This window comes from uncultured Paraglaciecola sp., assembly GCF_913020055.1.
Lineage (GTDB): Bacteria > Pseudomonadota > Gammaproteobacteria > Enterobacterales > Alteromonadaceae > Paraglaciecola.
Window position 1 is genome coordinate 1 of record NZ_CAJWCF010000031.1, and the last position, 42,795, is coordinate 42,795.

The window sequence follows — 42,795 nt, forward strand, 5'->3', positions numbered from 1 at the left end:
TGGCAGGGGTGGAGGGATTCGAACCCCCAACCATCGGTTTTGGAGACCGCTGTTCTACCAATTGGAACTACACCCCTAAAACTCAGAGCGATTGTCGAACATCAAAATAGCCATTCAACAACGCAAATTTTAGTTACACCAACCTTGTAGAATCATCGATTTTTCGGGAAAAATTCTGAATCACAATCAAGGAGGGAGGCGTATTATACTTATTGGCATCGGGGATTCAAGAAGAAAGATGAAAGATGGCAATTACAAGTCGCTAGAACCTACAAAATATATATTTAGTTTTTAACTTTGCAGGCGCTTCGATGCTACCATTGCAGGATCACAATCAGCTTATTTAGGCTGTTTATATTTTATCAGTAGAGTAACTCTAGTCGATTGATTTTATCGCTATTTTTGAATCCCTTAATGCCCTGTTTTGGCAGAATCCATTTGCACAATCTCTCGGGTTCATTGCTTTAATAGTCGGCATGAGTGCTTTCTTACATCGAGATGACCAAAAACTCAGATATTACCTGACCGCATTCACTTTTCTTATGGCAGTGCATTTTTTAATGTTGGGGCTGTGGACAGCGGCTATTATGGCCCTACTCGGCAGTGCTCGTAATTATGTATCAAGCTTAACGAATAATGTTTGGGTAATGTTGATATTTCTATTCTCCGCTTGGGTAATGGCCATACCTAATAGCACTGAATGGGTTCATCTATTGCCAGTACTAGGTGTAACGTTTGGCACATGGGCGGTGTTTAAAGAAAAGGGCATACGTCTACGGCTTTTCATGTCTTTAGGAACTATATGTTGGTTAAGCCATAATCACTTAGTCGGCTCAATAGGTGGCGCGATCATTGAAGGTGTTTTTTTGGTGGTAAATGGGCGAACAATCTTCAAATTATTAAAAGGGTAAACACTATTAAGTGTTAGCATTCTGCCGTTCACCAGTTGACAGCAAATAATATACTGATATAAAACCCTTCCTTATTTAATCGTCTTGGAGTTTTTTCTTTGAACAAAAGTATTATCACCAATGGATTAGCTCTTGCCTTAGTTTTGGTTGGCTTTTTCTTAGATAACATAATCGTAAAAACCGTGGGGTTATTTGCGGTATCTGGTGCCATCACTAACTGGTTAGCAGTACATATGCTGTTTGAAAAAGTTCCAGGTTTATACGGTTCCGGGGTCATTCCACAACGTTTTGAAGATTTTAAAAGCGGCATTCGTACGCTGGTGATGGAACAGTTCTTTAGTGAAGACAATATTCAACGTTTTTTAGCGGACAGTAATCAACCTATTCAAATCGATTTTGCCCCAATTATCAAAAAAGTAGATTTAGCACCCACATTTGACTCATTGGTAGAAGTTATCAAGGCATCTTCATTTGGACAGATGTTAGGCATGTTTGGTGGTGTTGAAGCCTTAGAGCCTATGCGACAACCTTTTGTAGATAAAATGGGAGCAGCATTAGGCGATATTACTCAAGATCCTAAGTTCACATTATTACTACAAGAAGAGTTAACGCAACCAGACGTGCAACAAGACTTACATGTCAAAATCAATCAAATTGTTGAACAGCGTTTAGATGAACTCACACCTAAAATGGTTAAAGACATTATTCAAAGCATGATCAGAGAACACTTAGGTTGGTTAGTGGTTTGGGGCGGTGTGTTTGGTGGACTAATTGGACTGCTGGCCGCTTTATTTAACGTCTAAAAAGGACAAGGACTAGCTAGGGTAACGCGCAGTTGCGACTGCGGGTGATCGAAAGTGATATCAAAGGCATGCAACATTAGTCTAGGGGCCATTTTCTGGGTTGCTTCAGTACCATAAAGGTCGCAACCTAGAATCGGATGCCCCATAGCCTGACTATGAATACGTAATTGATGTGTTCTTCCGGTCAAAGGCGTGAAAATCACTCTAGTGCGATTTGGCTGTTGCAACCTTTCGGCTACCTGATACTGACTCTGGGCTGACTTGCCATCTTGTTGACAAATTTTAAGCCGAGGAAAAAGTAATGGGTCCTTGGCTATGGGTAAATCAATCAATCCCTCACTGCCTTCCACCTCCCCAGATAAAATACTGACATAACGTTTTATAATACTTCGCGCTTGAAACTGTTTGGTTAGGTTGGCGTTTACGTCTTTGTTTTTAGCTAATAGCATTATCCCAGATGTGCCAAGATCTAAGCGATGGGTTAACCTGATTTCAGGGTATTGCTGAGCAAGCCGATAATGAACAGAATCTTTATTAAGGGGGTTTTTACCTGACAAACTCAATAAACCACTGGGTTTGTTGATAACAAGCAAACATTCATCTTCAAACAATATTGTAATTTTTCCGAGACAAACTGGCGCGACAAAGTTGTCTATTGGCATGGCATTCAACTTAGATTCAAACCAGAATGCTCTGATAAACAAAAATGGCCAAACTTGTGGCAATCCAAGTCATCACTAAACCAATAACAATATCTAACACCACCCAGGTTTTGCTGCTTTCAAAAAGCGGTATAAGTTTTTTCGAGGCGTAACCTAAGCCAAAAAACCAAACAAATGATGCGACTATTGAGCCGAATAAAAACCAACGTTTTTCCACATGGTCTAATGTGCCACCTATGCCCCCAATGATAACTAAAGTATCCAAATATACATGTGGATTAAGTAGCGTTATCGCCAGTGTAGTTAACATTAATTTTGCCACTGATTGTTCGTTCTTTGTTCCCTGTTCTACATGTAAATGACTATTTCCTTTGTATGCTCTAAAAAATGAGTTCGCCCCATACCAATACAAAAATATAGCGCCGAGCGACGCTAACGAATTAAGAAAAAAGGGGGATGTTTGTAAAATAGAACCTACGCCTAATATGCCAAGCGTGATTAACACCGCATCAATAACAAAACATACTGCACAGGCATATAGGACTTTTTGCCCCAGTAAACCTTGCCTTAAAATAAAGGCATTTTGGGCACCGATGGCAATTATCAAACCACCTGATATCAACGCCCCTTGAACAAACATACTAATCACAAATTACACCTTAAATTTCAAAAACACTTTTTTATTCAGCAATGTTTTACTCTAAGCCAATAAAGCCGCCGGTTTGGTGCTCCCATAATTTGGCATAAACCCCTTGTTTTTCTATTAATTCTGCATGTGTACCAGACTCAACTATCTTGCCTTCGTCGAGTACCAGCAACCTGTCCATTTGCGCAATAGTCGATAATCTGTGAGCGATAGCTAGTACCGTTTTGTTTTCCATGACTTTGTTTAGACAATGTTGAATTGCCGCTTCTACTTCAGAGTCCAATGCTGATGTGGCTTCATCTAGAATTAAAATAGGCGCATCTTTTAACATCACCCGGGCAATAGCAATACGCTGACGTTGGCCACCCGAGAGTTTTACTCCGCGTTCGCCAACATGGGCGTCATAACCTGTTCGCCCCTGCATATCAGACAAGGTTTGCACGAACTCATGGGATTCAGCTTGTTTGGCCGCTTTTAGCATATCCTCTTCACTTGCATCTAGTCGACCGTACAAAATGTTATCCCGTACTGAGCGATGCAACAATGAGGTGTCTTGGGTCACCATACTAATATTAGCGCGTAAGCTTTCTTGCTGAACTTGGCTAATATCTTGCCCATCAATGGTGATACTTCCGCTCTGAATATCATAAAAACGCAGTAATAAATTAACCAGAGTAGACTTGCCGGCACCCGAACGTCCCACTAACCCCACCTTTTCGCCTGGTTTGATTTTGATATCCAAATCTTTGAACACTGTGATGGGAATATCATTCGCCCCTGCATAACCAAAGTTCACCTTGTTAAAATGAATAGCCCCACCCTTCATTGCCAAAACTTTTGCATTCGGCTTATCTTGCACATCAACCGGCAACGACAAACTATTAATCCCATCTTGCACAGTACCAATGTTTTCAAAAAGAGAAGACACTTCCCACATCACCCATTGGGACATACCATTTAAACGTAAACAAAGGCTCACTGTAATTGCGATTTCACCGGGCGTAACCAACTCCAGCATCCACAAATATATCGCCAACGCAGTAATACTAAATACCAGTAAAGCGTTACTAAACCACACACAACCATACAACACTGTCACCAAGCGCATCTGCGGATAAACACTTTTCAGAAAACCAAACATGCCTTCTTTGGCGTATTCGGCTTCACGGCTGGTATGTGCAAACAACTTAACGGTGGTGATGTTGGTGTAACTATCCACGATACGCCCCGTCATCATCGAACGTGCATCAGCTTGGCGTTGCGACACTCGCTTTAGTTTTGGAATGAGGGTGCGCAAGATCGCTAAATACACTAAAAACCAAATAATAAGAGGGGCACTTAATCGCCAATCGGCGGCAATAACCAAATACAAAATACTGATAAAATACACACTGACATAAACTAAAATATCCAGCGTTTTCATCACGGTTTCGCGCACCGACAAAGCAGTTTGCATAACCTTGGTCGCTATACGCCCAGCAAACTCATTTTGGAAAAAACCTAAGCTTTGACCAATCATATATCGGTGGGCTTGCCAGCGGATTTGCATAGGGAAATTCCCCATTAATCCTTGGTGTGACAACAAAGATTGGGTGATCACTAATACTGGTAAAATCACCAAGACCAACAGGCCCATCCACACAAGGCTGCTTAGCTCTTGTTCTAGAAATGTCTCTCTGTCACTGGCTGCCAACCAATCAACCAGTTGACCGAGAAAACCAAATAACGATACTTCCAAAGCGGCAATGGAAGCAGCTAAAACTGAGACACAAAAAATGACCGGCCACATGCCTTGGGTATAATAACGACAAAAAGCGAAAATAGTATTAGGTGGCTGCGTTGGGTGAGCAGCAGGAAACGGATTAGTTAACCGTTCAAAAAATGAAAACATGGGGATGTTGAGCCTTGGAATTTTGCAGCCAACTAAAAGATAATATTCAGCTAGCTTTTTCTAAATTAGGCTAATCAGAATACCCTAATTCTTGTAGTTTCGATTCAATTTTTTTCGAATGTTGCGCTTGCCACTCAGTTAAATTCATCTCCGCGTCCTTTTCAGTACGTGCCTTGGCCAAAGCATAAACGTCATTGAGTCTATCTTTTGGAATAACCGCAATACCATCTTCATCGGCAATAATATAATCACCCGCATTTACGGTCACACCACCACACTGAATAGCTTGGTTAAAAGGATAAATTTGTTTCTTGCCAGCTGGTTTAGGCATCACACCTCTAGCTAGCACAGGAAATTTACAATCACGTATTTCGCCTAAATCTCTGACCAAGCCATCAATCACCATTGCCACAATGCCTCGCTTTTGGGCAACCGCACAGACATTGCCACCAGCACTGGCAAAATCTGGGTCTGCCTGGACCACTATTACATCACCGGGCTTAGCGCGATAAATGGCAGCATGTAAGCTCAAATGATCACCCACAGCGCATTTCACGGTAAATGCTGGGCCTGCAATTCTGGGCATAGGTGACCAAAGCTGGCGAATAACTGGGTCGATAAACTGTTGTCGTGACAACCCTTCAGCATATTCACAGGTAGACACCGCTAACAACTCAGCGATAGTAGGCTGGTTACTATTAGACATTAGTTACCTCCCATAAACTTAGACGACAACAAAAACACCCAATAAAAGCAAATACCCACCTGCATTAAAAAGAACACAAAACGCACTTGCACCGCCAGTACACTGGTGGAAAACAAATGTGTAATAGATTGAGCTAAACGAGCAGCGAGCAACAACAAAGCTAAACCATTGGTAATCACCGCCGAATCAGTGGCTAATGCCAACAACATCAACCCGCCAATAAAAGCAAAGCTCTCTACACAATTGCCCTGAGCACGGGCTAATCGTTCACCAAAAGGCGGAGAGTTAGAACCGTCAGCTTTAAAATCATTAACCGCCTGTTGCTTTTTTGCCACCAGTAATGTGCGGTATACCGCAAGCCAAACCAATAACACTAAAATCCAAGTGATATAACCTAACAGTCCAATAATAGTGTCGTTCATCAAATTTTACCCCGCAAATAAGTGGGCATTACTGTATAACAAACAGGGTCTTATACCAATATCGATTATTCCTGTCTTAAGGCTTTAATTGGATTGGCTCTGGCCACTTTGGCTGCGTTTCCGCCCACTGTGGCCCATGCAACCAAAAGTAAACTACCACCCACCACAAAACATATTGGTCCTAACCACAATGTATCAATCCGATATGAAAAGGATTCAAGCCAGACCAACATCGCATAAATGGACACTGGCCAAGCAATCAGATTGGCGATTATCACCGGCTTTGAGAATTGCCAAATCAACAACCCAACTATATCTTTGACACTGGCTCCCATCACCTTACGAATACCAATCTCTCTGGTTCTGCGCTCAGTGGTAAAAGACGCCAATCCATACAAGCCTAAACAGGCGATACCAATGGCTAGCAATGAAAAAACCGAAAACATTTTAGTTTGTATCGACTCTTCGGTGTATTGGGCCTTCATCATCTCATCTAGAAATTGTAAGTTAATGGGCTGCATGGGCACGGTTTGTTTCCAAATCGATTCCACTTTTGCCATCAGTTCAGACACGTTATTGGTGGAAAACGATAAACTGGCTACCCGTAATCGATTAGTGTTCATAGTATAAGCCGTTGGCCGCACTCCAAACTTTATTGAGCGAAAGTAAATGTCAGGCACTATGCCAATAATCGTTAATGCCTGCCCTTTAAAATTGGCTGATTCTAGGGTTTTTCCTATCGCTTGTTCTGGTGATGTAAAACCAAACTTACGTAACGCCGATTCATTTAAGATGACTGATGCGTTCAACTGGGCATTCTGTTGGTCGCTATCTTGTTTAATTTCATCGCTACCAAAATCTTCACTAAATAGTCGACCGGCAAGAGGAGCAACTTCGTAAGCTTCAAAAAATCCGTAGCCCATATCATGGTAGTTAAGTAGTACTTGCGGATTTTCTCCTACCACATGGTCTCCATCTAACAGGGTAAACGTATTGTTGTTCTCATTATCTTGGGTAGGCGACTCAGAAGAATAAACAACAGATGTTATCTCCGGCAACTTAAGCAATTCATGTTTCAGCCTTTGCCTGTTATCTCCTGCTCCCCCAACATTTAGTACTAACTTGTCGTTACTGACATAACCCACGTCCACCGAATGTGCATACAAAGTTTGTGCATAAATAACTGCTGTACATACAACTAAGGTAATTGAAGTAGCAAATTGCACTACTACTAAGGCCAAACGTAAACTTGAAGATGTTTTAGATTCAGCTCCTTTACTTGAACGTAACAAATGCCCAGGCTGAAACCCGGATAAAAATATTGCGGGATAAGTCCCAGCACCCACTCCAATTAATAAGCCAAAACCAAACAACGAAAACAGTAATGTTGCATCACTAAACAAATTTAATTCGAGCTGTCTGCCTAACGCTTGATTATATAAAGGTAATAACAATTCAACCAAAGCTAAGGCTAAAACCAAAGAAATCAATACCAAAGCAATAGCTTCCGCTAAAAACTGCACAGCTACTTGTCCGCGGCTGGCACCTAATACTTTACGCATAGCCACTTCTCTAGCGCGATGGCTAACTCTAGCCGTGGACAAATTCATAAAATTAATACAAGCAATCAGTAATATAAGTGCTGCAACAATACTAAAAGTAATGATTAATGTTTTATCACCCATAGGGGTTAAATCGCCCATGTTGCCTGCGTCTTCTCGTGCCCTAAGGTGCAAGTCCTGCAAGGACATCAACTTGTGACGCATGTTGTCGCTGACTTTTTGATCAGTGGCTAACTCTCCAAAATTCTGTTCATACATTTTTACGAAAGGACTTTCATTATCGACCCAATAAGTCAGCCGTTGCTGAAACTGTTCGAGGTTAATACCGGGGCGCATTTTAAAATAGGTGTACACATTCACACTGGTCCAGGTATTTAAGCCTCGGTTATTCTCAACAATGGTCGGATCAACATAAACAATCATGTCGAGATCCAAGTGTGTCGCATCAGGCAGATTTTTAATCACACCTGAAACAGGCACTAGACTAGGCTCTTCGCCTAGACAACACACTGTCATCACTTCGCCCACTACATCAGTTTTACCAAAATAACGCTTGGCCATTTCTTCAGTGATGATCAGGTCATAAGGTTTGTTAAATGAACTTTCTTTTGAACCATGTAAAAACGGCAAGTCAAAAATGTTGAAAAAACTACCATCAACAAAGGTGACTGTCTGTGCCAGTGCACCTTCTTCTTTACGCACAGAGGCATCAAAACGAATTAAACGCACACCGTCTTCGACTTCATTGGTTGCGTAATCTCGCACCGCTTCCATCATGTTACCGCCAGATCTAACCGTTAAAAAAGGAGGGTTATCTGCCGAGTAATAGGCTGAATGCATGCGCACAATTCGATCACTATCGGTCAGCCATTTATCAAAACCCGTTTCTTGTTGCACAAACAACACAATCAAAATACAACTCATTAAACCTAGGGCTAAACCGGTAATATTGATTATCGAAAACACACCGTTTTTGATGATATTTCGCCAAGCAGTTATCAAGTAATTTTTAAACATGATCTATTCTTCCTTTGTATTGCCTAGACTAAGCTGCACGCACACTTTCAGTGACCACTGCGCCATCAAACAGATTAATGGTTCTATTTGCGTAATCTGCATGGGCTGGACTATGGGTGACCATCACAATGGTAGAGCCTTGCTGGTTTAACGAACGCAGCATTTCCATCACTTCCTGACCATGGGCACTGTCTAGATTTCCAGTCGGCTCATCTGCCAAGATAAGCCCTTGGTTCCCCACTACTGCTCTAGCCACAGCAACACGTTGTTGTTGGCCTCCAGAGAGCTGACTTGGCACATGCTTAGCTCGGTGGGCAACACCTACCATATCCATTACAACCGAGACTTTTTGCTTGCGCTCGGCAGCGGGCATGTTGTGATAAAGCAAAGCCAATTCAATATTTTCAGCAACGGTTAATTCTTCTATTAAATTGAAATTTTGGAAAATAAAACCAATATGATGTTTACGAATAGCTGAGAGCTGCTTCTCTGAATAACCCGAAATATCTTCGTCATTAAAAATATACTGGCCCTCACTAGGAGAATCCAACATGCCTATTAAATTCAACAGGGTAGATTTACCACAACCGGAAGGGCCCATGATGGCCACAAATTCGCCTTTTTGAATTTCAATATTAACGTTATTCAACGCAACAGTTTCTACTTCGTCGGTGCGATACATTCTGCATAAATTGTGTAATTTCAACATTTTAATGTCCTTAAATTGGTATAATAATTTTCTGTAACTAATCGATTAATTTAGCTTAAGTAAAGCCATATCCTGGTAACTGGTATAAGGGCTAGTGACTATTTTTTCGCCCACTTCTAAGCCTTCAATCACTTCAATAAAGCGGCTGTTGCGTCTGCCCAACCTGACAGTACGTCGAACGGCTTGTTGTCCATCCTGAGTGACCACAAATACCCAGTTGCCACCTGTATCTTGATAAAATGCCCCATTCGGAATTAGCAATGCTTCGCTAGCATCACCTAAGGTCAATTTGGTTTGTATAGTCTGCCCACGGCGAATATCTGCGGGTTGTTGTTGAGTAAATTTAAAATCCACTTCGAATTGGCCATTTTGTACTTGCGGGTAAATTTTGGAGACAACCATTTGGTAATCGTCGTAGCTTGCCTGTTGCCCAATATCGACTCGGCCTAAGTAAAATTCGTCAATAAAAGCAGTCACTTTGTAATCATTCGGTGTATCAATTTGACCAAGGCGTTCGCCGCGTTCAATACTTTGACCAACTTCAATATTAAACCCAGATAAAGTGCCGTCGACAGGTGCCTTAACGTTCATGTTGTCTAAGTTTTGTCTTGATATAGCCAAGTTACCTTCGAGCCTTTTGGTGGTGTCTTTTAGAAAAACCAGTTGCTCTCCCTGCATACGCGCATCAGATTGCTGGCTTTCTAAGGTCAAAGCCAATCGACTTGTATACCAATCAAGGGTGTCATGGGTATCATCAAAAGTTGACTGACTTACCGCGCCTGTTTTAACTAATGCTTGTTCTCGGGAAACTTGTCTGGTTAACAGTTTGATTTGATACCTGATATCAACCAAATTACGTTTATGCTCAAGTCGATTTTGTTCAAGGTTAAGTTCAATTGAACGCATATTATTCAGTTGCTCTGCTACTCTTGCTTCATTGCCTAGTACACTTAATTGCAACGAAGCATTCGACAATTCAACAATTAAATGACCCGCCTGCAGACTAGCACCATCTTCCACAAGGATACGCTCTACTCTTCCGCCTTCAACGGCATCCAAATACACGGTTTTGGCTGGTGTGACTCGACCTCGAATAGGAATAAAGTCTTCAAAAATGCCAGACTTTACTGTGGAAATAGCAATACGATCTGTGGTCACACTCAACGCTTTACCGCTAGGCGCACTGAGTAACCAATAAGCCAACAACCCCACTACACTCAAACCAATGAACAACAAACCTATACGTTTACCAAGAGTGTTCTGCGGAGCTATTTTGCGATCCATGCCAGCGCCAGCAGACGCACCACTAGCTGTTTGTGACCCTGGATCCGTGTTTACACTTTTTATGCTAATTGGATCTTCAACTAGATCAGCTTGTGTAGGTTTTATTTGTTTCAAAGTGACATCCTAGACGATAGCAGCGATGGCTAATTTGTTTATATTGATAGTGTTATATCAAGTATCGTTCCAAAACGTATCTATCTGTTTTTATTAGATTAATTTATTTTTCGCAATATATTTACACTTGAAATGTGTACGAATTCGAACAGTAGTGTACGATAATGAACACATTGAACCTGTCATTTACAGAGATAACCTGATGGTGATTGAAGGAAAAATACTGATTGTCGATGATGATCAGGACATCTTAACTGCAGGCAAATTATTACTAAAACGACATTTTAGTCAGGTGATGATCTGCAACTCACCACAAAACATTCCCAAGCTCATGTTAGATAACCGCTTTGACGCCGTTATGCTTGATATGAATTTCAGCCCCGGTGAAAGTTCTGGCGCTCAAGGTTACAATTGGCTCAAGAAAATACTGGAAATAGATCCTCAAAGTGTGGTGGTACTGATTACCGCACACGGAGGTATTGATGTAGCTGTAGAAGCAATGAAATTAGGCGCAACCGATTTTGTCGCCAAGCCTTGGCAAAATGAAAAATTAGTCGCCACTTTAACCGCTGCAGTGCTGTTGGGCCAAACACGTAATGAAGCCACTGAATTACGCCACACCAATCAGCTACTTGCTAAAGATACCAATAGCTCTCAGCAGCAACCCCTATTAGCGCAATCTTCAGTCATGCAACAAGTGCACTCTTTAATTGAAAGAACAGCGCCTACTGATGCAAACGTATTAATTTTAGGTGAAAACGGCACAGGAAAAGAGCTAGTAGCCAGAGAGTTACACCGCCAAAGTTTGCGTGCCAACCAAGTATTTATGTCGGTTGATTTAGGCGCGATGTCAGAAACCTTATTTGAAAGTGAATTGTTCGGACATAAAAAAGGCGCATTCACAGGTGCCAATGAACACCGTGTGGGTCGCTTACAAGCAGCTAACGGCGGTACGGTATTTCTAGACGAAGTAGGTAACTTGCCTTTGCACCTGCAGGCAAAATTACTGACCATTTTGGAACAAAGAAAAGTCACACCTCTTGGCAGCAATAAAGCCATTGCGTTTGATGTCAGAATTATTGCTGCCACCAATATCGCGAAACAAGATTTGACCGATGAATCTAGATTTCGTCAGGACTTACTGTTTCGTTTAAATACCGTGGAAATCACCTTGCCACCATTACGAGACAGAACGGCTGATATTGAGCCTATCGCACAGCACTACATTGCCTTTTATTCCAGAAAGTATAAAAAAGTCGAAAAGACCATCACTGCTGAAGCAGTTGAGCTGATCAAACATTATGCATGGCCTGGTAATGTCCGTGCTTTACGCCATGCCATTGAAAGAGCGGTGATTTTATCTGAGTCAGAGCAATTATCAGCCGATGACTTTCAGTTAAACTATCTACCACAGACAAGCAAATCTATAGAACCAAACACCGTTCAAACATCGCAAGAAACAGCCGAACTCAATCTCGACAAAGTGGAGAAATCGACCATCGAGACGGCGCTAAAACAATATCGTTACAATATCAGCCATACCGCCAAAGCCTTAGGTCTTACGCGCGCAGCACTATATCGCAGGATGGAAAAACATGGGCTTTAAAAAATTCTCGTTATATATCGCCATTCGCACCATCCTAGTGATGGTCAATTTGTTGGTATTGAGCTTGTTAATTAGTGCAGAGGGTTATCATGCCACAACGCTCATCGCCCTTATTTTTCTGATATTTCAGAGCCTTTCTTTGGTGCGATTTGTGTCTAAAACCAATGCCGAATTGGTGCGTTTTTTAGACGCTGCACGTTACGCCGATTATTCGCAACGGTTTGATATGTCGTCCTTAGGTTCAGGCTTTGGAGAACTGGGTAGTGCTTTTACTGACATACTTGAGCGTTTTCAAACTGTACGTTCTGAACAAATCGAACAACAACGTCACCTCAAAGCTATTGTTGAACACGTGCCGGTTCCCCTAATCAGTATTAGTAGTGATGGCTTACTTACTTTGTGGAATAACGCCGCTCGTAAATTATTTGGAGCAAACCATGTAACTAAGCTGAGTGATCTCATCCCTTTTGGAGAAGAGTTTGCCAAACACCTATCTGCAGTTAAACCAGGTGAAAGACGTTTGGTGCATTTTACCATTGACGGCATGGAGCATCAGTTGAGCATCTCAGCCACACAAATACTGCTGACCAATACCCAAGAAACACTGGTCAGTATGCAAGACATTCAAAGTGAATTAGATATTGCACAACTGCAAGCATGGCAAGATTTGGTAAAAGTACTGACTCATGAAATCATGAACAGTATTACCCCAGTGGCATCGTTAGCTAAAACAACGGTAGACTTGGTTGCAGACTGCAAACTCAAAGCAAACACTTACCCAGAACTCAGCGAAGACCTGCAAGACATCTCAGAGGCGGTCGAAACAGTTGCTCGGCGCAGCGACGGCTTAATACAGTTTGTCAGTAGTTATCGTCAGTTAACGCGATTACCTACACCGAATAAAAGTAAGCTTAATGTGGCAACTTTGTTTCAACAAAGTTGTTCTTTAGGCACCCTGAAATGGCACGAGAAAGGAATAGCAGTAGAGACCAATATAGAACCATCCGAACTTGAGGTCACAGTGGACAAAGACATGATAGAACAAGTGTTACTCAACCTATTGCAAAATGCCGAACATGCCGTTGAAAATTGTCCATCACCTAAGGTAAGTTTAAACGCATTCCTCAACAAGAGAGGCCACGTGGTGATTGAAGTCAGCGACAATGGCAAAGGTATTCCTGATGAAATTGGTAACAAAATTTTTGTACCTTTTTACACCACCAAACAACATGGTTCAGGGGTTGGTTTAGCACTGACAAGACAAATCATGTTAGCCCATGGTGGGGCAATCAAATATGAAGAAAAAGAAACAGGTGGCACAGTTTTCAAAATGACGTTTTGATATATTAATAAGCCTCGCGCTGAGCAAACAAAATAATTAACTAAGTCTTCTGCTATTCATTGTTGTAGATCAAAGGCCTTCTTGCATACAATGACTACTATAGCTCCCAATCAAATGTTCAGGAAACACAAATGAAAATTGAAAATATTTTGGTCATTTCAGATCAACAAGACAAGCAACAAAGTGCCCTAGCGCATGCAAAGTCATTGGTTGAACGATATGGGGCGAAACTTCATGTTGTGGCTTTTAATTATGAACACTTTGCAACGCTAGATACCAATTTAAATGATGAACAACAACTTGAAATTCAAAATAAAATCCTAGCCTCATCAAAAGAATGGCTAGATGTTCAAGTTGATAAATTAAGTCTGCAAACACAATCAACAAGCGAAGTGATTTGGGAAAAGGATATTGTTGGCTGGGTTAAAAATCATTGTACCTCCGAATCCTACGATTTGATCATTAAAACAGGACATCGCAGCGAAGGTACATTTTATGTGCCAACAGACTGGCATTTGATCCGTAATAATCTTGTGCCAACCTTACTTGTAGCTGAAAAGAAATGGCGTAAGAAACAATCCATAATGGTCACGCTTGATTTAGGTACTCAGTTCAAAACAAAACAAGCACTCAATCAAAACTTGATTGATGCGGGGATCAACTTTTCAAAAAGTGCCAATATGCCTTTACATATTTGTTACAGCTTACCCATCTCTCCTGTACTTAAAGATTTGGGAATAATTGACGCAAAAGCATTAGTTAAAGAAGCCAAATTAAAATATATTCCTATCATTCAAGCTATGTTGGGTGAACATGAAATTCCAGTAGAGAATATTCATATTAAAGCAGGGAAAGCTTCTAAGGTAATCCCTAGCCTTGCCTCTAAACATGCTGCAGGATTGGTGATTATTGGAAGTATCGGACGCAAAGGTTTAAAAGCCAAACTAATGGGTAATACTGCTGAAAGTGTATTAGCTCTATTAAAAACAGATATCTTAGTCATCCAACCATAAAAAATTGGGGCAATTAATTAAGGGCAGAACAAAGTCATTCACAGTTTAACTTTGTTCTGTCCTGATTGATTTTCTAATGCCCGAGTACATTCTTCTCGGTTTTCTTTGATTGTTTTGCCGCTTTTTTTTCCTTAGCGCTTAAAAGCGGTTTCTTTTTAGAATCTTTTTTGTTGTCTTGTCCTTTGCTCATTATATTTATCCTTAGCTATAAGTTTATTAACCTAAAATCAGTTTGAGCCAACCTGAGACCGTTGCTAAAAATCGACATCGAATAAAACGACAATGTCAGTTTATAGAAATATCAGTATGTGCCTAATCATGTGAAACTTATAGCTAATGTTAATTCCTAGGTATCGTTCAAATTAACATGGCAAAAAAGCATCACACAATGTGATATATGAACACCAATAAATAATGACTTTAGCAACTCTCCCAAAACAAATATAAGCATGCGTCAATTCATTCTCATGATGAACTTATCTACAATTGCTTTTGCCATTACTAAGGGAGTGGTTAACCCCTTTCATCCCATATTTTTGCTTCTCGTCAGATTCTACTGGGAGAAGTGCTCAGAACAGCTTTATAATATACTCCTTGTATATTTCAGCACTTTAGAGACACTATGAAACGCTTTCTTTTTTTATCATTTATAGCCTTGGCCAGCCAAACAACAGTTTATGCCGAACAAGCATTAAACCAACAACAAATTCAGGCGGTCTTGGATCATCAAGATAGACCCGCAGAAGACAGTAAACGCGACTCAGCTAGACAACCAGCAAAAGTATTGGCATTCACTAATGTTGCTGAGGGTGACCAAGTATTGGATTTATTTGCAGGCGGTGGTTGGTATACAGAATTATTTTCAAAAGCAGTGGGGCAATCAGGTAAAGTCTATGCGCAAAATGACCAAGTTATTTGGCGCTTTGCTGAAAAAGGTATTACGCAACGTACCAAGAATAATAGACTCAACAACGTAATCCGTTTCGACAATATGCCAATTGTTGACATGAACATTCCTGATGAAAGCCTCGATATTGTTTTTGTTGCTCTTAATTATCATGACTTGTTTTTTACTGATACCACTCAGGATGGCAAAAAAGTGCAACTTCGAGATGATATTGTTGATTATAAAGCGGCATTAGCAACAATAAAAAAAGCACTAAAAAAAGAGGGTGTATTTATTATTATCGATCACTTAGCCACCTCAGGTTCAGGCTATCAAGCAGCTAACACCCTGCATCGTATCGACCCAAATATAGTGAAGTTTCAATTAAATGAAGCAGGATTTAGCTTAATTGAAGAAGCTCACTATCTACGTAACCCAGAAGATGATTTAACTAAAAACGTTTTTGCGCCTGAAACTAGAGGTAAAACTGATAGGTTTATCTATAAATTTTCTAAAAAATAAAACGCCATTAGTGCTCACACTTAACCAGTACCAATAGTCGAGATGATATTGAAATAAGCTGGGCACTACCTTTGCTTTCGCTCAAACCAGTTAAACCATATTGAATTATCTGAGCCCTTTTTTATTTTGTGCCATTCATGGTACAAAAGGCAGGCTCTTATTATATAAAAACAATAAAATTATTTCAGGGAAATTAAATTTATGAAATTAAAACTAACCTGTATCGCCACGATACTAACTTTAAGTGCCTGTAGCCCGGCACCCAACACTGCTACCACAGCCACAACACCCGAACAGGCAAAGGCAGAAAGTCCAGTTACTCTTGCCTCTGGCATCATCAAACAAAACATGGATCTCAGCGTTAAGCCTGGTGACGATTTTTTCAATTACGTGAATGGCACGTGGTTAGCGAATACCGAAATTCCTGCTGATAAATCTAATTATGGCGGTTTTTCAATTCTTAGAGATGAATCTCAAGACGATGTGATGGCGATTATCCGTTCTTCGGCCGAAGGCGATTTTGCTGCTGGTAGTGATGAACAAAAAGTGGGCGGTTTATACAGCTCATATATGGATATGGAAAAACGTGATGCTTTGGGTGTCACCCCACTTAAATCTGAATTTGCACGTATTGCAGCCATCAAAAACTATGACCAGCTTGCAGTATATTTTGCTCGCGCCAGTAAATATGGGTTTCCCGCTCCTTTTGTTGTGGGCCAATACGTAGACCTTAAAAATCCTGAAACCTATATGATCCATACTTGGCAAGCAGGTTTAGGATTACCTGACCGCGAGTACTATTTTAAAGAAGATGAAGCCAACGAAACAATACGCACAGCATACGTTAAACATATTGCCAAAATGTTTGATTTAGCTGGGCTGGGTAACGGTGAGTCCAACGCTGATTTGATTATGGAATTAGAATCCACTCTCGCTGCACAACATATGAAAAAAGAACAAACGCGAGATATGGTGGCACTTTATAACAAACTGTCACAACCTGAGTTAGCAGAATTAATGCCTAGCTTTAACTGGTCGGCATTTTTGCAAGAGGCACAATTCCCCAACCTTGATGGTTTAGTGGTTACGCAACTTGATTATATGAAATCCCTAGATAACATCATTCAAACCACCAGCATTGATGATTGGAAAATATTTTTACAATGGGGGCTTATCAATGCTTCAGCGTCACGCCTTACATCTGAACTTGATCAAGCTAACTTTGAATTTTACAGCAAAGTGTTACGTGGTGTAGAAGAACAATTACCACAGTGGCGCCGTGCGGTTAGTTTAGTTAATGGCACTGTGGGCGAGATTATCGGCAAAGTGTATGTTAAAAAACATTTCCCACCTGAAGCCAAAGAACGCATGTTGCAAATGGTAAACAATCTGCTAAAAGCTTACGAAACAAGCATTAAAGAATTGGATTGGATGACCGAAGAGACCAAGATACAGGCCTTAGATAAATTATCTAAATTCACCCCAAAGATTGGCTACCCTGATCAGTGGCGTGACTATTCATTGTTAACTGTGGATGAGAATGACCTATTTGGTAATTTACAACGTTCAGCAGATGCGCAGTATCAACAAATGCTTGAAAAACAAAAGGGGCCAGTACAAAAACATGAGTGGGGTATGAACCCACAAACTGTGAATGCTTATTACAATCCCCCAATGAATGAAATTGTGTTTCCCGCAGCCATTTTACAGCCGCCTTTTTTCAATATGGAAGCTGAAGACGCAGTCAACTATGGTGGCATTGGCGCAGTCATTGGCCATGAGATTGGTCATGGATTCGATGATGCTGGCAGCACCTTCGATGGTGATGGCGTGCTTAGAGATTGGTGGACCGAAGTCGATAAAGCAGAGTTTAAAGCACGTACAGCCAAACTCATTGCACAGTATGATAGTTATGAAGCATTAGAAGGTCTGAACGTAAATGGTGAATTTACTTTAGGTGAAAACATAGGTGATTTGGGAGGCATTAGTATTGCCCTTAAGGCTTATCATCTTTCACTTGAAGGTAAAGAAGCACCAGTTTTAGATGGGTTCACAGGAGAGCAGCGAGTGTTCCTTGGATTTGGACAGGTATGGGCCAACAAATATAGAGATGAGGCATTACGCAATCAAATCGAAACCGACCCTCATTCACCTAGCCCCTTCCGAGCTAATGGCTCAGTGCGTAATGTACCTGAGTTCTATAAGGCTTTTAACGTAACTGAAAACGACGCACTTTATTTAGCACCGGAAGAACGTGTAAAAATCTGGTAACTAATAAAGTTGTATACAAAAAAGCGGAGCCTTATGGCTCCGCTTTTTTGTTTAATTAACTTGTATGGCTAAATCCCTACATCGAAACTCGTCACTGTTTTAGCTTAATTTCCTTGCCTTAAACTTACGCCCTTTCAATTTACCTTCGTTAAATTGTTTAAGTGCGCGTTTAACACTGCGGGTTTTAACCGCCACATAAGTATGCGTAGCCGTTACGTTGATTTTACCTATGTCATCTCCAGCAATGTCTGCGTCTTTAGTTAACGCGCCCAAAATATCGCCAGGCCGAATTTTGCTTTTTTTACCACCATCGATACATATTGTGGCGTATTCTGGCTGGATAAGGCGGTTAGCATGAAAACGAAGGGCTTGGATGCCAGTCCACTTTATTTTAGCCTTTTGGTAATCTTCAATCGCATTGGCTCGAGGAATTTCTTTAGGTGTACAAAGTGTTAATGCTAAACCTTTGGCATCAGCACGACCCGTTCGGCCAATACGGTGAATATGTACCTCAGGATCTGGCGTTATTTGATAACTGATAACCGCATTCACTTCTTTAATATCCAAGCCACGTGAAGCAACATCGGTAGCCACTAGCACCGATACACTGCGGTTAGAGAAGCGTGTTAACACTTCAGTTCTATCTCGTTGCTCTAAATCACCATGCAAGGCTAATACAGACACGCCTAATGCTGTCAGTTCGTCTGCGACTTCCTGACAAGCAATTTTGGTATTACAAAATACTATGGCTGATTCCGCTTGATAGTGACTTAACATCGCCGCGACTGCTTTAACACGATGAGGTTCTTCTACTTCAAAAAAGAGTTGCTCAATACTGTTAGTTTCGTGGGTGGCTTCGACACTGACTTCTAGAGGATTACGCTGCACGTCTCTACTTATTTGTGCAATAGAGTCAGGATAGGTAGCAGAAAATAACAAGGTTTGTCTGTCCAATGGCACTGCGTCAATAACTTTGGCCATTTCTACTTCAAAACCCATATCTAGCATACGATCGGCTTCATCGAGCACTAAGGTATTCACTTCGCTTAAGTCCAAACGACCGCGAAACAAATGATCCATTATACGCCCAGGAGTACCCACAATGATGTGCGCGCCATGCTCCAGTGAACCGATTTGCGGCCCCAGAGGTGTACCGCCACATAAGGTCAGTACCTTAATGTTATGAATGCCACGTCCTAACTTGCGGATTTCTAGTGCGACTTGTTCGGCCAATTCACGTGTCGGACACATAACCAACGCTTGCACTCGAAATCGCTTCACTTTGAGGTTATGTAACAACCCTAAACCAAAGGCCGCTGTTTTACCGCTACCGGTTTTAGCCTTGCCTACTACATCTTTGCCTTCAATAATGGCTGGCAAACTCATAGCCTGGATGTCGGTCATCTCTTTGAAACCCATAGATTCCAAATTATCGAGTAAGGCGTTGTTTAAGCCTAGTGAAGCAAATTCTTTATTCAAAATATTCTCTTTGGTTTAGGTGCCAACAGTAACTCTTAAAGACTACTGTGACGGTCTTTTTCAATACATTCGTCGAGCGTTTGCAATAATTCTGCTCGTGCTTTTAATTTAGTCTGGTGATGGGCTTTCATATCTAGTTTTGTCATAGCCTGAGCAATAGCTTGAACCGTAGGGGCAAATTCTGCTTCGCTGACGACCTTATCTAAAAATCCAGCGGTGACTGCTTCTTTCGGTGAGACCATTTCAGCTAAAATCACTGAACGGTTAAAAAATACGGGTGCCAATCGACCGCGGGCCAATTCTACACCACCAAAGTGCATAGTCATACCTATTGCGACTTCATTCAGACCAATTTTAAATGCACCATCAACACCTATTCGATAATCGGCTGCCAACAACAAAAACGCCCCTTTCGCAATCGCATGTCCACTACATGCCACCATAACAGGATAAGGAAAGGCCAACATACGCCTTGTAAGTGTTGTGCCTTTTTCAACTAGCGCCATGGCAGCATCCATACTTTCACCCATAACTTTTAAATCATAACCACCCGAGAATATGCCTGGTTGGCCGGTTAACACTGTCACTGCCTGAGCTTGTTCTGCTTGGTCAAGAGCCTGATTTAATTCATCAACTACTTGATGTGAAATAGCATTCACTTTGCCATTTTGGATAGTAATAGTGGCTACTTTATTGACAATTTGGCAGGTAACTAATTCGCTCATATTGATATTCTCGATTTAAAATAATTAGGAGCCTATTTATCCTGTATAAACAGGGCTAAGGGCAACTTATAAATTTGCATGGCAGACTATCAAGTAAACTTAGTCGATTATAATTTAGGATTAATATTGGATTGCACAATGCTATCCAATTCACCTGAACTTTTGATTTTGCTCAAGGCCTGATTAATTCGAGGCATTTCACTTTGCCATTTTTGACTAAACACAAAGGATAACTTTGCTTCGTTAAGAGGATGCTTCGAGCGCCATATTTTGTTTTCAATACTTAGACCGCTTGTCTTCCAAGTAGCCTTATTTTCATTCATATAAAGCAAATCACAACGCCCTTTTTGCAACAACTTAACTAATGATACTTGGCTAGATATTCTTAAGGCTTGTGCTACACCACTTTCAAAAAATGGCATTAGACTAGGATACGAATAATCTTGTCGAATACAGACTGTCTTACCTCTCAACCAATCTAAAGGTTCATCACTCTCATTAAAAGGAGAAAGACTATACAAAAACTCCCGATGAAGAAGAACGGGATCAGAAAACAACAACCGTTTTTCATCCCCTACCCAATCTGGAGATAATCAAGTCATATCAGCCCGTTCATCTATCACTGATTTTTCTAAGTCTTTTCTTGGTGTAGGCAAGTAGGTCAAATCAAGTGCTAATTCGCGGCTTAATGCCTGTGCAAGTTGAGGCAAAATCCCTACATATTCAGAACTACCATCCATATAAATATACGGAGGCCCTTCAATATATATAACCGCCAAACGAAGCGACTTTTTTAGAGGAGCAATTTCATTTGCCATCAATGGGTTAAAAACTGTAACCATCAAGAAACATACAACTAGTGTGGTAAAACGTCGTAAATGTAAAAGAAACAAATTCATATCACCGTAAAAAAGGGTGTTGAAAATAACACCGCGAGCATCCTACGCTATTTTCCAGTCAACTGTATGCCCAGCAAAAAATGGCACTATCGCCTCTCCATTTGGCAAGGTGACAGATTCAGGAACAGTCCAACTTTGTTTAACCAAAGTCACTGTATTGGTATTGCGGGGTAAACCATAAAAATCTGCACCGTGGAAACTGGCAAAACCTTGCAGCTTATCTAACACGTCCAATTCATCAAATACTTGGGTGTATAATTCCAAGGCACTCCATGCACTATAACAGCCCGCACAACCACAGGCGTTTTCTTTAGCATGTTTAGCGTGGGGAGCTGAGTCGGTGCCTAAGAAAAACTTATTCGAACCACTGGCGACTACTTTACGCAACGCTTGTTGATGGGTGCTGCGTTTTAAAACCGGTAGACAATAATTATGTGGTTTAATGCCACCAACCAGTAAATCATTACGGTTAAGTAATAAGTGTTGTGGGGTGATAGTGGCAGCTACGTTATTAGCACTACTCAAAACAAAATCAGCCGCGTCACTCGTGGTGATATGTTCGAATACAACTTTTAATTCAGGGAAGGCTTTTACAATTTTAGCCATATATTGATCGATAAATACCTTTTCACGATCAAATATATCCACATGATTCTCTGTGACTTCACCATGCACTAACAACAACAAACCTTGTTTTTGCATTTCTTCGAACACTGGATACAGCGCTTCAATTCCGCTAACCGCTTGTTCAGAATTAGTAGTTGCTCCAGCAGGATACAACTTGGCAGCCACTATGCCTGCCTGTTTAGCATCAATAATATCTTGCTTCGATGTTTGATTGGTCAGATACAAGGTCATCAATGGTTCGAAATGACTCCCTTGAGGACGAGCAGCTAAGATACGCGCCTTGTATTCATTGGCTAACTTGGCATTCACCACAGGGGGCACTAAATTTGGCATCACAATCGCACGGGCAAAACACCTTGCAGTAGCTGGTACGGTTTCGCCAAGCATATCACCGTCTCTAAAATGTAAATGCCAATCGTCTGGTGTGGTGATAGTAATCTGTTGCATCTTTGCCCTGCTTGAATTTTCTATAAAAAACATATGATAGTAAGAGCGGTATTATGCCTTAAATTCACCATCAAACGCCAAACCCTGAGAACATTTTTTTACTTAGATTGCAATACCTTGCCATTAATCAAGAAATTACTGAATAAATTGAAAAATTAAAGCACTATTAACCTCATAAATTATTCATCAATTTTGTGGAACTGTTTTATGCCTGCAGCCATCAGCCTGCTAAATGTTGTCCCTGATAATAAAAAAAACGTTATTACCAAGCTACTCATCAAGTTATTAGACCGCGCTCTGGCTATCCATAAATTAGACAGCTTATATCGTGAACTTAATCTCCATGGTTTAGACAAAACCACTTTCGCAAAAAGCCTATTAGATGGGCTTAATATACAATTATTGGGACTAGAAGAGTTACTGGCTAAAATCCCTAAAACGGGCCCAGTGGTTATTGCCAGTAATCATCCCTTTGGGGGTATCGAAGGGGTATTTTTAGCTTGGGCAATCGAACAAGTGCGGCCTGATATAAAAGTCATGGCTAATCAAGGGTTAAAGATATTTCCTGAACTGGAAGACTATTTCATTTTTACCAATCCATTATCAGAAAATGATCCGAAAAATGCACCTTCCATTCGTACTTGCTTAAAACATGTAAAAACCGGTGGAGCATTATTGATTTTTCCTGCTGGGCGCGTTAGTTATTTTCATAAAGACACCCAACGGATTGCTGACCATAGTTGGAACCGATTGATTGCCAGTATCGCCAATCGCACCGACGCGTTTTATTTACCTGTCTTTGTGAGTGGCTTCAATAGCCCATTATTTTATCGCTTAGGACGAGTCTATTTTCGACTTCGAATGTTGATGTTACCCCGTGAATTGGTGAATAAACGCAATGCCAAAATAACAGTGACGGCTGGAGAAGCAATTGCCATTAAACATTATGCAAAAGGCATAAATACAAACACACAAACCGAGTTATTTAGAGCACAAAGTTATTTACTTGACCCTGCTTGGCAAAAAGCATGGCCAGCCGATCCGGTCACACAATTAAAACCACTTGCAGTTGAAGTCAACGGTGAGACAATTTTACAAGAAGTGCAGCAACTTCCCAGTGAGCAACACTTACTCGATCATAAAGGTTTGTCGGTATATTTTGGTTATCAAAATCAGCTGCCTAATACAGTGAATGAAATCGCCCGACTGCGGGAAATGGTCTTTCGTGAACATAATGAAGGCAGTGGTGAACCACTAGATACAGATCATTTCGATGCTACCTATACTCATTTATTTATAATAAAACAAAATACAGGGCAAATAATCGGTGCATACCGAATGGGACAAACTGACAAATTGTTAGCCGATGGCAACTTAGAAAATCTATATCTACACCGTATGTTTGATTTTGGTCCTAACTTTGTGAATCGGCAACAGCCTTGCTTAGAAATGGGTCGTTCTTTTTTAATTCCTGAATATCAACGTAGTTTCCAAGGTTTGTTCTTGCTGTGGCGTGGAATTGGCGCCTTTGTTTGTCTATACCCACAGTACCGGACTTTGTATGGCACAGTGTCTATCAGCAAACTATATGATGTTCGCAGCGCAGCTATTATCCAACAAGCTATGGTCACACCAACAGATAAAGTTGCACCTAGAACCCCGTTTGAACATAATTTTCACCCTGAAGTACAAGACTTTGCTAGGCAACATGGGCTAAAAGAACATGTCACAGCTCTACTTAAAGGTATTGAGCCAGATGGTAAAGATGTACCCATCCTGCTCAAACACTACAATAAATTAGGCGCGGTATTCCACTGTTTGGGCATAGATAAAAGCTTCAATGATACACCTGGATTATTGCTCAGCGTGGATTTGCCTAACGCACCTGAGAAATTACTCAAGTTGTATATGGCACTGAATTGGCAAGAATATAGAGACTATCAGCCATAAAATAAGCTGGAGATCCTCCTTCTGCCAATTAACACTTTGCATAACAGTATTGAATTTGTACACTAGTTTCACGAACTAGAAGGAACGTCTCTATTTTTTCATTGAAACACAAATTTTGCTATTTGCTGTGCACAATACTGTTACTACAAGGTTGTTAACGGCCAGCAGTTAGCCAATTTACGTCTGCAAAGTTTTAATGATATAGAATTGATCTGTACCGGCAAACAGATGAAATGGATTTCATTATCCAAGACTGCCGAATTTCAACACTTTGTTTTTGTCGATGCGCCTGAAGAGGCCCAAGACATAGACATGAAAAACTTGTGTCCTGAGAGTGTACTTTCAGACTTCAAAAATGCCTTAGCGACATTGGAGCAAGACGGTCTTACTCAATTTGTGAGTTACCGAGCCAAAATAGCGAGGCTGGCACAGCAACCTTATACCGCCTATCCCTATCAAAAAGCCTTTTCTCGCGGCCCTCCTGTTTTTTCTTGAATTAAAAAAAATTTTACCATCTTACCAGTGTGAACTGGGATAGATAATTTTGTGCGCGTTAGCGCCATAATTCAAGAGAATAACCATGCATAAATATAAGATTTCAGCGGCCTACGTAATGGCCGTTATTGGCACTATGAGTACAGTGACTTTTACCACTCAAGCCAAATCAACAGATAACTTAGAGACTATTGAAGTCATTGGTCATCAAGAAAACTCAACTATGAAACTCGATGTACAAGGGCTCAACGATAACTCAGCAGATTACCGAGATAGTTTGCAACGCTTACCCGGAATAAATATCAATGGCAACGGTCCAGTTACAGGGATCCCGCAATATAGAGGATTATTTGGCGACCGACTTTCAATTAACATTGATGGCGCGCCTATTGATGGAGCGGGGCCAAACGCCATGGACTCTCCTTTGTCACATATGGTATCTAAACCTACATCCAAATTAATCTTTTACCGCGGCATTGCCCCTGTTACTGCTGGAGTAGAGACACTGGGCGGGGCGGTAAAGATTGAAACCGATACTTCCCAGCAATTTTCTATGCAACCTAGTTTGTCAGCACGAGTCAACGCACAAGGCAATGATCAAGGTAGTGCAGAACACTACACTGGGCACCTTGGCTACGCTAATGATACGTTCTTCGTCAGTTTAAATGGCATGCAACAACAACGAGATAGAGTAGAAGATGGTCGTGGTTTAAAGGTACCAAACAGTTTTTATGCTCGCTCTGGGTTTGGCTCTGAATTTGGCGTGCGTAACGGACAACACCAAGTACATGGGGTATATCAGCGCGTAGATACTGACGACAGTGGCACACCAGCATTAGCCATGGACATAAACTACATCGATGCGGCTTGGTATCGATTAAATTATACCTATTCCAAAACAAGTCATTCCGCTGCAGGTATGCAACTTCAACTCAAAGCATATGGCAACAGCAATCAGCATGATATGAACAACTTTGACCACCGCCCGCTTAACTCACCTATGCAAGCCCGACTAAATTCTGTTGACAGTATTGCCAGAGGTTATGAAGGAATATGGCAGGATAGTTTTGATTATGGCGCTATGACCGCTGGTATGAGCTGGCACAATAATAGTCACAACTCTGTCATCACTAATCCTTTAATGGGAAGTTTACAAGTGAATAACTTTTCTCAAGTTGAGCGCACAAAAAAAAGCGCTTACCTTGAATGGTTAACTGAACTCGAAGACATAGCACTTACTTTCGGCAGCCGTTTGACCAAAGTAAATATGCAAGCAAGTAATATTGCTCACAGTATGGCGATGATGAATCCTAATGTTGCCACTTTGGTTGAACGCTTCAATCAATCAGAGCGAGACCTCGACTTTTCCTTAATGGACATTAGTCTACACGCTCAAAGTTCACTTGAAGGTGCTTGGCAATGGCAGGCGGCAATTGCACAAAAACAAAGAGCTCCAAGCTACACTGAACTGTATGTATGGCTGCCCCTTGGTATTTCAGCAGGGCTTGCAGATGGAAACAATTATTTAGGTAACCTAAACTTATATGAAGAAACAGCCAAACAGCTGGATCTAGGGTTCAGTTACAATAGTGCAGCATTAACCATTGCCCCACGGGTTTTCTATCAATCTATTCAAGACTACATAGTTGGTAGCCCCTCTGAAGATGGATTAGCCAATATGATTTCAACCATGACAAGTGGTAAATCACCTCTACAATGGCAAAATAGTGACGCTACAATTTGGGGAACCGATCTACTAATGAGCAGCCAACTAACAACTCAAATTGACCTAGAGATGACCGCGAGTTGGGTAAGAGGAACCCGAGATGATATTAATCGACCTCTACTCCAGCGAGCTTAATAACCCAATTACATTGGCGCCATGAAAAACTGGCATTAAGCATAGAGTCACAATTATTTGCCTCCCAGCAACAAATCTCAGAGATTCAAAATGAGACACCAAGCGCAGGTGCTGGGATCATAAACCTGTCTACGCAATATCAATTTAATGACAATATCAGCCTGACTTTCTCCGCTAAAAATGTATTCGACAAGGCGTATCAAACACACCTTGGTGGCGTAACTCGGGTGGCTGCAACGGATGTAGCAGTAGGAGAAAAGTTATACGAAACAGGCCGTCAATTGAATGCAAGTTTAACCCTGCTTTGGTAACGGCAGCTAAATAGAAAATAGAAGCAACACTTTGTTGACTGTCTAGATAGAGCGGCGAGTTGGGATCAGGGTTAAAAAATTCCAGCTCGCTAATTTTCATATCGTTAGCTAAATGCTCTATGATGGTGCTTGTTGCCACTAACAACTTGCCATTTTCTACACTTTGTTACAAAGCCAGCATCTTGTTACGTTATGCTAGAAAAAAGCACCATAAACTGCATCGGTGTTCAACAATTAGGAAGTCAAAAACGATGTATTCACCCATAAAGAAAATCACTGCAGCTGTGCTGCTTTCTATCGCTATATTACCTAGTGCTTTTTCAGCCGATATTGCTCGTTCATTACGCAATAACACCTTAGAAAATACCGATCCCGAAAACTTTTTCGAAATTGGCTTAGGCGCTGGCGCCTTTGTTGGCTCATCTCTTAGAGATGATGATGGCGAAGACGCTGGACTTGGATTAATTATTAGGGGGAGTTACAACTGGAACGGTTTTTTTGTGGATGTGTTAGGCGAAATCTCTGATCCATTTGTACTTGGTTACAATGCTTACAACAATGAAAACTGGTCATTTGATGTCACTTTAAGTCAATCATGGGGTGGCCTAAATAAAGAAGATGACGAAGTCCGTTTTATTGGTGTAGATGAAAGAGAAAGTAACACCATGTTTGGTGGGCGTTTGACCGGTTATTTTGGCAAAAATATTTTACAATTCGCCATTAAACATGATGTATCAAGTAAAAGTAAAGGCACGGTTGCTTCCGCTGTAATAGGCAGGAATTGGCAAATCAGAAACTGGAATTTTCATGGTTTAGCTGGCCTTAACTATAGAGATGCTAAGTACAACGATTATTTCTTTGGCGTTTCCGACAGTGAAGCAAATAATTCGGATTTCTCGGCCTATGACGGAAAAGCCTCAGTTTCGTTTAACTCATCTATGGGGGTCACTTATCCCATTAACGAAAACTGGATATACCGTGCTTCAGTATCACTAGGATCTGATTTGAGCGAAAACGACAGCCCGTTATTCGCTAAAAACCGGGACTTTTATGTAGGTATTGGTACCAGTATTAGTTATGTTTTTTAGGTGGGTGAGTCAATGATGAAACTTACTTATAGTGTTAAATTGGCCGGCGTATTTGTCTTATTAGCCTGCACAACAAGCTCGGTAAATGCAGATACGGGCAAGCAAAACCAAAATAAAAATCTTGTTGTCAGCCCTAAACGATGTGTGGCGCTTAGACAAGGACAAATTTGTTATCAAGACGTCACATTTCAATGGCAGCAGCCGCTTGCTGGGAACTATTGTTTAGTCGAATTGCCAACAAACAAAGTTTTAAAATGTTGGAAACAAACACGAACGGGAGTATTTGAGTTTGATTTTCAATATGACCAAAGCACAGGTTTTGCGCTACGAAAAGAAGGGCAAGAGCAGAATTTGGCTGAGACATCAATATCCGTATCTTGGGTGTTTAAGTCTTCCAAACGTCCAAAATCAAGTTGGAAGCTATTTTGATTGAAGAGATCACCTGCCCACATATTATGTTGGTAGAAGATGATATGTCGCTAGCCGAATGGTTCAGCGACTATCTTACCGAACATGGCTATATGGTGACCTTAGTCAACAGAGGTGATTCAGCCATAGAGTTGATTAGAGAGGATCAACCCGACTTAGTTGTGTTAGACATTATGTTACCCGTAAAAGACGGGTTTGATGTATGCAGAGAAGTGCGCGGTTTTTATCATGGTCCTATCTTGATGATGACCGCCAGAGACCAAGAAATGGACGAAGTGTTAGGCTTAGAGCTTGGGGCAGATGACTATGTTACCAAACCCATTAAACCTAGGGCTATGTTGTCGAGAGTGAAAGCACTATTAAGGCGAGTGAATAACAAAAATCAATCGGTGGCCGAAAGCGAAAATTGTCTTCAGTTTGGCCAGCTTCATCTAGACGCTAATTCACGCACCACCTCACTAAGTAGTTGTACAGTCCCTATTTCAACCAACGAATTTGATGTGCTTTGGTATTTAGCTCAGTCCGCTGGGCAAGTTGTCAATCGCAACGAATTAGTCAAAGACATACGGGGTATAGATTACGACGGTTTTGACCGTAGTATGGATATCATTGTATCTCGGCTACGTAAAAAATTAGGCGATGACGCAAATAACCCATTTAGGATTAAAACAATCTGGGGCCAAGGTTATTTATTTGTAATCGACGCGTGGAATTAGACTTGATGAGCTTGCGTAAACCATCAGTAACTTGGCTGACACTATTATGAAGAAACTCGTACTGTCTCTGGTTCTTGTGATGTTTACCGCTATCATATTTTTAGGTTGGTCATTAGATACCCTATTTAATAACTATCAAGAACAACAAAATACTGATGAGTTTAGTGCCTATCGACAAATCGCGGCTTCGTTGGCCACTACTTTAGATAAACTAGACGACCCTCAAGCATTTATTATGGCTTGGCAAAAGGCCAATCAACAAACACTTAACCTTGTGCCATTAACTGAATTCCCTTTGCCTGAAGAGTTAACACAGGACTTTAATCAAGGTGTGTCCTTGGTGCTTGAATCAGCCGACCGGATAACAGTGAATCACATTATGCCGGCACAACAACAAGTGTTAGTCATGTCGGTTTCACCGCAAGCATCACAACCAGCCAACCTAAGTTTACAAATGATACTCACCACTGCGTTTTATATGGGTATCTTGCTGTTTGTAGGAATTTGGCTTTATCCGCTAATTAAACGTTTACGACTATTAAGCAAAGCCACTAAAACTTTTGGGGCTGGGGATTTTGCTTGGCGAATTCCAGTTTCAAGCACATCTTATGTGGCCGATATTGAAAACGAATTTAATCGCATGGCGCAAAAAATCGAAACTCTGATCCAAGATAACAAGTTATTAGGTAACGCCGTCTCCCACGATTTACGTACACCTTTAGCCAGATTACGTTTTGGTATCGAAGCGCTAAGTGAAACCAATAAACCTGAAAAACAAGACAAATACATTCGGCATTTAAGTCAAGATATCGCCGAGATGGAACGGCTGGTAGAAGTATTACTCAATTATGCGCGACTTGAGCAGAGTTTGATAAAAGTAGATAAAGTACCTGTCGACTTAAATCAGTTACTGGATCAATGTGTATATGGCTTAGACGATGCCGACGGCAAACTAATCAAATGGCAGCCAATTGATAAAATCACTATTGTTGGCGACCAAAATTTTCTTGCTATGTTAATCAACAACCTACTTAACAATGCTCAACAATATGCATCACAAATTATTCAAGTGAGTATTGTCCAGAAATCACAATCCATAGAGTTAGTAGTAGAAGACGATGGCCTAGGTATCGACAAAAGCAAACGACTGAAATTATTACAACCTTTTACCCGCGGTCACAACGACATTGAAAAACCCGGTTTTGGCATGGGGTTAGCCATAGTGGCAAGGATTGCAGCATGGCACAATGCCGAGATTAGGATTGCAGAATCTGAGCTGGGAGGGGCCAGAGTATCAGTGACTTTTAAACGTTAGCCTATAAATTTAGTCAAACAAACAACCTGAAGCTGTTCAACATTTTCCTGAAAATAAGGAAATGTAAATACACATCAACTCTGACTAATTAGTGTAGCTGTTAGACTTGATCTAATCCGTCAAGTATCGAGCATTGGGAATGCTCATCATCATTGCAATTATCGGCCAGTTCTTGCAGTGATTTTTTCATTTTTTTTAACTCGCTAATTTTATTCTCTATTTCATGCAAATTTTCTTCTGCAAGTCTTTTAACTTCTCGGCTAGCCCTATTCGGATTTTGCCATAAATCAGATAAAGCACGAATTTGACTCAGCGAAAACCCGAGGATTTTGGCTTGTTTTATCACACCCAGCAATTTCAATTGATGACCGTTATACAGACGATATTGGGCGTCAGAACGAATAGCCTTGGGGATCAAGCCTGTTACTTCATAGTGCCTTATCATTTTTGCTGAGAGCCCCGTTATATTGGCCGCTTCTCCGATAGTGACTAGATTATTCATTCTCGCTTACCTCTATTGGATGCCAGCGCTGCAATAATAACGCATTGCTCACCACAAAAAGACTGCTGCAGGCCATTGCTGCTCCCGCAATTACAGGATTAAGATAACCAAATGCCGCCAATGGGATACCTACAATATTAAAAATGAAGGCCCAAAACAGGTTCTGTTTTATTTTTCGATAGGTCAATTTTGCCATCAACAATGACGATGAAACCAAGTTTGGTTCACCCCGCATCAAAGTGATTGCCGACGCACTAACGGCCACTTCGGTTCCAGTAGCCATAGCAATACCCAAGTTTGACTGCGCTAAAGCAGGGGCATCGTTAATACCATCACCCACCATAGCCACTTGATATCCCTGCTGTTGATACTGTCTTACAAAAGCCGCTTTATCGGCGGGCATAACTTCAGCGTGATATTCATCCAACTGCAAAATATTCGCTACATATTCGGCACTGGCTTGACTGTCGCCGGTTAACATTAAGACTTTTATACCCTGTTGTTGCAACTGCTCAACTGCCGTTTGTGCATGAGGTTTGAGCATATCGGTAAAACAAAACAGGCCGACTAATTCAGACTGATTATCCTTTTGTCTGGCTAACCAAGAGACTGATGCACCGTGAACAGCGATTGCATCTTTGGGCAGTTCGATTCCCAATCCCGTCATCATGTGTCGACTACCTAGGAATAAAGTTGAATCATGTAACTTGGCTTTTACCCCAAGCCCGGCAACTACTTGAAATTCCTCCACGTCTAGCGGAGTAATCGCCATTTCATGAGCTTTGTTTAGAATTGCTTTAGCTAAAGGGTGTTCACTATGTTGTTGCACCGAAACCGCCAGTTGAATCAGTTCCTGCTCGGATCCTATTAGCGTTGTCATTTGGCTTAATGCAGGTTTGCCTTCGGTCAGAGTACCCGTTTTATCAAACACCACCATATTGATGATAGTGGCCTGCTCCAGCGCACTAGCATCTTTGACTAAGATACCAAATCGGGCAGCTGTGCCAGTACCAGCCATAATAGCCGCAGGCGTGGCCAAACCAAGGGCACAAGGACAAGCAATAACCAGTACAGCAACGGCATTGAGAATGGCTTGTTGCCAATTCCCCGTCAGCATTCCCCAACTTAATAAGGTTATCGCTGCAATAAGCATAACAATAGGTACAAATACCGCACTGACTTTGTCCACTAGAGCCTGAACTGGTGCTTTATCGCCTTGCGCTTCTTCAACCAATCGAATGATTTTCGCCAGAATCGACTCTGCACCTACACTACTAGCGTTAATCTCTAGGATCCCATCTAAGTTAACCGAACCACCAGTAACCTTATCCCCTGTTAATTTACTGACAGGCAGGCTTTCACCACTGATTAACGCCTCATCTACATGACTTTGTCCAGAAATGACCAAACCGTCGACTGGCACACGCTCCCCAGGCTTGACTTGCAGTCGCTCTCCTGTTTGCACTGTTGCAGCAGCAAACTGTTGCCAACTATTGTTGCGCCACACGGTTGCAGTTGTGGGACGCAAGTTTTCCAGTGCTCTTAACGCGCTGGTAGTACGTCTTTTAGCTCTGTGTTCAAGGTATTTACCAACAAGTACTAAACTCAAGACTACGCTACTGCTTTCGAAATATAAGTGCGGCATTCCGTGATCTTGAGTACTCAGCCACCATAGATAAACTGATAACCCATACGCAGCACTTGTACCAATTGCCACCAATAAATCCATATTGCCAGTGCGAGCCTTCAACGCCCCCCAACCAGCTCGATAAAAACGCGCACCAAAGTAAAACTGTACAGGTGTAGCCAATAACCATTGAATCATCGCTGGCAACATCCAGTCTTTACCCAGCAGCATGCCAAACATTGGAAAAACCAGTGGCAACGAGAGCAAACTGGCTCCGACAGCGGGAAACCAATCTGCTTGATAAAACTTAGCTGTCTCCTCACGACTAGTCGAATCATTACTATCAGTTTTGAGCACGTATCCAGCGCCACCCAAAAGACTAGCCACTTCAGCTTCAAGTAATTCGCTGATCAAGGTGAGTGAGACTTGCTCGGTCGCAAGATTGACATGAGCTTTAAGCACCTGCGGTAACGTCAACATCGCTTTTTCAACGCGACCTGCGCATGAACTACAGGTCATCCCCGATACTCCGTAGATAGCGCTAGAAGTTGGCACTTGATAACCAGCCTCTTCAATAGCTAATACCAAGTTTTGCAAAGTCGCGGTGCCTTTAATGACGGCCATTTCAACCGCCAAATTAACACTGACATGTTCAACACCCGCCACCTGCATTAGTTTTTTCTCAACCCGACCAACACAAGATGAACAAGTCATCCCAGTAATTTTCAATTTTATAGTGCTACTCATACACACCTCCATTAGGCTTTTATTACTCAGCTTGCAGGATGTTAAAGCTTACCATCATGGTAAGGTCAATTACTTTTTTATCCAGTTAACTGGTTTAGCATGCACTACACAAAGTTCACCTGTACTGTGACAACGAATTGTTAGCAAACTAGTAGCCAGCTTGTTTAAATCAAAATTCACTGCCTTTTTCGATGTAATACCAATAAAGAGGCGTTCACCCAGAAAATCTCAGCCGATTTTGTACTGCGTTCTCGTTACTTAAAAGTAGCACTGGCATGAGTAAATAAGGCCCTGTTTATAGCAAAAAAAGGGATACATCGGGAGATAATACTGAAGTAGAAAGCAACACTTTTATACTAGTATTGTTAGATAGATTGATGGCCAAAATTATTGGTTGGTTGGTTGGTTTTTCAAAATATTTTGCAACCAACCATGTGCTTCTTTTTCTGGCTCAAAAAATTGATAATTAACGTCTGCTTAATTACTGGAACAAACAGTTCTTTTGCTAAAGGTGTATCACTGAGTAAAGCTAAACTAGTCTAAGTAGCATGCATTATCTGCATACCCAATCCAATAATCTGTCGTTGCTATTCATGCATCATTTCTATATTTGCAGGTCCAGCACCTTCAACAATAGGCAAATGGCCTTCTATTAAAAGACACATTTAACCTTGTGCTGGATACCCATTTTTGCTCTCTGTTATACCTTTTTCACAAACTCAGATTTCAGTTTCATCGCACCTATGCCATCAATTTTACAATCAATGTCATGATCACCATCTACTAAACGAATATTCTTTACTTTAGTACCTACTTTGACCACAGAAGACGAGCCCTTTATTTTAAGATCTTTAATCACGGTAATAGTGTCGCCATCGGTTAATACATTACCGTTTGAATCTTTAATGACTTTTTCGTCTTCGTTCACTTCACCAGATTGTGGCCATTCATGAGCACATTCTGGGCACACGTAGTTCTCTCGATCTTCGTAGGTGTAAGCAGAATCACACTGCGGACATTGGGGTAAATCACTCATCGGAAAATCCTTACTACAAATATTTAGCGAAAATAATAAAGAGCAATTATCCGCGCTTTACCCAATAATTGCTAGTTTCGTACTGGTCTTTTGATAGAGGTGAGTTCTAAGAATGAGGAGGTCAAATAATTGTGTGGATGCACGACTTTAAAAGATTGTATGTTTAGCCATTTCATTGGGCGTACTTCAGAGTGTTCTGGCTATATAACTAAGCTTGTTGACGGATATAAGTAGCCGTTGTTGGCGCAATGCCGAAATTAACTTCATCCTTGCTACCTAATAAGGAATTAATCACTGCAAGTAATGAAAAATGGTGGATAGCGTGACTAGAAACAAAGACCAACTCACGTGCTAAAGTTGATTTAGTTTGGCTATTTTGAGTTTTATCAATAGAGGTTTCAGACATGACTGTAAGTGGCATATCAGCATCATACTGACTGACTTCAGTTAACCATTTTTCTATTTTTTGCCACTGTAACAACGCGGTCTGCGGACAAGATTCAACACTAGAATACCGATTCCGTTTATTGTAATTAACCAGTCCTTGGCTTAATCCATCTTTTAATGCCAAATAATGATCCAAAATATGCCGCATATGTGTGCCTGCACTGCTAGCAAAGTGAGGCTTAATCACCATTTGGTAATTTTCAGTATTTAAACCCAGCAAAAATGCCTTTGCCTGTTGAACCGTTTCTAATTGGCCTTTAAGTGTTATGGCATTATTGAGCATATGCTTCCTAGATGGTAATTACTTGATTTAATGGGGATGCGCAGTTTGATAAGACCATAGGTGTTATAGATTCATTTCATCTTTATATGACTTTTTACTACATGATAGCAATGACCGCCAGTACCAATATCCACCTTAAAGCGTTTTGACATTGTGAAAGTACATTAAACTTCATGCCAAATCTTTTTGTAATAGGTCACTTTTATATTGCTTTGGGGTTTGTCCAAAGTGTTTTTTAAACACTGCATACAAATACTGAATTGAGGGGTAACCACAAGAATTAGCTATTTCAGCTAATTCAGTGTCTGTTTCAGCTAACATTTTGCAAGCTCGATTTAACTTCTCATTATGGATTTCAGTGTGGATACTATGACCACATTCTTGCACAAAACGCTGTTCCAAATTTGAACGAGATATACCAACATAATCAATCACTTGTTCGACTTTAATGCCTCTGCAGGCATGTTGACGCACATAATGCATAGCTTGAATGACATAAGGATCTTGCAGGGCTTTAAAATCTGTAGACTGACGTTGGATGATACCAATTGGCGGCACAAGTACTCTTGGTTTCGATTTTAATTTTGCTTTTTGATCAGAAGGTTTTTCAGCTATTTGCCTATTTAATTGTCGGTGTAATAACTTTGCAGCATGAAAGCCCATATCAAAACAGCCTTGACTGACGGAACTTAAACTCACCCGACTTAAGTTACGCGCAATATCGTCATCATCAATACCCACTATAGACACTTGGTCGGGCACCAGTCGATTGGTTTTATCACAGGCTTGCAATAAATGCCTGGCCCGTGCATCAGTGACTGCTATAACACCAACAGGTAGAGGTAAACTTTCAATCCAGTCAGCGAGTCTATTCATACTGTAGTGCCAAGTATCAGGCTGGGTTTTAAAGCCACGATATACGGAACAACTGAAACCATCTTTTTCACATAAAGCAACAATGGCTCTTTCTCGTTCCAAGGCCCAGCGGTGTTCTGTATCTGGCGGAAAACCATAAAAAGCAAAACGTTGTAAACCTTTTTGCTTAAGATGTTGATAGGCACAATTAACTACCGCTTCATTGTCGGTAGCCACATAAGGTACATCAGGGTAATCATCGGCGTTTTGATATGATCCCCCGACTCCGATCACTGGAATATCCAAATCCGTTAATGCAGCTTGCATGTCCGGAGCGTCAAAATCAGCGATAATCCCATCAACTTCCCAATTGTCGAGATTATTTAGACGAGCTAAGCAGTCTTCTTCAAGGTATACATCCCAATCAACCTTAGTCGATTGTAGATAGTGACCAATGCCTTCTATTACTTGACGGTCGTAAACCTTATTTGCATTAAACAACAAGCTAATACTATATTGTCTGTCTTCTTGCCCGATTAGTCTGCTGAATTTCACGCTTAATACCTCTTGTGCTTGACTAAAAAGTCAGCGTAAGAATAACTAAAAATAGCTTAACATTAAAATAATAAATTACGGAATTTAATTATGTAATTTCGTAATTGAGCAATTTTGAACTCTAAGCCAATATAATATCATCAAAAAATAACATGGAGATTGTGATGTATTTAGGTGTTGATTTAGGCACGTCTGGGATAAAAGTCATTATTACCAATCCCGAAGGACAAATTGTTGATTCACAATCGGCAGATCTGACGGTGTCTCGACCACAGCCATTATGGTCTGAACAAAATCCAAAAGACTGGTGGGCAGCTTTTTGTAAAGTGATGGATGAATTATCCAGCCGCCCGTATTTGTCTCAGGTTAAAGCGATAGGTTTATCGGGACAAATGCATGGTGCCACTTTACTCGACAAAAATGCACAGGTTATTCGCCCTGCCATACTCTGGAACGACGGCCGTAGCGCAGAAGAATGTGCAGAACTTGAACAAGCTGTGAGAAATAGCCGCCAAACCACCGGCAATATTATGATGCCTGGATTTACCGCACCTAAACTATTGTGGTTAAAACATAACGAAGCTGAAAATTTTGCTCAAATCGACAAAGTACTGTTACCCAAAGATTACCTACGATGGCTGTTAACCGGGGTTTTCGCATCAGATATGTCAGATGCGGCTGGTACACTTTGGCTGAATACACAAAAGCGTGATTGGGATGCAGAATTACTCGCAGCATGTGGTCTAAACCTAACTCATATGCCACAGCTTTTTGAAGGTAATCAAGTTACAGGGACTTTACAATCAGACTTAGCCAGCCGTTGGGGATTATCCGAAGTACCAGTAGTAGCTGGTGCGGGAGACAATGCCGCAGGTGCAATAGGTGTGGGCCTTGTTGAACCAGGTCAAGGCATGATCTCTCTTGGTACATCAGGTGTTTACTTCGTGGTGACCGATCGTTTCAGCCAACAAGCTGAACTTGCAGTTCACAGTTTTTGCCACGCGTTACCTAATCGCTGGCATTTAATGTCGGTAATGTTAAGTGCGGCCAGCTGCTTAGATTGGTTTGCTAAACAAATTGTAGAAGAAGATATTGGGCAATTACTCGAGCAACTTGAAAACAATCCAGCTAATCAGAAAACAGCGCCTTATTTTTTGCCCTATTTAAGTGGCGAACGCACACCTCACAACGATCCTCTAGCCCAAGGGGCGTTTATTGGATTAACCCACGACACCAGTAAACTCGACATGTTACATGCGGTACTTGAAGGGGTTTGTTTTGCCTTTACTGACGGTATTGATGCGTTACATCAATCTGGTACCCAAGCTACAGAGATAACGGTTATTGGTGGCGGCGCACAAAGTGGCTATTGGCGACAATTAATGGCTGATGTATTGAAGACAAAAATCACCTTTAGAAAAGGAGGGGAAGTTGGCCCAGCACTAGGTGCAGCCCGCCTTGCCCAGTTGGCAATAGAGTCCAATTTATCTATTGAACAAATTTGTCCTCAACCAGAAGCAGTACAAATTCATACCCCAAATACTTCAACTCAACAAATTTTTGAGCAACGACGAACGGTTTATATACAAGCTTATTCTCAATTACGAACTCTTTTTACCAAGGAAATTTTATGACAACTTATTTTGATGCAATCCCAAACATTAAATTTGAAGGTGCTGAGTCTGATAACCCACTAGCATTTCATCACTACGACGCCAACCAAGTTGTTCTTGGTAAAACTATGGCTGAACATCTACGTTTTGCTGCTTGTTACTGGCACAACTTTTGTTGGGACGGTGCCGATGTATTTGGTCAAGGTACCTTTAACAGACCTTGGCTAAAACCAGGCGATCCTATGCAAATGGCCAAACAAAAAGCCGATGTTGCCTTTGAGTTTTTTAGTAAGCTGAATATCCCTTACTACTGTTTTCACGATATTGACGTGGCCCCTGAAGGTGACAGTATTCATGATTACGTTAATAACTTTTCAGCTATGGTCGATGTGCTCGAACAAAAGCAATCTGAAACAGGTTTAAAACTACTTTGGGGAACAGCTAACTTATTTAGTAACCCTAGATATGCAGCTGGCGGAGCTTCTAACCCTAATCCAGACGTATTTAGTTATGGCGCAACACAAGTATGTCATGCCATGAACGCGACCAAGCGATTGGGTGGTGAAAACTACGTGTTATGGGGTGGACGAGAAGGTTATGAAAGCTTACTTAATACTGACCTACGTCAAGAGCGCGAACAACTAGGTCGTTTCTTTACTATGGTAGCTGAACACAAACACAAGATTGGTTTTAAAGGCGCACTATTAATTGAGCCAAAACCTCAAGAGCCAACCAAACACCAATACGATTACGATACTGCGACTGTTTACGGCTTCCTTAAACAATTTGGCTTAGAGCAAGAATTCAAAGTGAACATTGAAGCTAACCACGCCACCTTAGCAGGCCATTCATTTCATCATGAGATTGCTACTGCTATTTCTTTAGGTTTATTCGGCAGTATTGATGCCAACCGCGGCGATGCGCAAAATGGCTGGGATACGGATCAATTCCCTACTGAGGTCGAAGAACTTAGTTTAGTCATGTATGAAATCCTAAAATCCGGTGGATTTACCACTGGTGGTTTGAACTTTGACTGTAAATTACGCCGTCAAAGTAGCGATCCAGCTGATTTATTCCACGGCCATATTGGTGGAATGGATCACATGGCGCTAGCTCTTAAAAAGGCGGCGGCTATATTAGAAAATGACTTTATTGCTGACAAAATCTCACAACGTTATGAGGGGTGGGGCCAAAACTTTGGTCAGTCTATTTTGAGCGGTCAACATAGTCTTGAATCACTCGCTAGCCATACAGCCAATAATAGCTTGCAACCTAAACATGTAAGTGGCCAACAAGAGTTAATGGAAAATAAAGTTAATCGAATTTTATACGGTTAATCACTATCTGATTTCAATATACTGAATCACCTTTGATTCTGACAAAACGCCTGATGTATTACATTAGGCGTTTTTTTTATAACTCGTTTTTAAATAGGAGTTACACTAATAGTATTAATAAAATGGCTATGTGAGATTGTTATGAAAAAAGGTTTAGGAATTTTTGTTTTGTTGATCCTACTTATTGCAGGTGGGGCTTATTATATGTTGAGCGGAGCGGGTGATTTTATTCGAACGCAAATACAACAGCAGGGTAGCAAATACCTTGGAACAGAGGTGTCGGTTTTAAATGTGGACCTAGCATTGACCGAAGGGCGAATGACCATCAGCAGTCTGAATATAAAAAACCCAGAAGGTTTCAGTAGTGAAAATGCGTTCAGTGTAGATGCAATCACCTTAGATTTGGGTGAAGTTATCAATGAACCTTATGTGGTACAGACCATTACAATCAATGCACCGGAAGTGCTTTATGAAGTAGACAAAAATGGAAAAGGTAACCTACTAAAATTAAAAAACAACTTAGCAGCGAACCTACCAAAAACCACAAATGAACCCGCAGCTAAAGAAACTGCCAATCCCCTCATAGTTGTTGAAAACGTGACGGTGAGCAATGTGCGCCTTAAATTAAATTTTGAACAGCTTTCTACTGGCGATATCAACATCGAAACCAAGACCTATGAGGTTACCTTACCTACATTCAATGCAGGGCCTATTGGCAACCCGAATGGTATGCCAGCAGATAAAGTGGGCGCTGCAGTAGTCGATGCTATGCTCAGCAACATAATCGCAGCAGCCAAGTCTGAAGCAAAAAAACGCTTAACTGAAGAAGCTAAGAAAAAAGCAAAAGAAGAGCTAGATAAACAAAAAGATAAACTGGTAGATAAAGCCAAAGATAAACTCAAAGGTTTATTTAATTAAGGTTAATTTTACATGATGGCTGACTCTATACATTTTTGAGCCAACCACCATTGTCCCTTTTGACGTAGAAACACTATTTGTATAAATAAAATACTGTTTCTACGTCTGAATTAAGCGCTTTAGCTAACTTAAATGCCAATAGAGTAGAAGGTACAAATACATTATTTTCGACAGTGTTGATTGTTTTTCGGGTCACCCCAACCAACTCACCAAGTTCTGCCTGAGTTAATTTTTGTTCCATTCGAAAATATTTTAATTTATTGCCAAGTTTCAAATTTTCCATATTATTTATTCTGTTGTAACCTCAGACTTTTTTTCTAAATAGACAAAATAGAATATGGGAGTTACTACGCCAAACGTAGCAATACCACGCAAAGCAATTTTTAGATCCACTGCAATAAACTCTGTAAGAGGAATTAAAAGCCAGATTAATCCAAATAAACAAAAGTAGGCAAACAAAAAGGGTTTGTTACGGTTTCGCTGAGTCAGTTCATCATTAAGCACCTTGCAGGCAGCTGCTTTTTTCACAGCTACTGAATATCGATAAAGGTAGAAAGCAGCAACAACCCACAACAGCGCCCCTAAAACAGTTGTCCATCCAGCTATTTGGAAAGACACACTCTGCTTGTCGGGAAATAAGTCCTGACTTAACCACGCTAATTGCCATACAGCAAAGGCGATTGCGGCGAACATAAGTACATTTGTTCTCATGGTAACTAATCTATCTATTTCTGACATTGGATTTTCTCAGCACTTTCAATCAATGTAACGTAAAGGTTACTATGGTAACCTTTACGTTACATGTCAATGTTTTTCCGTGATTGTAAAAATGGCACTTCAAAATTTTGTTCGAGTAGAATTTACGATCGTAAGTAGGGATAAAATTGTTCAGCAGCAATGTTGAATGTTAATTAGCAATCAGTCCAAATTAAAAAATTCAATAATGAACAAATTTTAATGCCTAAGGATAGGGTCAGACACACTCCTAAGCGCGCTTTTCACTAGTGTTAATGGCAGGCCTTTCACCTGCTAAAGATTACGTCTTGTATCGGATTTTGGTTATTCAAATCCCTTTACTAATATCGAGCTAGCCGTACTACCCGCCTCTCTATGTTTTGATATCGCTTGATATTCATCAGACATTAGCCAAGTTATCGCACTTTTCTTTGAAGGAAACTCAATGATAACTGATCGAGTAGCGTCCCATTCTCCAGCGAGTACTGTTGGCTCTTCATCAACACTGAGCATTTTGCCATCATACTTTTCAAACACTTCAGCAAAACCACTCTCGTATTCGTCATATTTGCTGCGGTCATGAATGGTAAGCCTTGAAACTATGTAAACGGTCATATTAGTTTTCCTGTGTCTAAGCGGATAAAAGAAAGTGGCGGGAAAAGATAGTGAATTCCCATTATAAAACCGCTTCATAAGCCAATTTAATAAACAGTTGGCTTATATCGAAGCTCGCTGTATTTTTGCAACACACTAAATATTTTGGTTTGATATTTCAAATGGATATGACTAATACGGCAAACCCTAGTTTGGCTGATACTTCGCCAATATTAACTTCAAAGCATCGGTGTCTATTGGTTTGGTCAGATATTCGTTCATGCCAGCGTCAAGACACTTTTCTCTTTCACTGTTCATGGTGTTTGCAGTGAGTGCAACGATAGGAATTTTGTTAAACACGTTGCCAGCTCTTATGCGGCGTGTGGCTTCGTAGCCATCGAGGTTAGGCATTTGACAATCCATAAGTATCAGATCAAATGTTGTCGACTGCTGGTCATCGAGCATAGCTAGTGCTTCAAGCCCATCATTGGCTACTTCTACCTTAATATCTAACTCATTTAAGATAGCAATCATTACCTGTTGGTTGATGAAGTTATCTTCCACCAACAGGACTTGCAGATTAGTAAAGCTGGTGACAGTTTGAGTATCTATAGGCTCTACTTCGCGCGGCACTGCTGGGTCTGGAAAGCCAAGATTCACTATAAATTTGAAAACGGATCCCTCACCTAATTTACTCTGGGCAGTTATGCTTCCTCCCATCAATTCACAGAGCTGCTTGGTGATCGCCAACCCCAGTCCAGTGCCACCAAAATTTCTTGTGGTCGACATATCCGCTTGAGAGAACGACTCGAAAAGGTAGGGCATTGAATCGTCGCT

Annotated in this window: 40 protein-coding genes and 1 tRNA gene; 17 read left to right on the forward strand and 24 right to left on the reverse strand. The window is 41.0% G+C overall.

The window, feature by feature from the left end:
* Positions 1 to 77 (reverse strand) — tRNA-Trp (locus QZ488_RS08590).
* 342 nt (positions 78 to 419) lie between these two features.
* Here QZ488_RS08590 and QZ488_RS08595 point away from each other — a divergent pair.
* The gene (locus tag QZ488_RS08595) at positions 420 to 911 is read left to right on the forward strand and encodes a YgjV family protein (RefSeq protein ID WP_293747685.1); all 492 of its coding nucleotides are present in this window, start codon (positions 420 to 422) and stop codon (positions 909 to 911) included.
* A 98-nt stretch (positions 912 to 1,009) separates the two neighbouring features.
* A complete protein-coding gene (locus QZ488_RS08600) occupies positions 1,010 to 1,714 on the forward strand; it encodes a DUF445 domain-containing protein (RefSeq protein ID WP_293747610.1) in 705 nt (234 codons plus the stop codon).
* On the opposite strand, the gene QZ488_RS08605 is transcribed toward QZ488_RS08600, so the two are convergent.
* The 8 genes from QZ488_RS08605 to QZ488_RS08640 form a co-directional block, all read right to left on the reverse strand.
* Complete coding sequence (locus QZ488_RS08605) at positions 1,711 to 2,376, reverse strand: RluA family pseudouridine synthase (RefSeq protein WP_293747612.1); 666 nt, start codon at positions 2,374 to 2,376, stop codon at positions 1,711 to 1,713. The genes QZ488_RS08600 and QZ488_RS08605 overlap by 4 nt on opposite strands.
* A 16-nt stretch (positions 2,377 to 2,392) precedes the next feature.
* Positions 2,393 to 3,016: a LysE/ArgO family amino acid transporter gene (locus QZ488_RS08610; RefSeq protein ID WP_293747687.1), complete on the reverse strand. Its 624-nt coding sequence runs from the start codon at positions 3,014 to 3,016 to the stop codon at positions 2,393 to 2,395.
* Positions 3,017 to 3,071: 55 nt separating this feature from the next.
* Positions 3,072 to 4,913, reverse strand: a complete 1,842-nt coding sequence (locus QZ488_RS08615) for an ABC transporter ATP-binding protein (RefSeq protein WP_293747614.1) — start codon at positions 4,911 to 4,913, stop codon at positions 3,072 to 3,074.
* A 70-nt stretch (positions 4,914 to 4,983) separates the two neighbouring features.
* Positions 4,984 to 5,619: an RraA family protein gene (locus tag QZ488_RS08620; protein ID WP_293747616.1), complete on the reverse strand. Its 636-nt coding sequence runs from the start codon at positions 5,617 to 5,619 to the stop codon at positions 4,984 to 4,986.
* Entirely contained in the window at positions 5,619 to 6,041 is a 423-nt protein-coding gene (locus QZ488_RS08625; protein ID WP_293747618.1) for an MAPEG family protein, read from the reverse strand. The genes QZ488_RS08620 and QZ488_RS08625 overlap by 1 nt, the downstream gene beginning before the upstream one ends.
* Positions 6,042 to 6,106: 65 nt before the next feature.
* Positions 6,107 to 8,620, reverse strand: coding sequence for an ABC transporter permease (locus QZ488_RS08630; RefSeq protein ID WP_293747620.1), 2,514 nt, complete (start codon positions 8,618 to 8,620; stop codon positions 6,107 to 6,109).
* Positions 8,621 to 8,648: 28 nt separating this feature from the next.
* Positions 8,649 to 9,329, reverse strand: a complete 681-nt coding sequence (locus QZ488_RS08635; protein ID WP_293747622.1) for an ABC transporter ATP-binding protein — start codon at positions 9,327 to 9,329, stop codon at positions 8,649 to 8,651.
* A 45-nt stretch (positions 9,330 to 9,374) separates the two neighbouring features.
* Positions 9,375 to 10,727 carry an efflux RND transporter periplasmic adaptor subunit gene (locus tag QZ488_RS08640; protein WP_293747624.1) on the reverse strand — a complete coding sequence of 451 codons (1,353 nt, stop codon included), beginning with the start codon at positions 10,725 to 10,727 and terminating at the stop codon, positions 9,375 to 9,377.
* A 154-nt stretch (positions 10,728 to 10,881) separates the two neighbouring features.
* Between QZ488_RS08640 and QZ488_RS08645 the strand changes: the two genes are divergently transcribed.
* The 5 genes from QZ488_RS08645 (at position 10,882) to QZ488_RS08665 (ending at position 18,367) form a co-directional block, all read left to right on the forward strand.
* On the forward strand, positions 10,882 to 12,333 hold the full coding sequence (locus QZ488_RS08645; RefSeq protein WP_293747626.1) for a sigma-54 dependent transcriptional regulator: 1,452 nt from the start codon (positions 10,882 to 10,884) through the stop codon (positions 12,331 to 12,333).
* Positions 12,323 to 13,675 carry an ATP-binding protein gene (locus QZ488_RS08650; protein ID WP_293747628.1) on the forward strand — a complete coding sequence of 451 codons (1,353 nt, stop codon included), beginning with the start codon at positions 12,323 to 12,325 and terminating at the stop codon, positions 13,673 to 13,675. Before QZ488_RS08645 ends, QZ488_RS08650 begins: the two co-directional genes overlap by 11 nt.
* Positions 13,676 to 13,806: 131 nt before the next feature.
* Positions 13,807 to 14,688: a universal stress protein gene (locus QZ488_RS08655; protein WP_293747630.1), complete on the forward strand. Its 882-nt coding sequence runs from the start codon at positions 13,807 to 13,809 to the stop codon at positions 14,686 to 14,688.
* A 622-nt stretch (positions 14,689 to 15,310) separates the two neighbouring features.
* Complete coding sequence (locus QZ488_RS08660; RefSeq protein ID WP_293747632.1) at positions 15,311 to 16,096, forward strand: methyltransferase domain-containing protein; 786 nt, start codon at positions 15,311 to 15,313, stop codon at positions 16,094 to 16,096.
* Between the two features lie 201 nt (positions 16,097 to 16,297).
* Complete coding sequence (locus QZ488_RS08665) at positions 16,298 to 18,367, forward strand: M13-type metalloendopeptidase (protein WP_293747634.1); 2,070 nt, start codon at positions 16,298 to 16,300, stop codon at positions 18,365 to 18,367.
* A 99-nt stretch (positions 18,368 to 18,466) separates the two neighbouring features.
* Here QZ488_RS08665 and dbpA read toward each other — a convergent pair whose 3' ends face one another.
* The 5 genes from dbpA to pyrC all read right to left on the reverse strand — a co-directional run bounded on the left by dbpA (position 18,467) and on the right by pyrC (position 22,544).
* The gene (dbpA, locus tag QZ488_RS08670; protein WP_293747636.1) at positions 18,467 to 19,846 is read right to left on the reverse strand and encodes an ATP-dependent RNA helicase DbpA; all 1,380 of its coding nucleotides are present in this window, start codon (positions 19,844 to 19,846) and stop codon (positions 18,467 to 18,469) included.
* A 35-nt stretch (positions 19,847 to 19,881) separates the two neighbouring features.
* A complete protein-coding gene (locus QZ488_RS08675; RefSeq protein ID WP_293747638.1) occupies positions 19,882 to 20,571 on the reverse strand; it encodes a crotonase/enoyl-CoA hydratase family protein in 690 nt (229 codons plus the stop codon).
* Between the two features lie 107 nt (positions 20,572 to 20,678).
* Positions 20,679 to 21,131: a transporter substrate-binding domain-containing protein gene (locus QZ488_RS08680; RefSeq protein WP_366508997.1), complete on the reverse strand. Its 453-nt coding sequence runs from the start codon at positions 21,129 to 21,131 to the stop codon at positions 20,679 to 20,681.
* Positions 21,132 to 21,164: 33 nt separating this feature from the next.
* Complete coding sequence (locus QZ488_RS08685) at positions 21,165 to 21,413, reverse strand: hypothetical protein (RefSeq protein ID WP_293747640.1); 249 nt, start codon at positions 21,411 to 21,413, stop codon at positions 21,165 to 21,167.
* 99 nt (positions 21,414 to 21,512) lie between these two features.
* Complete coding sequence (gene pyrC / locus QZ488_RS08690; protein WP_293747642.1) at positions 21,513 to 22,544, reverse strand: dihydroorotase; 1,032 nt, start codon at positions 22,542 to 22,544, stop codon at positions 21,513 to 21,515.
* Between the two features lie 207 nt (positions 22,545 to 22,751).
* Here pyrC and QZ488_RS08695 point away from each other — a divergent pair, with 207 nt between their 5' ends.
* The 3 genes from QZ488_RS08695 (at position 22,752) to QZ488_RS08705 (ending at position 26,850) form a co-directional block, all read left to right on the forward strand.
* Entirely contained in the window at positions 22,752 to 24,494 is a 1,743-nt protein-coding gene (locus QZ488_RS08695) for a lysophospholipid acyltransferase family protein (RefSeq protein ID WP_293747644.1), read from the forward strand.
* Positions 24,495 to 24,722: 228 nt separating this feature from the next.
* Positions 24,723 to 24,989, forward strand: coding sequence for a hypothetical protein (locus QZ488_RS08700; protein WP_293747646.1), 267 nt, complete (start codon positions 24,723 to 24,725; stop codon positions 24,987 to 24,989).
* 85 nt (positions 24,990 to 25,074) lie between these two features.
* Positions 25,075 to 26,850 carry a TonB-dependent receptor gene (locus QZ488_RS08705; RefSeq protein WP_293747648.1) on the forward strand — a complete coding sequence of 592 codons (1,776 nt, stop codon included), beginning with the start codon at positions 25,075 to 25,077 and terminating at the stop codon, positions 26,848 to 26,850.
* A gap of 174 nt (positions 26,851 to 27,024) precedes the next feature.
* Here the strand turns inward: QZ488_RS08705 and QZ488_RS08710 are convergent, their stop codons facing one another.
* Positions 27,025 to 27,300, reverse strand: a complete 276-nt coding sequence (locus QZ488_RS08710) for a hypothetical protein (protein WP_293747650.1) — start codon at positions 27,298 to 27,300, stop codon at positions 27,025 to 27,027.
* A 112-nt stretch (positions 27,301 to 27,412) separates the two neighbouring features.
* On the opposite strand from QZ488_RS08710, the gene QZ488_RS08715 reads away from it, so the two are divergent.
* Genes QZ488_RS08715 through QZ488_RS08730 form a run of 4 tightly spaced genes read left to right on the forward strand, consistent with a single transcriptional unit; the run spans position 27,413 to position 30,709 of the window.
* Positions 27,413 to 28,249, forward strand: coding sequence for a MipA/OmpV family protein (locus QZ488_RS08715; protein ID WP_293747652.1), 837 nt, complete (start codon positions 27,413 to 27,415; stop codon positions 28,247 to 28,249).
* Positions 28,250 to 28,261: 12 nt separating this feature from the next.
* Positions 28,262 to 28,678, forward strand: a complete 417-nt coding sequence (locus tag QZ488_RS08720; protein WP_293747654.1) for a DUF3019 domain-containing protein — start codon at positions 28,262 to 28,264, stop codon at positions 28,676 to 28,678.
* Positions 28,675 to 29,394, forward strand: a complete 720-nt coding sequence (locus QZ488_RS08725; RefSeq protein WP_293747656.1) for a response regulator — start codon at positions 28,675 to 28,677, stop codon at positions 29,392 to 29,394. The genes QZ488_RS08720 and QZ488_RS08725 overlap by 4 nt, the downstream gene beginning before the upstream one ends.
* A gap of 46 nt (positions 29,395 to 29,440) precedes the next feature.
* On the forward strand, positions 29,441 to 30,709 hold the full coding sequence (locus QZ488_RS08730; protein ID WP_293747658.1) for an ATP-binding protein: 1,269 nt from the start codon (positions 29,441 to 29,443) through the stop codon (positions 30,707 to 30,709).
* A gap of 100 nt (positions 30,710 to 30,809) precedes the next feature.
* Here QZ488_RS08730 and QZ488_RS08735 read toward each other — a convergent pair whose 3' ends face one another.
* From QZ488_RS08735 to QZ488_RS08755, 5 genes are all read right to left on the reverse strand, one after another.
* Positions 30,810 to 31,211 (reverse strand): MerR family DNA-binding protein, encoded by a 402-nt coding sequence (locus QZ488_RS08735; RefSeq protein ID WP_293747660.1) that lies wholly within the window; start codon positions 31,209 to 31,211, stop codon positions 30,810 to 30,812.
* Positions 31,204 to 33,585 carry a heavy metal translocating P-type ATPase gene (locus QZ488_RS08740; RefSeq protein WP_293747662.1) on the reverse strand — a complete coding sequence of 794 codons (2,382 nt, stop codon included), beginning with the start codon at positions 33,583 to 33,585 and terminating at the stop codon, positions 31,204 to 31,206. The genes QZ488_RS08735 and QZ488_RS08740 overlap by 8 nt, the downstream gene beginning before the upstream one ends.
* A 700-nt stretch (positions 33,586 to 34,285) precedes the next feature.
* Positions 34,286 to 34,621: a zinc ribbon domain-containing protein YjdM gene (locus tag QZ488_RS08745; RefSeq protein WP_293747664.1), complete on the reverse strand. Its 336-nt coding sequence runs from the start codon at positions 34,619 to 34,621 to the stop codon at positions 34,286 to 34,288.
* A 208-nt stretch (positions 34,622 to 34,829) separates the two neighbouring features.
* The gene (locus QZ488_RS08750; RefSeq protein WP_293747666.1) at positions 34,830 to 35,351 is read right to left on the reverse strand and encodes a hypothetical protein; all 522 of its coding nucleotides are present in this window, start codon (positions 35,349 to 35,351) and stop codon (positions 34,830 to 34,832) included.
* 171 nt (positions 35,352 to 35,522) lie between these two features.
* Complete coding sequence (locus QZ488_RS08755; RefSeq protein WP_293747668.1) at positions 35,523 to 36,761, reverse strand: DNA-binding transcriptional regulator; 1,239 nt, start codon at positions 36,759 to 36,761, stop codon at positions 35,523 to 35,525.
* Between the two features lie 164 nt (positions 36,762 to 36,925).
* Here QZ488_RS08755 and xylB point away from each other — a divergent pair, with 164 nt between their 5' ends.
* The 3 genes from xylB to QZ488_RS08770 all read left to right on the forward strand — a co-directional run bounded on the left by xylB (position 36,926) and on the right by QZ488_RS08770 (position 40,629).
* A complete protein-coding gene (gene xylB / locus QZ488_RS08760) occupies positions 36,926 to 38,395 on the forward strand; it encodes a xylulokinase (protein WP_293747670.1) in 1,470 nt (489 codons plus the stop codon).
* Complete coding sequence (xylA, locus tag QZ488_RS08765) at positions 38,392 to 39,711, forward strand: xylose isomerase (RefSeq protein WP_293747672.1); 1,320 nt, start codon at positions 38,392 to 38,394, stop codon at positions 39,709 to 39,711. The genes xylB and xylA overlap by 4 nt, the downstream gene beginning before the upstream one ends.
* Before the next feature lie 141 nt (positions 39,712 to 39,852).
* Entirely contained in the window at positions 39,853 to 40,629 is a 777-nt protein-coding gene (locus QZ488_RS08770) for a hypothetical protein (protein WP_293747674.1), read from the forward strand.
* A 73-nt stretch (positions 40,630 to 40,702) separates the two neighbouring features.
* Here QZ488_RS08770 and QZ488_RS08775 read toward each other — a convergent pair whose 3' ends face one another.
* From QZ488_RS08775 to QZ488_RS08790, 4 genes are all read right to left on the reverse strand, one after another.
* Complete coding sequence (locus tag QZ488_RS08775) at positions 40,703 to 40,912, reverse strand: helix-turn-helix transcriptional regulator (protein ID WP_293747676.1); 210 nt, start codon at positions 40,910 to 40,912, stop codon at positions 40,703 to 40,705.
* 5 nt (positions 40,913 to 40,917) lie between these two features.
* Positions 40,918 to 41,367 (reverse strand): hypothetical protein, encoded by a 450-nt coding sequence (locus QZ488_RS08780; RefSeq protein WP_293747679.1) that lies wholly within the window; start codon positions 41,365 to 41,367, stop codon positions 40,918 to 40,920.
* Positions 41,368 to 41,688: 321 nt separating this feature from the next.
* A complete protein-coding gene (locus QZ488_RS08785; protein ID WP_293747681.1) occupies positions 41,689 to 41,979 on the reverse strand; it encodes a DUF1330 domain-containing protein in 291 nt (96 codons plus the stop codon).
* A 186-nt stretch (positions 41,980 to 42,165) separates the two neighbouring features.
* Positions 42,166 to 42,795, reverse strand: a 630-nt coding sequence (locus tag QZ488_RS08790; protein WP_293747683.1) for a response regulator, incomplete at its 5' end; no start/stop codon positions are given.

Bases quoted from the DNA above. Each gene is read 5' to 3' on its own strand.
- QZ488_RS08685 (WP_293747640.1), bottom strand. From the start codon at position 21,413: ATGGTTACAGTTTTTAACCCATTGATGGCAAATGAAATTGCTCCTCTA.
- pyrC (WP_293747642.1), bottom strand. From the start codon at position 22,544: ATGCAACAGATTACTATCACCACACCAGACGATTGGCATTTACATTTT.
- QZ488_RS08750 (WP_293747666.1), bottom strand. From the start codon at position 35,351: ATGCTCAATAATGCCATAACACTTAAAGGCCAATTAGAAACGGTTCAA.
- QZ488_RS08665 (WP_293747634.1), top strand. From the start codon at position 16,298: ATGAAATTAAAACTAACCTGTATCGCCACGATACTAACTTTAAGTGCC.
- QZ488_RS08700 (WP_293747646.1), top strand. From the start codon at position 24,723: ATGAAATGGATTTCATTATCCAAGACTGCCGAATTTCAACACTTTGTT.
- QZ488_RS08660 (WP_293747632.1), top strand. From the start codon at position 15,311: ATGAAACGCTTTCTTTTTTTATCATTTATAGCCTTGGCCAGCCAAACA.
- QZ488_RS08720 (WP_293747654.1), top strand. From the start codon at position 28,262: ATGATGAAACTTACTTATAGTGTTAAATTGGCCGGCGTATTTGTCTTA.
- QZ488_RS08715 (WP_293747652.1), top strand. From the start codon at position 27,413: ATGTATTCACCCATAAAGAAAATCACTGCAGCTGTGCTGCTTTCTATC.
- xylA (WP_293747672.1), top strand. From the start codon at position 38,392: ATGACAACTTATTTTGATGCAATCCCAAACATTAAATTTGAAGGTGCT.
- QZ488_RS08695 (WP_293747644.1), top strand. From the start codon at position 22,752: ATGCCTGCAGCCATCAGCCTGCTAAATGTTGTCCCTGATAATAAAAAA.
- QZ488_RS08655 (WP_293747630.1), top strand. From the start codon at position 13,807: ATGAAAATTGAAAATATTTTGGTCATTTCAGATCAACAAGACAAGCAA.
- xylB (WP_293747670.1), top strand. From the start codon at position 36,926: ATGTATTTAGGTGTTGATTTAGGCACGTCTGGGATAAAAGTCATTATT.
- QZ488_RS08735 (WP_293747660.1), bottom strand. From the start codon at position 31,211: ATGAATAATCTAGTCACTATCGGAGAAGCGGCCAATATAACGGGGCTC.
- QZ488_RS08780 (WP_293747679.1), bottom strand. From the start codon at position 41,367: ATGTCAGAAATAGATAGATTAGTTACCATGAGAACAAATGTACTTATG.
- QZ488_RS08625 (WP_293747618.1), bottom strand. From the start codon at position 6,041: ATGAACGACACTATTATTGGACTGTTAGGTTATATCACTTGGATTTTA.
- QZ488_RS08775 (WP_293747676.1), bottom strand. From the start codon at position 40,912: ATGGAAAATTTGAAACTTGGCAATAAATTAAAATATTTTCGAATGGAA.
- QZ488_RS08620 (WP_293747616.1), bottom strand. From the start codon at position 5,619: ATGTCTAATAGTAACCAGCCTACTATCGCTGAGTTGTTAGCGGTGTCT.
- QZ488_RS08650 (WP_293747628.1), top strand. From the start codon at position 12,323: ATGGGCTTTAAAAAATTCTCGTTATATATCGCCATTCGCACCATCCTA.
- QZ488_RS08770 (WP_293747674.1), top strand. From the start codon at position 39,853: ATGAAAAAAGGTTTAGGAATTTTTGTTTTGTTGATCCTACTTATTGCA.
- QZ488_RS08740 (WP_293747662.1), bottom strand. From the start codon at position 33,585: ATGAGTAGCACTATAAAATTGAAAATTACTGGGATGACTTGTTCATCT.
- QZ488_RS08745 (WP_293747664.1), bottom strand. From the start codon at position 34,621: ATGAGTGATTTACCCCAATGTCCGCAGTGTGATTCTGCTTACACCTAC.
- QZ488_RS08605 (WP_293747612.1), bottom strand. From the start codon at position 2,376: ATGCCAATAGACAACTTTGTCGCGCCAGTTTGTCTCGGAAAAATTACA.
- QZ488_RS08635 (WP_293747622.1), bottom strand. From the start codon at position 9,329: ATGTTGAAATTACACAATTTATGCAGAATGTATCGCACCGACGAAGTA.
- QZ488_RS08730 (WP_293747658.1), top strand. From the start codon at position 29,441: ATGAAGAAACTCGTACTGTCTCTGGTTCTTGTGATGTTTACCGCTATC.
- QZ488_RS08610 (WP_293747687.1), bottom strand. From the start codon at position 3,016: ATGTTTGTTCAAGGGGCGTTGATATCAGGTGGTTTGATAATTGCCATC.
- QZ488_RS08705 (WP_293747648.1), top strand. From the start codon at position 25,075: ATGCATAAATATAAGATTTCAGCGGCCTACGTAATGGCCGTTATTGGC.
- QZ488_RS08675 (WP_293747638.1), bottom strand. From the start codon at position 20,571: ATGAGCGAATTAGTTACCTGCCAAATTGTCAATAAAGTAGCCACTATT.
- QZ488_RS08630 (WP_293747620.1), bottom strand. From the start codon at position 8,620: ATGTTTAAAAATTACTTGATAACTGCTTGGCGAAATATCATCAAAAAC.
- QZ488_RS08615 (WP_293747614.1), bottom strand. From the start codon at position 4,913: ATGTTTTCATTTTTTGAACGGTTAACTAATCCGTTTCCTGCTGCTCAC.
- QZ488_RS08785 (WP_293747681.1), bottom strand. From the start codon at position 41,979: ATGACCGTTTACATAGTTTCAAGGCTTACCATTCATGACCGCAGCAAA.